Annotated in this window: 32 protein-coding genes and 2 pseudogenes; 9 read left to right on the top strand and 25 right to left on the bottom strand. The window is 54.0% G+C overall.

The window, feature by feature from the left end; genetic code table 11:
- On the bottom strand, positions 1-195 hold a 195-nt coding region (locus RRU01S_RS24110; RefSeq protein WP_045232776.1), incomplete at its 3' end, for a transposase.
- A 33-nt stretch (positions 196-228) separates the two neighbouring features.
- Here RRU01S_RS24110 and RRU01S_RS24105 point away from each other — a divergent pair.
- Positions 229-585, top strand: a complete 357-nt coding sequence (locus RRU01S_RS24105) for an adenylyl-sulfate kinase (protein ID WP_209806604.1) — start codon at positions 229-231, stop codon at positions 583-585.
- An 832-nt stretch (positions 586-1,417) separates the two neighbouring features.
- Here the strand turns inward: RRU01S_RS24105 and RRU01S_RS24100 are convergent.
- The 8 genes from RRU01S_RS24100 to RRU01S_RS24065 form a co-directional block, all read right to left on the bottom strand.
- Positions 1,418-2,485 carry a sn-glycerol-3-phosphate import ATP-binding protein UgpC gene (locus RRU01S_RS24100; protein ID WP_045232775.1) on the bottom strand — a complete coding sequence of 356 codons (1,068 nt, stop codon included), beginning with the start codon at positions 2,483-2,485 and terminating at the stop codon, positions 1,418-1,420.
- Positions 2,485-3,333 carry a sn-glycerol-3-phosphate ABC transporter permease UgpE gene (gene ugpE, locus RRU01S_RS24095; RefSeq protein ID WP_045232774.1) on the bottom strand — a complete coding sequence of 283 codons (849 nt, stop codon included), beginning with the start codon at positions 3,331-3,333 and terminating at the stop codon, positions 2,485-2,487. Before ugpE ends, RRU01S_RS24100 begins: the two co-directional genes overlap by 1 nt.
- Before the next feature lie 9 nt (positions 3,334-3,342).
- Positions 3,343-4,224, bottom strand: a complete 882-nt coding sequence (gene ugpA / locus RRU01S_RS24090; RefSeq protein ID WP_045232773.1) for a sn-glycerol-3-phosphate ABC transporter permease UgpA — start codon at positions 4,222-4,224, stop codon at positions 3,343-3,345.
- Between the two features lie 69 nt (positions 4,225-4,293).
- Positions 4,294-5,595, bottom strand: a complete 1,302-nt coding sequence (gene ugpB / locus RRU01S_RS24085) for a sn-glycerol-3-phosphate ABC transporter substrate-binding protein UgpB (protein ID WP_045232772.1) — start codon at positions 5,593-5,595, stop codon at positions 4,294-4,296.
- Between the two features lie 133 nt (positions 5,596-5,728).
- The gene (locus RRU01S_RS24080) at positions 5,729-6,544 is read right to left on the bottom strand and encodes an inositol monophosphatase family protein (protein WP_045232771.1); all 816 of its coding nucleotides are present in this window, start codon (positions 6,542-6,544) and stop codon (positions 5,729-5,731) included.
- A gap of 24 nt (positions 6,545-6,568) precedes the next feature.
- Positions 6,569-7,627, bottom strand: a complete 1,059-nt coding sequence (locus tag RRU01S_RS24075; RefSeq protein WP_045232770.1) for an ABC transporter ATP-binding protein — start codon at positions 7,625-7,627, stop codon at positions 6,569-6,571.
- Positions 7,624-9,873, bottom strand: a complete 2,250-nt coding sequence (locus tag RRU01S_RS24070) for an ABC transporter permease (RefSeq protein ID WP_045232769.1) — start codon at positions 9,871-9,873, stop codon at positions 7,624-7,626. Before RRU01S_RS24070 ends, RRU01S_RS24075 begins: the two co-directional genes overlap by 4 nt.
- Before the next feature lie 97 nt (positions 9,874-9,970).
- Positions 9,971-10,999 (bottom strand): ABC transporter substrate-binding protein, encoded by a 1,029-nt coding sequence (locus tag RRU01S_RS24065; protein ID WP_045232768.1) that lies wholly within the window; start codon positions 10,997-10,999, stop codon positions 9,971-9,973.
- Positions 11,000-11,190: 191 nt separating this feature from the next.
- Between RRU01S_RS24065 and RRU01S_RS24060 the strand changes: the two genes are divergently transcribed.
- Complete coding sequence (locus tag RRU01S_RS24060) at positions 11,191-12,198, top strand: LacI family DNA-binding transcriptional regulator (protein ID WP_045232767.1); 1,008 nt, start codon at positions 11,191-11,193, stop codon at positions 12,196-12,198.
- Positions 12,199-12,202: 4 nt separating this feature from the next.
- Here the strand turns inward: RRU01S_RS24060 and RRU01S_RS24055 are convergent, their stop codons facing one another.
- Positions 12,203-13,846, bottom strand: coding sequence for a Na/Pi cotransporter family protein (locus tag RRU01S_RS24055; RefSeq protein ID WP_045232781.1), 1,644 nt, complete (start codon positions 13,844-13,846; stop codon positions 12,203-12,205).
- A 592-nt stretch (positions 13,847-14,438) separates the two neighbouring features.
- Between RRU01S_RS24055 and RRU01S_RS24045 the strand changes: the two are divergent.
- A pseudogene (locus RRU01S_RS24045) lies at positions 14,439-14,627 on the top strand (PfkB family carbohydrate kinase); the annotation flags it as partial.
- A 221-nt stretch (positions 14,628-14,848) separates the two neighbouring features.
- Here the strand turns inward: RRU01S_RS24045 and RRU01S_RS24040 are convergent.
- From RRU01S_RS24040 to RRU01S_RS23970, 15 genes are all read right to left on the bottom strand, one after another.
- Positions 14,849-15,913: an ABC transporter ATP-binding protein gene (locus RRU01S_RS24040; protein ID WP_045232764.1), complete on the bottom strand. Its 1,065-nt coding sequence runs from the start codon at positions 15,911-15,913 to the stop codon at positions 14,849-14,851.
- 16 nt (positions 15,914-15,929) lie between these two features.
- Entirely contained in the window at positions 15,930-16,772 is an 843-nt protein-coding gene (locus RRU01S_RS24035; protein ID WP_045232763.1) for a carbohydrate ABC transporter permease, read from the bottom strand.
- Positions 16,762-17,697 (bottom strand): carbohydrate ABC transporter permease, encoded by a 936-nt coding sequence (locus RRU01S_RS24030; RefSeq protein WP_045232762.1) that lies wholly within the window; start codon positions 17,695-17,697, stop codon positions 16,762-16,764. Before RRU01S_RS24030 ends, RRU01S_RS24035 begins: the two co-directional genes overlap by 11 nt.
- A gap of 10 nt (positions 17,698-17,707) precedes the next feature.
- On the bottom strand, positions 17,708-18,970 hold the full coding sequence (locus tag RRU01S_RS24025) for an ABC transporter substrate-binding protein (protein WP_045232761.1): 1,263 nt from the start codon (positions 18,968-18,970) through the stop codon (positions 17,708-17,710).
- Positions 18,971-19,019: 49 nt separating this feature from the next.
- Positions 19,020-20,621, bottom strand: a complete 1,602-nt coding sequence (locus RRU01S_RS24020; RefSeq protein WP_045232760.1) for an FAD-dependent oxidoreductase — start codon at positions 20,619-20,621, stop codon at positions 19,020-19,022.
- Positions 20,622-20,634: 13 nt separating this feature from the next.
- Positions 20,635-21,681, bottom strand: coding sequence for a LacI family DNA-binding transcriptional regulator (locus RRU01S_RS24015; RefSeq protein WP_045232759.1), 1,047 nt, complete (start codon positions 21,679-21,681; stop codon positions 20,635-20,637).
- A gap of 350 nt (positions 21,682-22,031) precedes the next feature.
- Positions 22,032-22,973, bottom strand: a complete 942-nt coding sequence (locus RRU01S_RS24010) for a nucleotidyltransferase and HEPN domain-containing protein (protein ID WP_045232758.1) — start codon at positions 22,971-22,973, stop codon at positions 22,032-22,034.
- Between the two features lie 578 nt (positions 22,974-23,551).
- A complete protein-coding gene (locus RRU01S_RS24005) occupies positions 23,552-24,622 on the bottom strand; it encodes a lipocalin-like domain-containing protein (RefSeq protein ID WP_045232757.1) in 1,071 nt (356 codons plus the stop codon).
- Positions 24,612-27,020: an ABC transporter permease gene (locus tag RRU01S_RS24000; protein ID WP_045232756.1), complete on the bottom strand. Its 2,409-nt coding sequence runs from the start codon at positions 27,018-27,020 to the stop codon at positions 24,612-24,614. The genes RRU01S_RS24005 and RRU01S_RS24000 overlap by 11 nt, the downstream gene beginning before the upstream one ends.
- Positions 27,017-27,676, bottom strand: a complete 660-nt coding sequence (locus RRU01S_RS23995; protein ID WP_045232780.1) for an ABC transporter ATP-binding protein — start codon at positions 27,674-27,676, stop codon at positions 27,017-27,019. Before RRU01S_RS23995 ends, RRU01S_RS24000 begins: the two co-directional genes overlap by 4 nt.
- A gap of 430 nt (positions 27,677-28,106) precedes the next feature.
- Positions 28,107-28,955: an NAD-dependent epimerase/dehydratase family protein gene (locus RRU01S_RS25660; RefSeq protein ID WP_165572274.1), complete on the bottom strand. Its 849-nt coding sequence runs from the start codon at positions 28,953-28,955 to the stop codon at positions 28,107-28,109.
- A 140-nt stretch (positions 28,956-29,095) separates the two neighbouring features.
- Positions 29,096-30,151, bottom strand: a complete 1,056-nt coding sequence (gene rfbB, locus RRU01S_RS23985; protein WP_045232755.1) for a dTDP-glucose 4,6-dehydratase — start codon at positions 30,149-30,151, stop codon at positions 29,096-29,098.
- 18 nt (positions 30,152-30,169) lie between these two features.
- Complete coding sequence (gene rfbA, locus RRU01S_RS23980) at positions 30,170-31,057, bottom strand: glucose-1-phosphate thymidylyltransferase RfbA (RefSeq protein WP_045232754.1); 888 nt, start codon at positions 31,055-31,057, stop codon at positions 30,170-30,172.
- A gap of 155 nt (positions 31,058-31,212) precedes the next feature.
- Positions 31,213-31,794, bottom strand: coding sequence for a dTDP-4-dehydrorhamnose 3,5-epimerase (gene rfbC / locus RRU01S_RS23975; RefSeq protein WP_045232753.1), 582 nt, complete (start codon positions 31,792-31,794; stop codon positions 31,213-31,215).
- A 231-nt stretch (positions 31,795-32,025) separates the two neighbouring features.
- On the bottom strand, positions 32,026-33,123 hold the full coding sequence (locus RRU01S_RS23970) for an NAD-dependent epimerase/dehydratase family protein (protein ID WP_234936254.1): 1,098 nt from the start codon (positions 33,121-33,123) through the stop codon (positions 32,026-32,028).
- 432 nt (positions 33,124-33,555) lie between these two features.
- Between RRU01S_RS23970 and RRU01S_RS25120 the strand changes: the two genes are divergently transcribed.
- The 6 genes and pseudogenes from RRU01S_RS25120 to tnpB form a co-directional block, all read left to right on the top strand.
- A complete protein-coding gene (locus RRU01S_RS25120) occupies positions 33,556-36,282 on the top strand; it encodes a rhamnan synthesis F family protein (protein ID WP_165572273.1) in 2,727 nt (908 codons plus the stop codon).
- Positions 36,283-36,525: 243 nt separating this feature from the next.
- Positions 36,526-37,344, top strand: a complete 819-nt coding sequence (locus RRU01S_RS23960; RefSeq protein WP_045232752.1) for a hypothetical protein — start codon at positions 36,526-36,528, stop codon at positions 37,342-37,344.
- Positions 37,341-38,429, top strand: coding sequence for a GSCFA domain-containing protein (locus tag RRU01S_RS23955; protein WP_045232751.1), 1,089 nt, complete (start codon positions 37,341-37,343; stop codon positions 38,427-38,429). Before RRU01S_RS23960 ends, RRU01S_RS23955 begins: the two co-directional genes overlap by 4 nt.
- 256 nt (positions 38,430-38,685) lie before the next feature.
- A complete protein-coding gene (locus RRU01S_RS25655) occupies positions 38,686-39,963 on the top strand; it encodes an alginate O-acetyltransferase AlgX-related protein (protein WP_081880198.1) in 1,278 nt (425 codons plus the stop codon).
- Between the two features lie 234 nt (positions 39,964-40,197).
- On the top strand, positions 40,198-40,587 hold the full coding sequence (gene tnpA, locus RRU01S_RS23945) for an IS66-like element accessory protein TnpA (protein ID WP_045232749.1): 390 nt from the start codon (positions 40,198-40,200) through the stop codon (positions 40,585-40,587).
- Positions 40,584-40,733: pseudogene (tnpB, locus tag RRU01S_RS26015) on the top strand (IS66 family insertion sequence element accessory protein TnpB); the annotation flags it as partial. The gene tnpA and the pseudogene tnpB, both read left to right, overlap by 4 nt.
- Between the last annotated feature and the right edge of the window lie 25 nt (positions 40,734-40,758).

Here is a 40,758-nt window from a genome sequence, read left to right as displayed (position 1 = left end):
CCTCGCATTCTCGTCCTCGAGTGCCTTCAGCCGCTTCGCCTCGGAGACTTCCATGCCGCCATATTTGGCTTTCCAGTTATAAAACGTCGCTTCTGAAATCCCGTGCTTGCGGCAGAGGTCGGCCACCTTCGCGCCTGCCTCCTGCTCCTTCAGCACCGCAATAATCTGCTCTTCCGTAAATCTCTGCTTCTTCATTCGTCCGTCCTTTAATGGGCCGGACTCTAATCCATCCTGGAGGAAATTCGCAGTGGCAGGTCAGTGGCCAAGCTTATGGCAGATGCGGGCCTTATAACGCTCGTCTCGTTCATTTCGCCCTTTAGAGCAGAGCGGAGGATGGCACGCGAATTGGTGGGCGACAAAGAATTTGTCGAAATTTTCGTAGCCGCCTCTCTCTCTTTAGCCGAGCGGCGAGATGCAAAAGGTCTTTACGTAAAGGCACGTCGTGGCGAAATCAAAAATTTTACAGGTATTGATAGTCCCTACGAAGTGCCTGAGAACCCTGAACTAACGTTGGATAGTGCCGCATTCACCGCTGAAGAGTTGGCCGCGAAAGTGTTGCGGCACCTCGCATCGCTGAAGAACTGAGCAGTATGTGTCTGTATTCCCTTCGCACTGATCTTCGTATGGCGGTCGTCACTCGAAGAGCACAAATGCCGCCCAGAGCGACGTGTCCTCGGCCTTTTTTATATCTCGTTCTATAGCTGCAATCCGCGTTTTGCGGAGCGCAGCCGCGTAGTCGAGTTTGTCCTTGGATAGCGCACAATAATAGTGGGCCATGATACCCAAAAAAATATACAGCAATTACGGTCAAGATGGTCGGTAAAGACGCAATTACAGCAGGCAAATTTCGACCGACACGGAGCACTCATAGCCGACATTGGTGACGGTGATATGTTATCAACTGCCAGAGATTCCTGATCATCCACCTGCCCGGGTATTTCCCAAACAGGATATCTTCACACGATCTGTGCACCTGCCGGCTTGGTGGCCGCGCCACCGGTTCTTAAAGTTGTCGATTGAAGCAAATCAGTACTCTTCGTGCTCTCGTGTTAACTGAACGACGACACAACGGCAGCGATGTGCTAGCGGGTCTCCGAAAATCTTTCAGGCATAAGCGAAGCGCAAATTCTGCACCAGCATTTTCCCGCAAGCAAGACATGATGCGCTCCGCCCAGCTCGCCAACGACTGTCGTGTGGAGATAATCGTGGGTGACCCCGTCATCACAGTCATCCCAAGCTCAGAAAACGAAGGAGCAAGGGAATTGACTATCCGTCTGAACGTCCAGACCTGTGCCCTCAAGGCCCTAAGCCTCACTCAGGACCAAATGAACAGAGTACCGTCCGTGACGCCAGCAAGGCGCAAAGGGCTTCGAAAAACTGAAGCTGGGTCAACATCGGGGATGGCTGGATCTCTCTCTCAAGGGACATCGAGCCGCTGGCCACTCTCATTGAAATGATGAAAATCTTTCGCGTCGGCAGCAATTGTCAACATTTCGCCGATCTGAATACGGGAGCGTCCTGGAACGCGAAAAACGATCACCGAGCCATCGGAAAACGCGCCGTGGACATAGCTTTCTGCGCCGACAAGTTCAACCGCATCCACCCGCACCTCTCCGCGAAATCCGCTTGTTGTACCGATTGGATCCGCCACCGTGATATCTTCAGGGCGAATGCCGAGCGTGCGGACATTGCCGGGAAGCGATGTGCTATCGGCCAGTAGCCATCCGGCACCGGCCGCGTTGCCTGTAACATGCGGCAACAGGTTCATAGAAGGCGAGCCGATGAAGGTGGCGACGAAAGTTGTGGCCGGGCGTTCATACAGATCGATTGGACTGCCGATCTGCTCGATCCGTCCAGCGTTCAGCACCACCAGCCGGTCGGCCAGCGTCATGGCCTCCATCTGATCGTGGGTCACATAGACGCTGGTCGTGCCAAGCGCCCGCTGAAGTCGGCGGATTTCGACGCGCATTTGCACTCGTAGCTTGGCGTCTAGATTGGATAGTGGCTCATCGAATAGAAAGGCCGCGGGCTTACGGACAATGGCACGGCCCATGGCCACGCGCTGACGCTGGCCACCTGAGAGCTGGCGGGGTTTGCGGTCCAGAAACTGCTCGATCTCAAGCGCCTTGGCTGCCTCGTCGATGCGCCGGTCGATCTCCTCTTTCGGCGTGTTGCGGTTTTTCAGGCCGTAGGAAAGATTCTGGCGCACGCTCATATGCGGGTAGAGCGCATAATTCTGAAACACCATGGCAATGTCGCGTTCGGCCGGTTCCAGATCGTTGACGACCCGGTCTCCGATGGAAATCTCGCCGCCGGAAATGCTTTCAAGCCCGGCAATCATCCGCAACAATGTCGATTTTCCGCAGCCCGACGGGCCGACCAGAACGATCAACTCGCCGTCGGCAATATCCATCGATACTCCCTTGATGGCCTCGACAGAACCGCCATAGACCTTGCGGACATCCTTCAGGACAATTTTTGCCATTATTTTTCGGTCTCCACCAAGCCTTTGACGAACCAGCGCTGCATCAGCACGACGACGATAATAGGGGGAATGACAGCCAGGATCGCGGTGACCATCACATAGTTCCAGGGGGTCGAGGCGTCGGTAAAGTCCACCATGCGTCTCAGACCGATGATGATCGTGTTCATCTTGGCGTCATTGGTGACCAGCAGCGGCCACAGATATTGGGTCCAGCCATAGATGAACAGGATCACGAATAGCGCTGCGATATTGGTCTTCGACAGCGGCAGAAGAATATCGCGCATGAAGCGGAACGGCCCGGCATTGTCGATACGCGCCGCTTCAACCATTTCCCCGGGTATGGTCAGAAAGAACTGCCGGAACAGGAAGGTCGCGGTGGCAGATGCCATCAACGGCAGGGTTAGTCCGGCATAGGTATCGATCAGGCCGAGATCGACGATGACCTTGTATGTCGGCAGTATGCGCACCTCCACCGGTAGCATCAGCGTGATGAAGATCATCCAGAAGAAGCCCATGCGGAATGGAAAGCGGAAGAAGACAATCGCGAATGCCGAGAGAAACGAGATGACGATCTTGCCGATGGCGATGGCCAGCGCGACGACGAAGCTGTTGAACAGCAGCCGCTCAAGGCTGACGCCGACGACGCGCTCGACACCGGTGGACATGGCCTCACCGTAGTTCTCCGCCAGATGCCCGCCGGGCAGCAGCGACATGGGTGGACGGATGATGTCGTTGGAAGTCATCGAAGACGCGATGAAGGTGTAGTAGATCGGGAAGGCGACGACGATGATGCCGAGGATCAGCATCAGATGCGCGACCAGCTTGGCGACGGGGCGATTTTCGATCATGGTCTCACCTCAACCGTAATGCACACGCTTTTCCACGAACCGAAACTGGAACGCGGTGAGCGCAATGACGATGATCATCAAAATGACGGATTGCGCCGCCGACGAGCCGAGGTTCAGGTTGACGAAGCCGTCATTATAAACCTTGTAGACCAGCGTTTCGGTGGCCTTTGCAGGGCCACCGCCGGTGACGGAATGGATGATGCCGAAAGTGTCGAAGAAGGCGTAGACGGTGTTGACGACCAGCAGGAAGAACGTCGTCGGTGCCAGAAGCGGAAAGACGATGGTCCAGAAACGGCGGCTGCCACGCGCACCGTCGATGGAGGCCGCCTCAAGCAGCGATTTCGGGATGGCCTGCAGACCGGCGACGAAAAATAGGAAATTATAGCTGATCTGCTTCCAGGCGGCAGCGGCCACCACCAAAAGCATCGCCTGGTTTCCATCCAGCAGCGGATCCCAATCAATTCCGTTGCGGCGCAGCAGATAGGCGAATGTGCCCATAGCCGGATTGAACATGAACAGCCAGAGCATGCCGGCAACGGCCGGAGCCACGGCATAGGGCATGATCATGAGCGTGCGATAAAAACCTTTGCCGCGCACGACGCGGTCAGCGGCCGTGGCCAGCAACAGCGCCAGCCCCATGGAGACCAGTGCCGTGAACAGACTGAAAACGACTGTCACCCGCAGCGCATGCAGATAATTCGGATCTGACAGGACCGCCGAAAAGTTCGCCATTCCGACGAAATTGCTGGAAAGCCCGAACGGATCCTCGCGCATCGTTGACTGGTAGAGCGCCTGGCTGGCTGGCCAGAAAAAGAACACGACGGTGAGAACGATCTGCGGAGCGACCAGCAAATACGGTAGGACTTTGTTGGGAAAGATGACGCTTTGCACGGCGATCTCCTGAACGGACGGACGGTTTCGCCCGCATCGTCACAATGCGGGCGAATGAATTTCGGCTTGTTATTTGCCGATTGCCTGCTGGATGGCCGCGTTGCCGCGTTCGACTGCCTTGTCGAGGGCGGCTTTCGCGTCCTGCTTGCCAGCCAGCATGGACTCGAATTCCTCGTTCATAATGTCGCGGACCTGCGGCAGGTTGACGAGGCGGACACCCTTGGAATTTTCCGTCGGCGGCTTGCCCATCATCTGCAACAGCGGCGTTTCACGGCCCGGATTTTTGTCATAGAAGCCGGACGCCTTGGTTTCATCGTAAGCCGCTATCGTCACCGGCATATAGCCTGAAACCTGGTGTAGACGGGCCTGAATCTTGGTCTGCGAGAGGAAGTTGAAGAACTCTGCAACACCCTTGTATTCAGCATCGCTCTTGCCACCGAACACCCACAAGCTGGCACCGCCGGGAATCGTGTTCTGCGGTCCGTGACCTTCGTAATACGGCAGTTGGCCGATGCCGTAATTCATGCCGGTCTTGACGATGTCGCCAAGCCCACCGGAGGACTCTGTCAGGATTCCGCATTCACCAGACATGAACAGCTGCTTGGCTTCGGATGTGCGCCCGCCATAACGGAACACGCCTTCCTTTGCGAGATCGGCAATTGTCTGAAAATGCTCAACGAACAAAGGCGCATTGAAGGCAAGCTTCACATCCGTGCTGCCGAGGCCATTCTCATGGCTACCATAGGAGACGTTATTCCAGGCGGCAAAGTTCTCGGTCTGAATCCAGGTGAGCCATGTCGAGGTAAAACCGCATGCGGAAGCGCCGCTGCTCTTGATCTTGCGAGCGGCTGCAAACACGTCCGGCCAAGTCTTTGGCGGATTTGCCGGATCGAGGCCGGCTTTCTGGAACGTGTCCTTGTTGTAATAGAGGATCGGCGACGAAGAATTATAGGGGAAGGACAGCATGGTGCCGTCGGGCTTGGAATAATAGGCAACGATACCGGCAAGATATTTCGACTTGTCGAACTCGTATCCGCCCGCCTTCAGCACATCGGCTGCCGGTTTGATGGCACCTTCCGCTCCCATCATCACGCCACTACCGGCATCGAATACCTGAATGATGGCCGGAGGCTGTTTGGCGCGGAAAGCGGCAATGCCCGCATTCAGCGTTTCAGGATATGTCCCCTTGAAGACCGGGACGATCTTGTAGTCTTTTTGGCCCTCGTTGAATTCCTTGGCGAGATTATCAACCACCTCGTTGTTGGCACCGGTCATGGCGTGCCACCACTGGATTTCCGTGGCGGCGAAGGCTGTGGATGACATCAGCGCCGCGGCAGCAGTCGCGAAAATGGATGCGTAAAGGCGTTTCATACGTGTAGTTCCTCCCTTGATGCCGCCGGTGCTGTCTGCCCGGCTGGCTTGCCAACTTCAGGATCCTCCTCGATCCCGCATTTTCTCTTTCGTAGTCGATCATGGTCTCCATGAGCAATGACGAAAATAACTTTCACGCCTCGGCCTTGCCGGTCAACCCCGCGATACGACTAAGATCATCGATGGCACCCGGTGCTGCGGCAATGACCGGCGCACCCTTGGTCAGTTTCTCACCCTCGGTTGGGAATGGGTGAAACCAGCCGCCCGCCTCCCGAACAAGGCAGAAACCCGCCATGCAATCCCATGCGTGCATATAGGGCTCATAATACCCAACGAGCCGACCGGCGGCGACATAGGCCAGCATCAGCGCGCCGGAACCATTTCGGATGAAGTTCCCGCCTGAAGACAGCAGGTCTTCGATCATGCTCGCAACGAAAGCTGGCGTCACGTAATTATTGGCACCGATACCAGTGACCGAATTGCGGATGGTGCGTGTTTTGTCGAGCGTCAGCGCTTTACCATTCAACGTCGCGCCCATTCCCAGAGCACTGCTGTAGATTTCGCTGTGACACGGCGCATTGATGACACCGATAACGGGTTCGCCACCGCTGATCGCCGCAATCGAAACACACCAGTTTGGCATGCCATTGACGAAAGGGCTGGTGCCATCGATCGGATCGACGACCCACGTAAATGCAGATGTACCGGCGATTAGACCGTACTCCTCACCCAGAAATCCGTCTTCGGGAAACGCCTTCGCAACACGGTCGCGGATGAGGTTTTCGACTTCACGGTCGGCAATCGACACGACGTCCTGCGGATCACGCTTGGTCTCGATCACCAGTGCATCGCGGTTGTTGAAATAATCGAGCGCCTTGGCACCCGCTTCCAGCGCGATCTCCTGTGCCAACGTCAGTCGGCCCACGATATCCTGTTGTGTGAATTGCATGAATGAATCTCTCAAAAATAAGGCCTATTGTGAAATGATGGCGATGCCGCGCTCTTTGAAGCCAATCGCGACATCCGTAGCAGGATTGATCGGCCTCTCCACCGAAGGATCGACAACGAACAGCGCGCCTGCATCCGTCTCGACTTCATATTCGATGTGATCGCCGAGATAGGCGGCACTGGTAATTCGTCCACGAAACTCCGCTCTCGTCGCTGGCGAGAGAGTAACGGAATTTGGTCGCACCGCCAGTTGTCCGGGGCCGGGCGTTACGCCGCGGCTCGGCACACGGTGCACCAGACCCTGCACGCTAATGACGGCCTGATCCCCTTCGATGCCGAGGACCGTGCAAGGCACGACATTGGCCTCGCCCATGAAATCGGCGATGAAGGCAGAGGCGGGGCTTTCATAGAGATCGCGTGGTGATCCTTCCTGGGCGACGTACCCATCTTTCATGACGATGATGCGATCCGAGACGGCGAGAGCTTCGTCCTGATCGTGGGTGACATAAACGGCGGTGAACTGCAAACGCTGCTGCAATTCCCGAATTTCGGTGCGCACACGGCGACGAAGACGCGCATCGAGATTGGACAGCGGCTCATCCAGCAGCAGCACCTGCGGCTCCAGAACCAGTGCACGAGCAACAGCAACGCGCTGTTGCTGACCACCGGACAACTCGGCGGGAAGCCTCTGCCCCATACCCGCAAGCCCAACCAGTTCGAGGCCGTTTTCCGCCTTCTGTCGCGCTTCCTTGCGGTTGAGGCCTGATGATTCCAGACCGTAGGCCACATTGTCCAGCGAGCTCATATGTGGAAACAGCGCATAGGACTGGAACACCATCGAGACATCGCGCTCATTGGCTGGCAACATGGTCACATCCTTGCCGCCGATCAGGATGCGGCCGGAGGTCGGGTGTTCCAGGCCAGCCAGCATGCGCAGCGTCGTGGTCTTGCCGCAGCCGGATGGTCCCAGCAATGTCACGAGCGTGCCGGGCTCGATGGTCAAAGACAGGTCGTGGATGGCGGTAAAGGCACCGAACTGCTTGCGGATATTTTCAAGGAAGACCGAGCCTGGACGGTGGTTCATGTGGCTTTCTCCTGCGTGGCTGCGGTTGCAATCGGAGCTGGGATGGGGCTTGGCGTGGTGGCGGCGTGGACACGGTTTTCACGACGCAATCTGCGTTCACCGACCAGCAACTGGAAGCCGGTGATCACGGTAATCATCACCACGATCAGCATGGATGAATAGGCGATGGCGACGCCGTACTCACCGTTTTCGACCAGTCCGACGATATAGGATGTGGCCATGTTGTATTGCGCGCTGACGAGGAAGATGACGGCGCTGATCGAGGTGATGGCGCGCACGAAGGAATAGACCAGCGCGGCGGTGATGGCGGGGCGCAGCAGCGGTAAAATGACCTTGCGGATGGTGCGGAAACTGTTGGCGCGCAGCGTCATTGACGCTTCATCGAGGCTCTTATCGAGCTGGCTCATAGCCGCAATGCCGCCGCGCACGCCAACCGGCATGTTGCGGAACACGAAGCAGGCAACGAGGATCAGCGCCGTGCCGGTCATTTCCAGCGGTGGCAGATTGAAGGCCATGATGTAGCTGATGCCGATGACCGTGCCGGGAATGGCAAAGCTCATCATCAGCGCGAATTCGAACAGCCCTCGCCCGGCAAATTTCTGCCGCACGATGACATAGGCCGTGGCCAGACCGACGGCGGCCGTCAACGGCGCGGAAATCAGCGCGATCTCCATCGTGGTCCAGAACGAGTTCCAGGCAACGCCCGTCCAGGCAATGCCGCCATCGCGGATATTGAACGAAAAGGCGCGCGCGTAGTGGTCCAACGTCAGCGAATTGTCCAGACCCCAGGTTTTGACGAAGCCGCCGAAGGCAATCATGCCGTAAACCACTACGGTGAAGATCATCCATGGAATGACCAGTGCATGGACAAAGATGGACAGTGATTTCGGCAGCGCGATATGCGATCCGGAATCCCCTTTACCTGTGACGGTGGCGAAATTCTTTCCAGCCAGCCAGAAGCGTTGCGCCAGAAAGGCAGAGAGCGTGAAGCACAGAAGAATGAGGGCGAGCACAGCGGCACGCGATGGATCGTTCTGCGAGCCAACGACGGCAAAGAATATCTCCGTCGATAGCACGCCATGGCTGCCGCCCAGCACCAGCGGATTGCCGAAATCCGCCATGCTTTCGATGAAGCCGATCAGGAAGGCATTAGCCAATCCGGGCTTCATCAGCGGCAGCGAGACGCGCCAGAAGGTGCGCCAGCGATCCGCACGCAGCGTCTGCGATGCTTCCTCCATTGATGGGCTGACGCCTTCGACAACGCCAATCAGCACCAGAAACGAGATCGGCGTAAACGACAGTACCTGAGCAATCCAGATGCCGGTCAGGCCGTAGAGCCAGCGGCTGGGTTCAATTCCGAAGAGGTCTGAAAGCCCCATCGTCACCATTCCGGCGCGCCCGAACAGCAGCGTCAGCGCCAGACCGATCACAAAAGGCGGCGTGATGATCGGCAACACGGTCAGCAAACGCAAGCCCTTCTTGAACGGAAAGCGGGTGCGGGTGGCGACAAGCGCAAAAGCTAAACCAAGAAGCGTCGATCCGGTTGCAGTCATAATCGCCAGCCACAAGGTGCGCCAAGCCAATCCGCAGCGGTCCCCGCCGATGACGCAACTCAGGCTCCAGATGGATGGGTCTTGAATGTTGCGTGCAAAACCAGTCGCGTTAAACGAGCCGTCGAAATCCTGGAGACCACCGACGAACATACTGCCAATCGGATAAAACACGAAGATTGCCACCAGAAAGACAAGCAACGATATGGTGGCGACAACGAAAGCATCACCTTTCATAACGCCCCGTTCCGCAAGACCGAACGCGAAGATCAGTACGAAGACGAAGGCCGACAGCATCGCCCCTGCCCCCATTGCGGGTTGACCATTGTCAAGCGAGCCGAACAGAATTTCGCTGATCGTCCAGTTCCATCCGGAAAAGCCGATCGCCAGTCCTTGCAGCGCCAGAAAAACCACGCCTGCACCACCTGCCAAGGCGAGGATTTTTCCGCGCAGCATGGGATCGGCAATGAACCGCGCAGAGATTGCGGCCAGCAGCGCCAACAGCGCAAACGCCAGCCATAACCGTCCGTGGCTGAGAATCTGCAAGAGGCCGGGGCCATTGGCTGCGTCGCTGAAGAAACCGGCAATCCATTTGAATGACAGAAAGCCGCCTTCGATCCGGTACCAGGGCAGGATAAGGAAAGCTGCAATGCCAGCAGCCAGCGTCAGGTCCAGCCTTCGGTTGCGATTGTCCATAGCGGCCGCGCATCCTTCGATGTCAATTTGAGCAGGATGTTGGGAGATGCGCGGCCGCCAGTTCGTGGCCGCGCAGTGATGCTGCTGTCAGCAGCGATTAGTTGGCTTTGGCACCGATCTCGGTGTCCCAGCGGCCCAGCAGTTCTTTGCGCTTTTCAGGATCGCCGTAGGTCTTGAAATCGTAATCGATCAGCTTGATATCCTCGAACTTCGGTGCCTCTTTCGGAATCTCGGCATTCTTGTTCGAGGGCAGCTGGAAAGACTTGGCGTCCTTCATATGCGATTGAACCTCTGCCTTCAGCGCCCAGTCATACCAGATCTTGGCATTTTCCAGATTGCGTGCACCCTTGACAATCGACATAGAGCCGATCTCGTAGCCCGTGCCTTCGCAAGGCGCGATCGACTTGACCGGAAAACCTTCAGCTGTCTGCGCAACGGCGTCATGCATGAAGACGATGCCGATTGCCGTTTCACCGCGCGCAGCAGCCTTCACCGGGGCGGAGCCTGACTTGGTGTATTGGGAAATATTGGCGTTGAGCTTACCGAGATAGTCGAATGCCTTGTCCTCACCCATGATCTGGACGAGCGATGCAAGCGCTGTATAGGCAGTGCCCGACGAATTCGGATTGGCGATCTGGATCTCACCCTTGAAGGACGGATCGAGAAGATCGGCCCAGCACTTGGGCTCCTTGTATCCCTTGGTCTTGAAAATTTCGGTGTTGTAACCCCAGCCAAGCGCACCGGCGTAAACACCGACGGTCTTGTAGCCGGAGCTTTCTGCCTGCTTCCTTGCCCAGTCCTGCAACTGATCGAGCATGGGCGACTTGTATTCCAGCGTCAGGTTTTCGGATGCGGCCTGGAGATGCGGATCGCCCGTTCCGGCCCACCAGACGTCAGTCTTCGGATTGCGTGCCTCAGCGCGGATTTTGGCATAGGTCTCGCCGGAAGACAGCCGAACCATGTTGACCTTGATAGGGTTTTCTTTTTCGAACATGTCCTTCATCTGCTCGCAAATGACCACGTCAGCCGAGCAGATGAGATTAAGATCGCCAGCCGCCAAAGCCGTCGATGCACTGAAAGCCAAACCAGCCGCCAAGCTGACCGCCGCGATATGCGCTGCGCCCATAATTCTTCCTCCCATTTTGAATGACGCCTCCACGTCATGCGCTTTGCAAGCGTGTGCAAAGCCTTGATGATGTCGACGAGAATGTCAACCGATAATCTGCACAATTACTAATTCTAATGGGGGAAAGGGCTGTCATCACCCCGTTGCACAGTATTGCAATCATGTGCAATGAATGCGTAAACGAGGCTGTGATGAGCGACCGTAAAATCTTCGTAAGTGCCAAAGACGTCGCCGACCGCGCAGGTGTTTCGCGGTCGGCCGTATCCCGAACGTTTACAGCTGGTGCCAGCGTTTCCGAGGAGACGCGGCGCAAGGTTATGGAAGCGGCAGACGCGCTCGGTTATCACGTCAATCACCTGGCACGCGGGCTTATGCGCAACGAGAGCGGCATCGTTTGTCTGGTAGTGTCGGAGCTCGATACTCCTTATCGCGCCAGTTTGATCAAAGCGCTGACCCAGGAGTTGCAGGCCAACGCCAAGGTGGCGATGCTGATCAATACCGACCGCTCCGATCAAAGCGTCGAGCTGGCGCTGAGACAAGCAATTCGCTACCGCGCAGATGCATCCATCATTCTTTCAGGCATGCCGGACAAGTCGATTACGGATCTGTGTCTGCGCAACGGCCAGCGGCTGGTGCTGATCAATCGCGACGATGAACAGGACGGTCCGTTGCGCATCAACCTTGATGATCGCGAAGCGGCGAGCCGCGCTTTTACCGCTTTTCTGAGAGCCGGTTGCCGCGAGTTCGGATTTGCCAACTCGCAGGCAATGACTCCAAGCCTGATGGCGCGTGAAGAGGGCTTCCTGGCTGCCGGCCGCCAACATGGACTAACTGTCACCGTCGAACGGTTCGGCTCGACCTCCTATCAAAGCGGCACTGTTCTGGCGCAACGCTTCATGACACGCGCCAAACGCCCCGATGCCGTGTTTTGCGCCACTGATCTTCTTGCCTGCGGTCTGATGGATGCCGTTCGCCAGCAGTTTGCGTTGCATATACCGTCAGAACTATGCGTTATCGGCTTCGATAATATAGAGCAGGCGTCATGGTCCTCTTATGGCCTGACGACCTTCGCTCAGCCGGTGCAACTCATCGCCAACAGAGCCGTTGCGTGGCTCAGCCAACCCGTCGAAACGGTGAGTGGCGACCTGAGCAAAATCGTGCCGGAACTCATTTGGCGCGGCTCGGTACGCGGGAGGTAGAACCTTAAGGTGCAGCGCGCACCCGACTTTCCGTTAGCAATCCGCTTTCATCGAGAATAGGGTGAGCAACGGAGATTATATGGGCGTTGATGCGCTTGAGATCGCGCAAGAGGTCAAGATGCAGCGAACTGGTTTGCAGGCTCGCCGCCAAGCCTTCACTTAACCGCGCCAGATGGCGCTCAGAAGACTGTTTTTCCATGTGTCTGACTGTAACCTTCGCCTCCATGAGCTGCATCGCAAGATTGAAATCCCGAGTGACAAAAATTGTCTGAGCGATCCGCAAATTGTCGATTGTGAGGTCGAAAAAAGCCTTCAGCTCCGCAAATCCATCGTCGGAAAACTGCAATCCGAGCGATACTTTCTTGGCAATCAGCGGTACCAAGCCTTTCTCGATGATATCACCAATATGCTCGAGATTAATGGCATAGTCGATCACTACCACCGAACGGCGCCTTTGTTCTTCACTTAACCCAGTGCGTCCAAGCTTCGAGAGATAGACTTTGACGTGCTGTTGAAGCGAATCGACCTTGCCTTCCAGACTTGCGATCTCCCTCAATTTGACAGCATCGTTGCTCTGAAAGCTGTTCGATGCACGTATCACCATACGCTCGATCAGATCACCGACGCCAAGAACTTCTCGGGTGGCGCTGGCAAGCGCGACGACAGGCGTCGATAGCGCATCATTATCGAGAAATTTCGGTCCAGCATCGTTGGTTTCGGCCTCAGGTATCAAACGGTCCATCATGCCTGACAGGGACCGAGAAAATGGCCAGGCAAGAGCTGCCAAAAGCAGGTTGAAGCCAAGATGTGCATCGACGGGCAACTTCTCGAGACTAAAGCCCGCAACGTGCAAGAGTTCCGCAGCATAGCCTGCCAGCGGGAGAGCGATGAAGCAACCCACGGCTCGCACGATGAGGTTGCCGAGTGTAATACGCAATGCTGCCGTGGAGCCACGCAAAGACGCGACCACTGGCGGGATGGCGCCCCCGAGATTGGCACCAAGCACCAGGACGACGATAAGATCTGCGGAAAGAATACCTGTCGAGGCCAGTGACAAGATGAGAACGACGGCAGCAAGACTGGATGACGAGATAAAAGCGATGCCTGCCGCAAAAATCAGTGCTACCAGCCACGCATTGTCGAGCAAGCCGATGAATGCAGCCAGAGCCGGCGATTGTCGCATCGGTTCCGTAGCGGCACTTAGCAGATGCAGCGAGAGCAGCATCAATCCGATGCCGATCAGCGCTGAACCACCACCCTGCCTGGCGGTCGAACTGCTCCGATAGAGCACCAGACCGACGAGAATAATCATTGGAGAAAACCATTCAATGCCTGTCGCAACGATCCAGGCGGTCACTGCGGTGCCGACATTGGCGCCCAGCAGTACGATTTGAGCCATCCGTTGCCGGATCAGTTCTCGTTCAACGAACGATGCGACCATCAGTGCTGTGGCTGTCGAGCTCTGCAATGCTATTGTGGCAATGAAGCCGGAAAGAAAGGAACGAAAACCACCGCGCGTGCCGGAAGCGAGCCCGATGCGCAATCGACTGCCGAACGCACGCGACACGCCCTCCTTGACTAGGGCCAGACCGAACAGCAGCAATGCCACCGCGCCACACAGATTAATCATGACAATTGTCGATTCCATTCTCTGGCCTTGCTTGATTTTATTATGTGTTACATCAGAGATCGCCGCATCCGGCATGTAGACCTTAAAGTTAGTCGCTTTTGGCATATCAGTCGATGATGATCGCATAGGTTCCTGCTGCAATATAGAACGTTGCGTCAGCCAACACCTTATTCGTCGATAACGAACGCTCGACAGAGGCGAAGAATACGTCTCGGCAATAGATGCTCGAACGCTGCAGTCCGGACGAACCGGCAGATGAGCGGTACAGACAATATCGCACCGGGTTTATCTTCTAAGACCGCATTGAGGGCTTCGAACGTAGATTCTCGCGGCGCGCGGATCAAACCGATTTCCGAGTTTCGCCCCGGTCGCTTAATTTTCGCACAGTGAGATTTCGGTTTATAGCAAGTTGATTTGGGGCAAGGGTAGCAAATTGCTTTCCCCGCCTGCCTCCGATCCAACCAAGCTGCGCCTTGAAGGGAGAACAGGATTATCGCGACACCGACAAGAACCCGTAACTCCGGAATCTCGCCAAGATATATATATCCAGCGGCGATCGAAAACACGATGGATAAATAGCCGACAGGCGCCAGAATGCTGGCATCGGCCCGCACAGTTGGTGCATAAACCTGCGCAACCCGTCGTCGTCGTCGACACGACAGGCGCAGGTGACGCATTCAATGCGGGGTTCATCAACGCATGGCTGAATGGCGAAGCAAACACAGATTGTGTCGAAGCTGGAATTTACGCCGGAACTCTGTCGGTTCAGGTAGCCGGTGGCGCGGGCGTTCTTTTATAGTGCGCGGCAGGAATACCTGGCTTTTGGCAACCTTGCCGACATCTAATGGCTCTGTTGAGATCATAGAAATGGCGGGACAGCGGTTTATCGGCTGAATTGGCCATAAAGCGAATTCCGTTTCATGGCAGCAAAGTTGAGGTACTATGCCGATGGTGAATTCAGAGGACTTTTCGACGTTCAATGAGCAGTTATCACTTGCCCGATGTCCCAAATTGCGCGTGTCAGTTAAGGCGAGTAGCGCCCTCTTCCGAAAAAAGGTGGATGGCGTCGATATCCGGTGAGATGTTTATAATATCGCCGGTGGTAGCACGGATCCTCTCACGGAAGACGCCGATCAGTTGCGTGGTTCCTAAAGTCATCGTCACCTGGGTTTCTGGACCCATTGGCTCAATGAGAACGATCTTGGCAGGGTGGCTGGGTTGGTCAGGATGATCATTCAACAGAAAATGTTCTGGACGAATGCCGTAGACAGCAGTCTGGCCCACATTGGCGCTCAACGAAACCGGCAAGGGCAAAACAACCCCGGATGTCTGGAAGCCCTGCTCAGTTATTGTGCCGTTGAGGAAATTCATCGACGGAGAACCGATAAAGCTGGCAACGAAGCGGTTAGCGGGGCGATCATATAGGTCGAGGGGCACGCCGATTTGTTCAACTCGACCGCCGTTGAGGACAACGATCCTGTCGGCCATGGTCATGGCCTCGACCTGATCGTGGGTGACATAGACGGTAGTGGTCTTGAGTTTCTGGTGCAACGCTTTGATCTCGCCACGCATGACAACGCGCAGTTTCGCATCGAGGTTGGACAGTGGCTCGTCGAAGAGGAAAACCTGCGGATTACGAACGATGGCGCGACCCATTGCCACTCGCTGCCGCTGGCCGCCCGACAACTGGCGAGGGTATCGGTCGAGGAGGGCTTCAAGCCCCAGAATGCCGGCCGCCCAATTAACCCGGTCTTTTATCTCCGCTGTGCTCGCACCACGGTGTTCAAGCGAAAAGCCCATATTGCTCGCGACCGTCATATGCGGATAGAGCGCATAGCTCTGAAAAACCATGGCGATGTCGCGATCCTTGGGATCGAGGTCGTTGACGACGCGCCCACCGATGTCGAGCGTGCCCCCGCTAATGGTTTCGAGCCCGGCGATCATGCGCAGCAGCGTGGACTTGCCGCAGCCGGACGGACCGACAAGCACGACGAACTCGCCGTCGTCGATGTTAAGGTCGACGCCATGGATGACTTTGATGGCGCCATAACTTTTGCGAATGTCAGAAAGGCTTACCTGAGCCATGATGTGATCCCGTTGTTCAGCCCTTGAGGCCTGTATGCGCAAGCCCTTCAACGAAATGTTTTTGGGCTATGATGAAAACGATGAGGACGGGTAGTGCCGTCAGCGTGGCCGCAGCGAGCTGGATGTTCCACATCGGCCCGCCATAGGCATCGGTATATTGGGTGAGCGCCTGCGGCAGCGTGAACATCTCGGCACTCGACAGGAAGACGATTGGCTCGAGAAACAGATTCCACGAGTGTAAGAAGGTGAAGATCGCCACTGATGCCAGGGCGGGTTTCGCAAGCGGAAGAGCAATCTTGCGGAAGATCTTGAAGCGGCCGAGACCATCCACCCGTGCGGCTTCCTCGAGTTCGGCCGGTAGCGTCACGAAGAACTGACGCATGACGAATGTGGCGAACACGCTCGGGGCGCCAAAGATCGGAACCAGGATCAGCGGCCAATGGGTGTTGACCATGCCGGCCTTCAGGAACATCTGGAACAGAGGCACGATCGTCACCTCCGACGGGATCAAGAGGCCGAGCAGGACGACCATGAAGATCGCATCGGCGCCTGGAAACCTTATCCGGGCGAAGGCGTAGCCGGCCATCGACGACACGACCATCGTGCCAATGGTGACGACGGCGGCGATATAGGCCGAATTCCAGTACTGCCGAACGAAGGGCTGCAACTCGAAAACCTTCGAGTAGGTCGTCCAGTCATAGGTCTGCGGGATCAGTTGTGGCGGGAAGGCAAAGATATCGCTGATCGGCTTGATCGATGATGTGACCATCCACCAGGTCGGAAAGACGAAGGGTATGAGCAGCACACACATCAGGCCGTAGAGCACCACCTGCATGCGCGGGGAAAGGTCAGTTTTCATAGAAGACGATCCTCTTGCGCATCTGCCACTGGGCAAAGGTCAGGATAGCGACGATCACGAAGAGCAGGATGGAGAGCGTCGAGCCGTAACCGAAGTAGTGGAACTGAAAGGCCTGCTGGTAGAGGTAATAGACCAGCACAGTGGTTGAGAGGCCCGGCCCGCCCTGGGTGAGCACCGCGATCTGCGCAAACACCTGCAGCGAACCAACAATGGTGATGATCGAGGTCAGCAGGATCGTCGGGCTGATCAGCGGCAGGGTAATTCGGCGGAACTGCTTGAAAGCTGGTGCGCCGTCGATGCGGGCAGCTTCGTAGAGTTCTTTCGGTACGCCCTGCAGCGCCGCCAGAAACAGGATCATATTGAGGCCGACATTCTTGAACACCTGCACGACGATGACAGAGATCATCGCCGTCGTCTCCTCTCGCAGCCAGTTCGGACCTTCAACACCGAGCATCAAGAGCATGCCGTTGATGCCGCCATTCTTCTGCAAAAGGAACCCCCAGACGATCGTCCAGGCGACCAGCGACACAACGACGGGCGAGAAAAACAGCGTGCGAAAAATGGCAATGCCGGCAAGCTTCTGGTTGAGCAGGACGGCGAGCAACAGTGCCAGCGACATATTGAGCACGACGAGACCGGCAGAGAAGATCGCGGTGGCACCGAGCACTTCGAGAAGGTTGGTATCCTCGATCACCATCCGGTAATTCTGGCTGCCGGTGAAGGTGAAGGTATTGGCGAGCACGTTCCACTCATGCAGCGAATACCAGAACACGAGGCCGAGCGGCACCAGCACGAAGGTGATGATGCCGATCAGTTGCGGTGCAACGAACAGGAAACCGGCGAGGCTGTCTCGCCGCGCGATCGTCCAGAACGGCGGCGATGCGCCATTTTTCGACGTTTCATATTGATGACGCGCGACGTCCATCGAGATCTCCTCAGCGCTTCAGAAGTGGGCCGATTTGACCGCAGATCTTCTGCAATGTGCCGGGCACATCCGCTTCCGGGCGCCACACCGCATCAAGGTTCGAGCGAACCATCTGCTGAATTTGGGCAAAGCCGCTATGCCCCGGCATGACCTTGCCTGTAGCGATGCCAGCAATGACGACCTTTTCGATCTGCTCCTGGCTCAGCAGCGGATTGGTCTTCTTCAATACCTCTGCGTTCAGCAAAGACTTGCGCGCCGACGGGAAGAACTGGCTGAGTTTCGCCGAATTTTCGGGATTGGTCATGTAGGCGACGAACTCTGCCGCGATCTTGGCGTTCTTGCCCGACTGCATGACGCCGATACCGGCCTGCCCGATGAGAGAATAGTCACCAGCCGGACCCTTCGGCAGCGGTACGATATCCCACGAGAACGGCTTATCCTTGGGTAGAAGCGAGGCGCGGCTGATCTGGGTAATTGTCATTGCCGCATTGCCGGCAAAGAAGTCGACGGTTTCGCCGGGGCCGGGCATTGCCTTTTTGGTGAAGATGGCATCGTGGATAAACGACAGAGCATTTGCCATCGGCTCCTCGGCCATGCTGCAAGTCTTGCCGTCCTCGCTCCAGGGCGACGCGCCCCAGCCGTTCCAGACCGATGTAAGATACTGCCAATTTTGGTAGTTGAAATCGCGGACTACGAGGCCACCCTTCCCGGATTTTCCAACAGCGGAGGCAGTAGCAATGGCGTTGTCCCACGTCCATTCACCGCTGGCGATCAACTCGGCCGGCGTCTTGGCGCCGGCAGCCTTGATCACGTCGTTATTGACAAACATCGCAAATGGCGAGGTTGAGAAGGGATAGGCATAAAGCACGCCGTCCTGAGACCAGCGCTCGGTCGCACCGGCGCTGACTTCCTCGATGTTATAGCCCTTGGCCGTCTTCAGCGTTTCGGTCAGGGGATAAAGCGCACCGGATTTGACAAAGTCATAGGCAGTGGTCTCGAAGATCCATGCCATGTCGGGGGCATTGCCTCCGGCAATCTGCGTGGTCAACGCTGTAGTATAGGTGTCGAACGGGAGCGACTCGTAGGCCACACTGACGTTCGGGTGGTCCTTCTTGAACCCGACGGCTATCTCGTTGAAGAGTTTCAGATGCGCCTCGTTCGCGCTCCAGACGGTCATTCGCAGGTCCACGGTGTCCTGCGCCTGTGCGATGCCGCCCAGACCGAGTAAAGCCAGTACGAAAGCAGTCGATTTCAAAGTCAGGTTATAGGGCATTCCCGGTCCTCCTCCAAAGATGGGTTCGATCTACAGATGGTATTTCGTCTCAGTAGGCTGCGATTTCCGGCCAACGTATCTCGATGCCCTCGCGGGTCAGCGACGCCTGGAAGTCGTGAAGGTGTTTGTCATCGGCCTGAACCTGATGTGGCGTCAGACCCTTTTCGAGACTGAAGGCAGCCAGCATTCCGGCAACCTCGCCAATATTCCATTCGACCGGATGCAAGCGGTAGCAGCCGTTGGTGATGTGGGTGGTGCCGATGTTCTTGCCGGCCGGGATGAGGTTCTTCATTCTTTGTGGCAAGAGCGCGCCAAGCGGGATTTCGAACGGGCAAGACGGCACGTCTACATAATTGTCGCCGCCAGTCGATGGGTGCAGGTCAATGCGATACATTCCAATGCCGATGCTATCGCGGTATCGCAGGGCTCCTTTGTCACCACGAACGGTGTGGGAAAGGTCCTGCTCAACAATACGGGTGACAGGCTTGATGCGGCGACTTTCACGAATATAGGGCGCCATGGCGAGGCCGTGGTCTGTGCCGGTGATGTCTCCACGCAGGCGCAGGCCTTGATAGCCTTGGCCGCCATCGAGGCGCGGCGCTTCCGTCTGCAACCAGTAGAACACGGAATAGGAGAGGTCTGCGGCCGACTTCAGATGTCGTGCCTTCTCATCATCGGAAATGTCGATGATCGTGCCTTCCATGTAGTCGATCATCGGCCAGTTGACGAGGCAGATGTCAGACTTGTAGAAGCCGGGCGTAAAATTCTTGCGGGCCGCAATGCGGCGAAAGATCCAGAGGTTTTCGTCGCCACCACCCTTGCGTTGGTCGGCATCCACGAGAAGAGGATCATCGTCGGGATTGGGCGTGAAGGAACGGGTCGTATGTTCCAGAGTGCGCGGGTGTGGAGCCGTGAGGCCAAGCATTGGACCGCCCCAGAAATGCGGTTCATACTGTTTCCAGTAGTCATAGTTTTCCGGCTTGTCGATTGTCTGGTCGCCGTCGACATGGTCGATGGCAAAGCAGATTGACACTGCCTGGACATTATCAGGTTGCGCATGGGCAGGTGCACTTGGCTCATCGGTGTCGGACTGCGCCTCGAAGCCCTTGGCATATTCGGTGCCGGTCATCGGGAGAAGATCGCCAAGCTCGGTGGCATCGAGGATATAATCGGCGGAAATGACAATATCGGCGCCGCTGTCGCGGTGACGTACGGTTATGGAGCGGACCGTGTCGCGGTCGACATCGGCAGCAACTGGCCGATACGGTTTCAGTATCGTCAGGCGGTTGGCACCTTGATACGGGGCGAGCATGCTTTCCATGACGGCAAGGCTGACACGCGGTTCGGCGCAAATGCGGCTAACCCATCCGGCACCTGGATTGAGATCAGTCCAGGCGCGCGCGCCTTCGGTCAACGGATAATGGTCGCGGTAATACTGGCGCACGCCTTGCCGCAGTTTGCGATAGGACCGGGTAATGCCGAACTGTTCGACCCATGTATGTTCGTCGGACGGCACGGCTTGGCTGGTCAACTGGCCGCCAATCCAGTCGTATTCTTCGGTCATGATCACGGTGCGGCCGGCCCGTGCTGCACCTAGGGCCGCTGCCACGCCACCAAGGCCACCACCAATCACTAGAATATCTGCTCGCATCTCTTTCACGTATTTACATCCTTCCTGTTGTGGGAATTGAAGGGGCTAGCCCGAGGGTTTCGCCGTCGACCGGATCACATGGAAGAAGGATCTGCTCGCCGCTGCTGCCAGTCTCGATGCGGTTCACCAACATGGCGGTTGCCCGCCTGCCCATTTCCTCGCGCGGAATATCGTAGGAGGTGAAGCGTATTGGACTGCGACTGGCGCGAATATGGCTGCCCAACACGATCATCGATAGATCGCGTGGAACCATGATTCCACGCTCGCGTGCCAGACCTTCAACACGCACTGCGTCGGCCAGTTCAATGAAGAAGGCAGCCGTAGCTCCAGACGACAGTATGACATCCAGAATCTCGTCGGCAGGACGATTGACGGAGCCGATATGGGCCACCAGTTGCGCTTGGGAGGTCAGCGCCGCATTGAAACCGAGCCAGCGGTCGGCAATGGATTCAGCTGGTCCTTCCGGCCCGATATAGGCGAACTTCGAATGTCCGAGCGATCCAGCCTTGTCTACCAGCGCGCGGGTGCCAGCGGCATAATCGCCGCCGACGTATGGAACGGGTCCCCCAGCGTCCTCTCGTCGACCAATCGCCACGAACGGGTAATCTTCCGCAACCAGCCTGGCGAGTTCCTTGCGATCGAATTCGCGCCCGAGGACTAGGCAGCCGTCGGCAATGCGCAGCCGGTTGCCCTCGGAGAAAATCTTGCGATTGTTGCCGACACCGGCGCTGGTCAGGAGGAGCAAGTCGTAATTCTGCTGCTGCGCCTCTTCCTCTATGCCAAGCAGGAATGGCGTGAAGAAATCGGCCTGCGCGCTTGGAAAAGCAGGCTCGTACGTAAAGACGCCAAGGATGCGGTTGAGCCCCTTCGCCATGCGCCGGGCAATGGGATCAGCAACATAACCAGTGGAGCGAATGACTTCCTGTATCCGCTCACGCGTATCGGCCGGAATTCGGGCCAATGCCGTTGGAGTGCCATTTACAACAAGCGATACGGTGGCCTGACTAACGCCTGCCAGTTTCGCAATATCGTGTTGTGTCAGACGCTTAGTGATCGTCATGTTTCGAATTCCAAAGCCCATAATTCTGCTAATACGTATTAGCTGCTAATACGTATAAACAACCACGACACTTGAGTTGTCAAGAACGAAATTGCGCAAAGGTCTGATAAAAGCGGCCAGAGAATTCGGCGTGCGACAGGGTTTCGAATGTAGTGAACAGCGAATGAAACCAGGGGAGTGTCGCGGTTTGATCGGCGTCCAGGTTCATCAAATCTGGAGTCCCGTACTTCAGGGTTGCTCTAAACCAATCCTACCGGAAATTACAGTTGCCTACGAAATCCAGCCACACTACGCGCTGGGACAGGATTGATTTGGGCCTGTAAGGCTCGCCGACTGATCACTGCCTGCCGTTATCCTTGCCCAGTCGGCACGTCACGCTCCAGCTGTCCGATGTGCTCGTCACAAACAACCTTCACCAATTCAAGGAGATGCGCCGTCCGCTCTCCGAGCCAGACAAGCGCTTCCTCGCTGATCTCGAAATGCTTCGAATACCGAGCCTTCACGTAGGCTTCATTGACAGTGTTGAACCAAGCCCGCTCTCGGTGCTGATCGCGAGGAAAGGCTTCCACCAATCGGAAGTCCTGCTCTTCCGCAAGCGAGCGCAGAAACTTGATGTTATGTGACGCAGGCCCGTAGTTTGTCAGTGTCAACAGAACGCAAGAGTACAATTGCTCGATTGCTTGATGAAGACTGAAAGCTGACCAATTCGTCCAAGCGCCACCTTGTTTCCGCGATTCACCAAGCTGAAAGCGAGCGGTTTCAAGCACGACATTTGCCTCAGCGTACCGCTGATCAAAATGCTCCCGCGCCACTCTCAATCGCTCCTCTGCAGTCAGCGGCTTCGGCTCAGCCAATGGCTCATCGTCGAGCTCGTAGAGAACGATACCTTCCTTGCGAATATCCGAGAAGAAGTAATGCCCTTCCTTCAGCTGCGTGTTCACCTCACGGCGTGAGTGAACGATGAACTGTGCCGGCGTCTCTATAAAGCTATCGCGGATCAAACGATCGGCTGCCTTGTACCAGTATTCGGCAAAGTCGGTCAGCTTGCGATTGTTGACGATGACGAGCAAATCAAAATCAGAGCGATAGCCCTTCATCGTATGCGGCTCGTCGACAAAGGTGCCGCGGGCGTAAGAGCCGAACAGGATGATTTTCAGGATGCGTCCACGCTTCTTGAATTCGGCTGTTCCCTCGCCCATTGCATCCTCGAACTCCTCGTGCAGGATTTCCAGCGCACGGGCAAGCTCGCGTTGCTTTCGGGGCGGGATATGATCGAGGGAAGACTTCATCATGGCAACAGGTTCTGATTGGCTCGTCGTAACGGTATCGACTCTCTAGGGTGTCGCATTGAAGAATCTTACACAGTTCAAACAAAACAACAATCGCAAGAAATGCCAGTATGGCATTGGGACCAATCAGATAAAGGCTTACGTTGCGGTTCGTCAGCCCCCATCTGCGCGGCTGTTTCAATACCGGTCTGGGTGCCGCGAGCTAAAACGTGCCCTCATCAGTCGCCCGACTTCTGCGCAGTCTTCGCAACATGCAGCCAGGCGTTTCGTCTTTCCCACTGAGACGACGAACGGGTGGCACTATCGTCGTTCTCGCGTGTCGACGATGCACGATACTCCGAAATTTCCCCTCCATCACAAAGCCGATCCAAAAGGGGAATAGCAGCTCTAAGTCGAAAAGCCTCGTGACTTTTTCCCGGGGTCTTGAATGTTGAATTGGCGATCCGGCTTAATCCGTAGCAATTTGACGTCAACTCCTATCAAACAGCTCCTCCGGAATAAAGGAGAACGAAAGCGTAAAAAGACAGCCTACTTGAACGCAGAGAGAGAAATTCTACCCTTGGCAAAGAAGCGCCCGGCCGCTAATAGCCGGTCATTTCAAGATACCCAACACCCGTTGTGCTACCTCCGAAGCTAATCGGACCCTCCCAGTATGGCGGCGAGGTTGCCATCCACGATTGGTCGTTCAAAGGCTGGGTTGTGATGTCCAGAGACTTGTTCGGAATTTGGATACGCCAGCCAACCGGGATGTCACGCCCGTCTACCTTAGCTCGTCTTATGGGTTCTAGACGAACGTCGTCCTTCGACAGCGGGGTAGTCTGTCCGTCATTAGATACCCAGTTCGCCGAGATAAACCCATCCTTGTCATCGCGGAGCCGGAAAGCCATCAGCTTCTCACCCGTGTCCAGATGGAGAGAAAACCAATCCCACCCCGTTTGATTGTTCGCAAGTGGCTGGGAGGACCACTCCCGGTCCAGCCATGCCTTGCCTGTGACCTTCACATCAGAGCCGGCTAGCTTGATGGCCCCGGACACGTGATAGGAGGGTTGCGAGTAATAATAGCTGGCCTGGCCCGCCCCAGATTTTACGGAGAAGCCGCGATCTCCTTGCAGAACAAGAGGTCCGTTTGCGTCCAGGTTCAGGCTGTAGCTGAAATCGCTCCCGTTGGCTGTGAGGGTAAGGTCATCCAGTTGGTCCGATGTCGACGGTGTTGCGCCCTTCATCTGCCAATCATCGATCCAGGCTTCAAAGGGTGCAATGCTGACCCCTGCCTGCCCGACGCCTCCCCGGCCGAGACGTTCAGCGAAATAGTGGTGGTCATCCGTGGTGAGAGCTGCGTGGCCGATCCAAACCTGGGGATCTGAAAATCCCTCGCCGCTTCCGGGTGCCAGGGCTGACCGGAACAGCGTCCATTGGGCCCCATATCTTTTGCCGTCTTTGCCTTGGAGATTGGCTGTTACGTACCACCATTCGATCCGATAATCGGGGTGAGCGCCGTGGTCTGCCGGGAAGGACAATTCATGTCCTTGTTGAGGCACTGAGAAACCCTCTGCATCGGAACCGAGCCCGGCGAAGCCTTGGCCCTGGCTACTGCCAGCGGAGGCAGCCATGAAAATTGCGGCCAGAATCGCGACCCACTTTCTAGCGTTCATTGGCGAAAATCCTGAGCAAATCTGCGGGGTTGATCGTTGCCAAGCGACGAACAGGCACGGCGACCGATAAGAGAGCAGCAACAAACGCTATTGAGCCCAGCCAAACCCAATCCAGCGGGAAGACTGTCATCGGCAGACGCCAGCCGAAGGCTTGCACGTTGACGATTGCCAACAGTACCCACGCCAAACCAAGACCAACAGGGATGGCGGCAACAAATGTGGCGAGCCACAGGGCCAAAGTGCGGGCGACCTCATAAAATGCCAAATCTCGCCGCCGGATGCCTATGGCCCAGAGCGGTGCCAGCTGGGGTAGGCGGATGCCGGACAGTGTGAGCAGACTGGCGAACATTGCGAAACCGGCGACGCCAAGCGTCAACACATTCAAGGCGCCGGTGACGGTGAACGTCTGCTCGAAAATGGCCCTCGATTGCTGCTTGAGGGACGCATGATCGATGACTGCGGTTTGCGGGAGGCCGAACTCGCTGACGATCTGTGCCTTGAGATCTTGCGCGCGGTCTGGCGGTACCCGGACGCCGTAGCGGAGTTTGGGAACATCCGGATAATGTGTGACCAGGCTGTCTATTCCGACGATGACCTGCCCTTTGGGATTGCCGTAGTCCGAATAGGTTCCCACCACAGTGACGTTCCAGCCGCCGGGCATGGGGATGGCCTGGCCCAGCTTTGCATCGCCGCGGCGCCACATCTGCTCATTGATGAGGGCGCCGGTGCCCGCAGCGATCTTGTCCCACGCATCTGCGTCAGCCACGATCAAGGGCCAATGGTCGCGGTAGGTTGGATCATCAGCAACGCCGAAGATTTGCAGTTGCTCCCCCAGCACATCGCGCTCGACGCTCCAGATAGGGAGCACCGCTGTGGCGTGCTGTGGAAGCCATTGCCGGAGTCGTTTGGCTTGCTCCTCATCCTGGGCGGTGACGTAAAGTTCCGCTGCCAGCCGTTGATCCAGCCACCCCAGAAATGTCAGCCGGAAACTTGAGACCATGGTTCCGACGCCGATATTCGCCGACAATGCCAGCAAAAGCGCCATCAGCGCGAGCGAGAGGCCTGGCAATTGCAGGCGGGTGTCTGCCCAGAACCATTGTGTCAGAGCCCGTTTAGAAAGGCGTTCTGCGAGGGACAGGCCGATGGCGAGAAGACCCGGCAGCAGGAGGGCGGCGCCCAGCAGCAGGCAGCCCAGCACCGCGAATCCCACGACAAGCCCGGACCCGATGGCAGCCAATATGACCCCGAGAGCCAACAATGCTGCTGCCACTGCTACCTGATAGGTCAGTGTTCTTGCCGAAGCTCTTGCCCAGGCCCTGGGCTGGGCGGCCGTAAGGATGGGCAATGTCCAGACGCGCCACAGGCTTTGTGCCGACGAGATCGCCGTTCCGCCAAGCGCTATCGCCAGCCCTGTTGCCCACCACTCCGGTCGTATCGTTAAGGAGCCGGGCACGCTTGCGCCATAGAGACCGCGCAGGGTAGTCGCCACGCCGGGCATGAGAGCCGAGGCGATGAAATAGCCCATGACGACGCCGATGAGGCCGGAGATAAGCGCCAATCCTGCGAGTTCGATGAGCAGCATGGTTGTGAGCGAAGGTAACGAAACGCCGAGGGACCGCAATGTTCGAAATGTTCCCCGTCGCTGTTCGAACGTCAATCCGGTGGCCGAATAGACGATGAAGAGGCCGACGACAAAGGAGAGGAAACCGAACGCCGTGAGGTTGAGGTGGAAGCTATCTGTGAGACGGGCGACATCCGGCTGATCGTTGTTTTCGCGCAGCGTCAGTTCGGGTGCAATGTTTTCGATGGGTGCCAGTCCAGGCTTTTGTTCACGGGCGACGACGAGGCGGGTGATCTTGCCATGTGTCTCCAGCAGCCGGTCAGCCACCGAGATATCCACGAAGGCGGCATCATCCGGCACGCTATCTGATATCTTGAGACCCATATCCGTTTTGCCACGCAGCTGTTCTGCCGTTGCCTCCGAGACCACGAACTCGCCGGCGGGCGAGAGGAACGCCAGAAGATCAGCCCCATCAGAAACCGTCGCCACCTGCCCTTCCTTCGGCATGCTGAGCGGATCGATGCCGATCAGCGTGATGCGTGACGTGCCGAACCGATATATGCCCTCGATGACGGGAGAGACATTCCACCCTGCACGGCGCAGATTGCCGTAGGACAAGACCGAGATACCGGTGCCGTCTTGCGACACCACTTGAGACAAAGCACCCTGCTCCAGAACGGATGCAGCCCGATCATAGCTGGCGCGCGCCTCGGCATTGATGGCCTGCACGCCGCACCAGAGCGCCGTTGCCAGCGCGATACCCATTACCAGTGTCAGCAATTGCAGCGGCTTGCGACGCCAATGTGACAGCAAGGCCGTGAATGCGACAAGCCTCATCCGGCAATCCGCCCGCTGCGCAGGATGACTTTCCGATCCAGCCGTTCCGCTAATCGGGACGAGTGGGTGACGAGGAGAAGCCCAGACCCGGCGTTGCGTGCGAGCGACAACATCAGATCCAGCACCGTATCGCCGGTGGTCTCATCGAGATTTCCGGTGGCTTCGTCTGCCAGGATGAGAGGAGGCCTTGCCGCGAGCGTTCTTCCAATCGCGACGCGCTGTTGTTGGCCGCCAGAAAGCTGTTCCGGATATCTGGCGAGATAAGCGCTCAAGCCCAGTTCTCGCGTAAGAGCAGCTTCCCAGGCCGGGTCGTACCTGTCGGCGAGCTTGGCGTGAAATGAGATGTTCGCCGCAACATCCAAGGACGGGATCAGGTTAAATTGCTGAAATACGAGGCCAACCTGGGTTCGGCGATATTTGGCACGCGCGCCGTCATCAAACGACGCAAGATCCTGCCCTCCCATCACCACCGAGCCGCCATCCGCATGATCTAGTCCACCCGCCAGATGAAGAAGTGTGCTCTTGCCGCTGCCGGACTCACCCGTCAGAGCCACGCTCTCGCCGGCCGCAACATCAAGGTCGATACCTTTCAGTATCTCTAATGGCCCCTCCGTCGTCATGTAGGATTTACGAACGCCGGAAAGGGAGAGAATCACTGGGGCCTCATGGGGCGGGTGAAGAACCACGAGAGTATCATATTTCTAGCCCGTGTTTGAAGAAACCAGCTCAAGGCGGCGGGGCCGGGCGCCAATCGCCCACAGTCCACCATGGCACCGCTGTATCTCTATCAGCCGGAATCGAATATCCACGCAAACGTTTGACAACATCAAATATCACGTGAAATCGATGGGTGTTACCCGCCTGCAAGTCATCAATCAGATGACTTGCAGGCTTCAAGCGATTAAACTCGCACCGCAGCGCGTCAATTTTTTCTTCAGAAATAACGCTTCGTGCTCTGCTGATGGCTTACTACATTGCCGATTTGACGACTGGATCAAGGAGTTCAATCCTAAGCCGAAACCAGGCATCCAATTGTCCACACTATGAGGATTTCCAAAACGGTTCTCCGTTGCTCATCCTCGAATTCTAATGATCAACGGTAACATTTGCCGCAGTAAGCGCCTTGGTTAGCTTCTCACTATCACCCCAAACCGCTCTCGAGTCATATGGACGCAATGGGAATTTGCCCCAATCAAGTTTGATATTGAGAGAGTGCATTTTTACAAAGCGGTAGACCATTGTTTTCAAACTCGTCGGCTCCCCGGAGCAGCAATTTATAACTCCCACGACGTCTGTCTGTGTCGACACAGCGCCGATTTGTGCGCCGAGATCTTTCACATGTATGAAGTCATAAAGAAGCTCACCGCTATTCAGCGGGAATGCGTCTTTCCCGTCTTGCACGGCTTGCAGCAACTTCGCGAAAATTGAATTATTGAGTTCGTCATCACCATAAATATAGTAACATCTCAACCACTGGCTCACGGCAGAAAACTCTTTGCAGTAGAGTTCCTGTACAAGACGGAGATGATCTTTTGCAATTCCATAAGCATGTTGTGGGGATGTTGGCGTATTTTCAGAAATCGGACCAACGTGATATCCAACCTCATGCATCGTCCCTAGTCCAACGACATGCTTCAATCCGCCTTCAAGCATATTTCGGATGAAGCTAATGTGGCCGGGCAAGTTTTTCAGATGTTTATCGCTCGTGTGGCGGAAACCATCCTCCCAAGCAAGATGGATCAGTACGTCGGGACGGCCAACCTGCTCGAAAATATCGCTGGTGGAATTCAAAATATCTACGTGAACAACCTCTGCACCTGAAATTTGGGTTGTCCCCCGCCGCGAGGTAAGGACAACGGTATGCCCATTTTCAATAAGCCAACGTGCAACATAACGTCCCACGTAACCTTCGCCGCCGGTCACAAGATACTTCAAATTTCCTACCCTTATGTTTCGTAGTTCATGGCAGTCGCAACTCGAAAAGTGGTCATACTGCCGACAAAGGCACAATTTCCCTTGTGCCTCTTGAAGAGGCCACTTTCAACTCCGACCAGTCAAACGCTCAGCGCGAACAGCTATACAGCTTTGACAATGCCGAGGCGTTCCCCGGTATAAACTCCGTCTCGCAATGGCTTCCACCACCACTCGTTTTCCAGATACCATCGAACGGTTTTTTCTATGCCCGAATCAAAGTTTTCTTGTGCTTTCCAACCAAGCTCATTTTCCAACTTGGTCGCATCAATGGCGTAACGAGCATCATGGCCAGGCCGATCCGTTACATTTACGATCAGCTTCTCATAAGACTCATTCTTCGGGCGCAGTTGGTTCATCAAGCTGCATATGCGCTCGACAACATCCACATTGCGGCGCTCATTACGGCCGCCCACATTGTACTTTTCGCCTGTGCGTCCTCGCGTTGCGATCAGATACAAAGCGCGTGCGTGATCATCGACAAATAGCCAATCGCGAATATTCACGCCACTCCCGTATATCGGTATGTTTTTACCCTCGAGAGCGTTGAGAATTGTCAGAGGTATGAGTTTTTCTGGAAAATGATACGGCCCGTAGTTGTTCGAGCAATTTGAAACAACAACCGGAAGTCCATATGTTCTGTGCCAGGCTACAGCCAAGTGGTCGCTGGCCGCTTTTGAGGAGGAGTAAGGTGACGACGGGTCGTATGGCGTGGTCTCTTCAAACAGGCCATCTTCGCCGAGTGAACCGTAAACCTCGTCTGTCGAAACATGTAGAAACCGGAACGCCTGCTTGTCTGAGGGTAACAGGCTGTTCCAGTACCCACGGGCAGTTTCCAACAAAGTAAACGTGCCAACGACGTTGGTTTGAATGAAATCTGCTGCACCCGTTATGGATCTGTCAACGTGGCTTTCTGCCGCAAGATGCATGACGAGATTGGGTTGAAATTCTTCAAAGGCTTGCCGCATTGCAACGGCATCGCAGATGTCGGCTTTCAAAAAACGATGGTTCAAAGCGCCATCGACGCTGCTCAGCGACGCCAGGTTTCCAGCATATGTCAATTTATCGACGGTAAGTACCTCTGCACCCACCTCTTTTACGAGGTAGCGTACCAGCGCTGAACCGATAAATCCTGCTCCACCTGTAACAAGAACACGCATGCTTAATCCCTTATAGATTTATCCAACCACTGGGTTCGAACTGGCGATTTTCAGCAAATATCTGCCATACACAGTTTTTGAGAACTTATGCCCGTACTCAACGAGAGTATCCACCGAAATCCAGCCGTTGTTGAAAGCGATTTCTTCAATGCACGCAATGTGTGTGCCCTGTCGATGCTGGATTGTGCGTACAAATTCGGAGGCCTCCAGCAAGCTATCGTGCGTGCCTGTGTCAAGCCAGGCGTAACCGCGAGACATGCGTTCTATGTGCAGGCTGCCGTCTTCAAGATACAATTGATTGAGGTCTGTGATTTCGTATTCGCCTCGAGCCGAAGGCTTGATGCTTCTGGCACGTTCCACGACGGTCTCATCGTAGAAATAAAGTCCGGTCACAGCGAGGTTAGATTTGGGATGTGCAGGCTTTTCGACGATATGGATCGGTCGACCCGTTTCATCCAGTTCAACAATTCCATAGCGATGAGGATCATCGACCTCGTATGTAAAGACTGTCGCTCCATGCTGCCGTGCTTTCGCACTCAACAACAGCTTTTCAAGGCCGGCACCGAAAAAAATGTTGTCACCCAAGACCAGCGATACGGGCGAGCCATTGATAAAGTCCGCACCTATTGTGAACGCCTGAGCCAACCCATCAGGGCTTGGTTGCAATGCGTAGGAAATCAGCATTCCCCATTTTGATCCGTCACCGAACAAAGTGCGATAGCTGTCCAGAGATTCAGGCGACGAGATGATAAGCACCTCCCGGATGCCAGCCTGCATCAGCACCGACAAGGGATAGTAAATCATTGGCTTGTCATAGACCGGAATCAGCTGCTTGTTTACCGCCAGTGTGGCTGGGTGCAGTCTTGTTCCTGTGCCACCAGCCAGAATTATACCTTTTGTGCTCATCACGAAATCCCTTTAATCCTGCAGCGAACATTTCCACAAGCTGCATACGTAATAGCTCCAGCGCCGAACGATGCGTCATACATATTTAGTCATGCGTTACCTGTGCAAACGACCGCTGATAACCTCATCATTGCGAAATGCCTGCCGTTTTTGCCTCAAAGTTCCACAAGCTTTAGCGGCTCATTGCCGTGCGTTTCATATGAAAACGGGCTTTCAAATTCGGCTAAGGTCGGCAGCTTAAGATCTTTGTCACTCAGCGTTGCTGTTACATCGGGAGTGAATGGCCATTCGATGCCGATATCTCCATCATCCCAGCGAATGCCACCATCATTTTTCGGCGCATATCCTGCGGTGACTTTATAACAAACCTCTGTGTCGGGCTGCAGGGTCATGAACCCGTGCGCAAATCCAACCGGTATATATAGCTGGTGACCATTCTCTTGAGATAATTCGACGCCAACCCATTTCCCGTAGCTCGGAGAACCGTTTCTCACATCCACAGCGACGTCGAAAATGCTCCCACGAATGCAACGCACCAATTTGGCCTGGCCAAATGGCGGAGTTTGAAAATGGAGGCCGCGGATCGTGCCGGCAGGCACTGACAACGAATGATTGTCCTGAACGAACCTGTTGGTGATACCGAAATTTTCGAAAGTCTGTTCACTATAAACTTCTGTAAACCAACCACGTGCGTCACCAAATCTTTTCGGTTTAATTAGTGCAATTGTGTGATCCATGGAGCCCAATTATTGACGGTTCAAGTTGCGGGAGGTTGTACTTTGTCGATCAGATATTGCAAGCTATATGTCGCAGGTCTCGAACATCAGCTTTGACACGCGATCAGAAAAGGGTCGCTAGCTTATGAAATGATCCAAGCGCTTGCAGAACCGCATCGCCTTGCCCCCTCCAGCAACCGCTTAATGAATTTCAAAAATTCAGTTGATTATTGGCGTAAGGCGGACCGTCAATTATTCGCGCGCGCCGTCTCCCAGTTTTTCCTCAATCCACAGACGAAGTGCCTCGATACTCTTGTCAACACCCCAAATGGGAGACCAGCCTAGACGAGCAACCGTTCTCTCCATCGAGCAGCTCGCGTGCCTGACGTCACCATGTCGATATTGCCCGGTTATGTGAGGAGACGGCGCGCCATAACAGTCCGCGATTTTTTGGGCGAGGAAGTAGAGGGAGATCGGACGGCCTAAGCCGACGTCGTATATAGTTTCAAAGTTGCCCTCCGACCTAGCGAATAGCAAAATGGCTTCGGCCACATCATCGATATAGATAAAATCTCGGATAATTTCCCCGTCTTCATACACAGGAATGCTTTGCTTTTTGCGTGCCATTCTCATGAAAAATGGAACGATGCCCGTGTAGGAGTTGGTGAGCGATTGACCTGGGCCATAAACATTCTGAAGGCGCAAAATCGCCAGGTCAACGCCAAACGACTTTGCCCACGAACCGAAAATGTTTTCCTGTGCGAGCTTAGTTGCGCCATAGACACTAGTTGGCCGGGGGTGTGTTGTAAAAGAATCGAACGGAAGGCACTTAAGACCTGGGAAATCCCAAATTTTCTGATCTAGCATAGCCTTAGAACGCTGCCCAGGATAGCTTCGATTGCCTAGGCCATCGACCCATTCTCCCTCGCCGTACACTGCCCGGCTAGATGCAAGTAAAATGCGCCTTGGGACCACCGAATGGCGAAGAAATGCATCGAGCATCTGAGATGAGCCAACGACATTTACAAAGGCGTGACGTGTACTTTCACTCAGTGATTGTGCCGTACCCGTTTCCGCTGCTAGATGTATGACCAGATCAGGCGCAACGGTAGGCAGTAGATTGTCCCAAGTCGCCGAATCTGCGACGTTACCGACCACCACATCCACTCTCGGGTCAAGATTGGCGGGGCGTCTACTATCTTCGTGAACCTGAGGGTGAAAATTGTCGACAATCACCACTCGATCAAAAACTGAGGCTAGTTTGGATGAGATAGCGGTTCCGATGAACCCCGCGCCTCCAGTTATAATGCAACTTCTGCTCAACTTCTTCCCAATCGTAATTGTTGCCAAATTCGTCCTCAAGACCTAGCCAACTCAATATCCAACCCGTTGCCGAATACAACGCTATTCGATTACAGCACGATAAGATTCATGTTTATCCCCTGCTCGTTCAACACATGCTAGGTGGGCGAAGACAACATTTTTTAAGTCCCCACTGCTGATATCAACCTGAAACTGCTCGTCTGTTGGGACGCCAATCGCGATAAGGGGGCGGCTGCGCTCACTGACCGATACAAAGGTTATAGGATTTCTTCCGAATTGAAATAAGGGTATTGATAACCCGTGTGTGTTTATGGCACTTCAAAAACGGTTAGGGAAAACGGGTTCCCGCCAGTTGCGTAAACATCTCTAGAAATTCAGCTGTGTACGAGAGGTTTTTGCTCGCATACTCAGCATTTTACATCTCCAAGAGGGATGCTCAAACATGAAGCGGATAGTAAAGTGAAACGAGCTGCGATTACATTTTTCTTCGACGAACACGGCATTGTTGACGAATATATGTTTTACCTCGTGGAAAAGCTCCAAGAATATGTTAGTCGCAACGTTTTCGTGTCTAACACTCCTTTGTCGTCTGAGACGAAGTTTCGACTTAAGTCGCTTGGTTGTGAGATATTAGAGCGTGAGAACGTCGGCTTCGACGTCTGGGCCTACAAGGACGGTATCGAGTTTATCGGTTATGAAAATCTGGCCGACTACGACGAGCTTATACTTTTAAACCATACTTTCTACGGTCCAATTTTCCCGTTTAAAGAATTATTTGACAAAATGGACGCGCTTGAAGTCGACTTTTGGGGGATAAGCGCGCACAAGGAGGTTGTTCCCAATCCGTTTACCAACGAAGGCGTATTGCACAGGCATCTGAATTCTCACTTCATTACGGTACGCGGAGAACTGCTTCATTCAGAAGAATTTTCATCATATTGGAAAACAATTCCTAATATCGAAAGTTACGTAGATTCTGTACTTCTACATGAATCGAGGTTCACGCAACATTTTATCGATGCTGGTTACGCTTGCGGTGTATACGACAACGACGAGGATTACCCGTCACCTTATCCTTGCTTTATAAACGTAGACCAGAGTTTAGAGCGACGTTGCCCAATACTAAAACGAAGAGTGTTTTTTCACGATTCATCTTTTCTGGAGCAAAACGCGGTCGATCTCCCGAGAGCTCTACGCATTATGCGCGAAACCTCAGATTATGATGAGGGATTTATCTGGAAAAATATACTTCGTTCAGCAAATCTACGCACGCTCAATACAAACGCAGGGTTAACAAAGGTTTTTCCACAAGCGGGTCTCGAAAACTTTGATCCCTCTAATATATCTTTGAAGGTCGCGGTCTGTGCCCATATTTACTATACTGAACTTCTGCATGAAACCCTGGATTATGCGTCGCACATTACCATTCCATTCGATCTCATTATCACAACAAGCGATACTTCTAAGAAAAAGGAGATCGAAAAAGAGCTCGAAAAGCGTAGCGGTTACTTGAATGTCTATGTCTTAGTTGTGGAGGAAAATAGAGGGCGGGACATGTCTGCTCTGTTCATCTCGTGTAAAAAATTCTTCTTAGATGATCGCTATGATCTGGTTTTACGCCTACATACAAAAAAATCGCCTCAAATCGAAGGCGGTCGTGGCATGTTGTTTAAGCGCCATATGCTTGAAAACATCGCTGGCTCTAAAGCGCTGGTCGATAGTGTTCTTCACATGTTTGCATCTCAGCCATGGACGGGGGTGGCCGTGCCACCAGTGGTCCATATCTCCTTTCCCACAATGGGCAAGGCTTGGTTCACAAACAAACCAAGAGCAACTCAAATAGCAAAAATGCTGGATATGTCGGTTAAATTTGACGCGAACACCCCGATCGCAGCATACGGGACTATGTTTTGGTTTAGGCCGGCAGCACTGCGCAAGCTTTTTAAACATCCTTGGAAATGGGCAGACTTCAACCCTGAACCTAACCACACCGATGGGGGTCTCGCCCATGTTCTGGAACGGTTGATCACATATTGCTCGCAAGATGCGGGATATACAACTTCTCAGATTCTGAGCCACGAACAAGCCGAGTTTAACTACGGAATGTTAGAGTATAAGCTTGAGCATTTGTCGTCCTTTATTCCTGGCGAATTTTCTTGGCAAGCAGACATGCTAAAAAATTGGAAAGAAGGTGGCTACCCGACGACCTTGGAGGAGGGATTTAGCCAATCTGCTGGTTTCGCAGCAAAACTTTCAGAGATGAACCCAGATTACACAGACGTTGTCGTCAAACGTTTGAAAGTAGACAATTTCAACATTCTTCAGAAGATTTGTGGTAACACGTCACCACCAATGGACGTCGATGACCATAGCAGACCTGATCTACACTATCAGCGAGATGTTTGTATTGAGACACTAATGGACTTATGTGGCTTCAATCGATCCTTGGCATCAAGATTTTTACCCGGATCAAAAGGGGAGCTTGTCACGAATGTTCGACGTGACGCAGAACTTATAAAGCAATTTTTGATTGAAATTAGACAACTTCCTAAAAAATCTGGAAATCAGGCTGTCTTATCTCGCCACGTTTTAGAATATATGTTCTTTGAATGGGCTGAAGGCAGAGAGCTCACCATACTATTCGATTCTAGAACCTATGCGACTAACTACTTGGAAACCGAGACATCTTTTAATTCGCTCGTCCATTATCTGACCGTTGGAGCAAAGCGCCTGTTAAATCCGCATCCATTATTCGACGCAAGCTTTTACATGGCGCAGGTCGCTGGGCGAACTGTGGTTAATCCGCTTGTTGATTATGTCACTACCGGATGGCGATTGGGCCTCTCCCCGCATCCACTGTTTGACACCACGTACTATCTCAAGAACAACGAGGATGTGGTGAAGCACGGCGTTGAGCCGCTGTCCCATTTCCTTTCGTATGGCGGTAAAGAGGGACGAGATCCTCATTGGGCGTTTGACAGCAAATTTTACCTCGATAAAAATCCTCTGGTGAAATCCAGTGGTACCAACCCCCTAATGCACTTTATACTGCGTGGAGTGCACGATGACCGCTGGCCCAACAGAAGCTTTGATGTTGCAGACTATCGAACACATTTTACTGAACTCCAAACGTCCGGCGAAAACCCGCTTGTTCACTATGTAAGAGAGGCACAGAGAGGGCGTTGACCTAGCTCCCAGAAATGCAAGTTTTTTCCAAGCGACTAACTGACAGATTTACGAAAAAATCATCATATCGCCCGCGCTGCCGGTGGTAATTTGGAGCAGGACCAAAGTCGCGGTTTGAGGCGCTTACGACAGATTGAATATCACGTGTTAACTTTTAAATTGCTGAGTTCACACGCTGTCACAAACCTGTTAGTCGCTTTAAACAGTGTGAATTTTCAACTAATGTTCTAGCGAAGGTGCTGAATGACGACGATAGCAGCCATACATTTCGGTCACAGTCACCTAGCGGCCGGCATTCCCTTCCTCTACAACAGGGAGCTTGCGACGGATAAAACTGGGAAAGCGATCGAACACTATGTCTTCGACGTATACAACAATCGCAACATATTTCATCAAGATGAGACCAAGCTTCATTACGGCATTATCGAAGGTGGCAGGATATTGTTCAACCCAGAGCTTTTGGACAGAGTGAGGGCCAGGATCGCGCCAGACCGAGAAATCGTGTACATTTCTACGTTCGGAGGTAATGCCCACAACGCCCTGACGTTGCTTCACTCGGCTCGGGCTTATGACTTCATACTACCTAGCGAGCCTGATCTACTGGTTGACGACAACCTTGAGTTAATACCTCATGCAGCAGTCCACGATGCAATCGAGCATAACTGCAAAAATTTTCTCTTAGATCTGGAAGGCTTGAGAAACAGCGTTGATGCTGACGTTTATCATGTGATATCTCCACCCACGATCCAAAACGACGCTCTAGTAGGCGAGATAGTTGCAAACGACACTATTTTGGCCCAAACTGGAACACTTGTGACCGCGAGTTTGACTCGCTATAAGGCGTGGAGGGTTCACTCCGAAATATTCGCTGCCAAATGCGAACAAATAGGCGCCAAGGTGCTTTATCCTCCATCATCGGCGATGAAAGATGATATGTGGCTTGCAGAAGATTGCATAGGTGGAGACCCCACGCATGGTAATCTCAGCTACTATGGTCTGATGTTCCAAGAGATAGAGAAGACGCTTGGTGGACACTTTGCAGGATGGGACTTTATCCGATGAATAAGAACCGTACCCCAAATCCTTACAGCGAAATGCCGGACTATACTCGCTGGTCGCGTTCAATCGCAAAAGTCCACTACTCTAAAGTAGACCCAGTAGTAGGTTTTCCGTTTCAAATCGACCGCAATGACAAAGTCGCGACTGCTGGCAGCTGCTTTGCGCAGCATATTGCTCGGCATCTGCGAAACAGTGGTTACAACTATTTTGTTCCAGAGTCAGCTCACCCTATGCTCAATATATCTTCCGAGATACCAACGAGGTTCAACTACGGCACATTCTCTGCACGATTTGGCAATATATACACGACTCGGCAATTGCTTCAACTTATGAAGCGCGCATACGGTGAATTCCTACCTGTTGAACCGGCATGGAAGACGGCCGACGGAAAGTTGGTCGACCCCTTTAGGCCCGCAATACAGCCGCAAGGCTTTGCGAACGAAAATGAGATGGAGAAGGACAGAGCGCAGCATTTGTCTCATGTTCGAACAATGTTTGAAGACACGGATGTTTTCGTATTCACTCTCGGTCTTACTGAGTTTTGGTACTGCAAATCTGACGAGGCCGCGCTGCCAATTTGTCCCGGCGTTGCAGGTGGCGAGTTTGATGAAACAAAATACGGTTTTAAAAACCTGTCAGTTGATGAAGTTTCGAAGGATCTAAATGAGTTTATTGGTAGGCTAAAAGCGATTAATCCGAAAATTCGCGTTATTCTAACTGTTTCTCCGGTTCCACTGGCTGCGACTGCTGCTTCAAAACATGTTCTTGTGAGTACAACGTATAGCAAATCCGTTTTGCGGGTTGCAGCAGAGATGGCGACATCACAGCATGAAAATGTGGGATACTTTCCATCTTATGAGATAATCACCGGCAACTACAATCGCGGACGTTATTATGACGAGGGCTTGCGTGAAGTCACGGAAGAGGGTGTCGATCATGTTATGCGTCTCTTTATGCACCACGTAGCTCAAGAAAGCTTAGAATCAGGCGCAGCTCCACATGACGTAAACCATGATGATGAATTTTATGAAAGAATGGGAAAGGCGGTGCAGACGGTTTGCGAAGAGGCGTTGTTAAGCAAATTTTAACGGCACACTTTCTCAAATGCGAGGAGCTTTTTAAGTCATGAGAACTTTGTAGATGGTCATCATACTTGTTGTTACGATTGATGTCCTAGGCACCGAATAATCTTCTAAAAAAACATAGCTTATGATCCTGTGATGCAGAGATACCAATTTTGTTCGGTCCTCTGCATTATAGTAAAGCAGTTACCCGCGCCTCCAAATGTCGGACTTGTCGAACAAGGGATCTATCCTTCAATAAGGTGACGAGTTTGTATAATTGATGACAAGCAAAAGATTTCTTAGCACCGCAGATGGCATTTTCTTGGAGAATGGGTGGTTCTTTCTAGGAGACAAATATGCAGAGGACTTCAGTCAAGCGTGCGGCACATATGAACCAGACGAGGACCATGCCTCACGTTGGATTGAAAGTGCGTATCATTTAGATGGCCAGTGCAAAAGAAGAGGGATACCATGTATATTTATGGTAGGACCAGCAAAGTGGTCTATATATCCTGAATTGCTCAGAGAGATTGCGCCAGAGGGACGATCCCGGCCAAGTGTTCATGACAGCATCATGAATATAGCGAAAGATCTAGAGCTATTAGATCTTCGTCAGGTGTTGATGAATGGCAAAAAAACAGCCCACACTTACTCTCCAAGAGATTCACATTGGAACGGTTACGGTGCGTATCTAGCCTGGCAGCAAATGGTATTGCGATTGTCGTTACACTGTCCAGCGAACGCGTTGTTCGATCCGGGTAAAATTCTAGATATTCATGAATCTGATGATTGGAACGAAGCTACAAATTTAACAGGTATTCCTGGAGAAAATACTTTTTACTATCCAGAGTTCGAAAACTCTTTTCCTGATTTCGAAATTCGTTCACCCGGTGGTTACTGGAGAACTCAACCTGGTTCGGCATTGATTCATGTAAGCGAAATACCCGTGGATACGAGATGTCACGGGTCGACCTCTAGGCTGAGGGCGCTAATTCTGAGAGATTCTGTTGGCGACCTTCTTTCTCCCTACCTAGTTTCGTCTTTTAGCGAGACTTATCAACGTACACACCACGTCAATGTTGAGGGACGTCCGCCAAACATCTCTGCGCTACTCCGCGATTATGCGCCAGACGTGGTGTTGTTTATGATCACTGAGCGCTACCTAATTTATCCACTTCTTGACCTAGAGATGGCAAGAGCTTGTACCCTCTTCGATTTACGGCAGGATCGCGTTGCTCACTGGCCAGCAATATCAACAGCGCCTGCGCTCGTTATTGACGGATGGGACAATCCAAAACAGCCAGTACTCATTCGAATGCCTCCCGATCGCGCAACTAAAACCGTGCTAAAGATCTCAATGTGTACCAATGGTACTGGTGCACTCCTTGTTTCATATACAGCTGAAGGAAAAGTTCGGCAGAAGTATTTCATTTACAGAACGGGTCCGAATGATTTTTATCTAGAAGTCAATGGCAACGTGTCCGGCGACCATATTTGGATACTCGACGAATACAATGCATCCCCGACGTTTATCACAGCCATCGCTTTATCTTATTAGAGAGTTACTTTGAGAGTAACCCCCCGATTGCTACCGCGTAGGTTTCGCTTTGATGCGAGCGACGAGTTCTTCATCATCGACAAAGCTGTCGAGGAAGTCGTAAGCGCGGTCTCCGCCCCATTTGATTGGGTTTATTTTGAGGCTTGCTTCGTAACCGCTGTTCCACCCCCACGTTGCCCGCTGTCGCCTGATCTGTGATCGAAGTTCCATGGACGAGCGATAAGGAGTTTCTCCATGGGTGCTACGTTGGAGGTTCTCACAACGCGGCGGAGCGGACGTGAGGTGCATCGTCAATGGCCGGATGAGATCAAGGCGCGCATCGTGTCGGAGAGTTTGCGACCAGGTGTGACGGTGAATGAAGTTGCGGCCCGCCACGGGCTGAAGGCCAACCACCTATCGACCTGGCGAACACTGGCACGGCAGGGCAAGCTGGTTTTGCCTGAGCCGGAGGACTCAGTCGAATTCGCGGCCGTAGTCGTCGAGACGCCCGCGCCTGAGCCGCTGAGTGTCAACCCAGTTTGCCGCACCGAGATTGTTGTCGGCCCGGTCACGATCCGTCTTGAGGAAGGTGCGTCTGTTGCCCGGATTGCTGCCATCGCGCGTGCACTGGCGGCGGCGATATGATCTTCCCCTCGAACCGCGTCCGGATCATGGTGGCGACCAAACCCGTAGACTTCCGTAAGGGGCATGATGGATTGGCGGCGCTGGTTAAGAACGAGCTGCACAAGGACCCGTTTACGGGAACGGTCTTCGTGTTTCGATCTTCGCAGGGCAGATCGGCTTGAAGCTTGATTC

The organism is Agrobacterium rubi TR3 = NBRC 13261 (assembly GCF_000739935.1).
GTDB lineage: Bacteria > Pseudomonadota > Alphaproteobacteria > Rhizobiales > Rhizobiaceae > Agrobacterium > Agrobacterium rubi.
This window is presented reverse-complemented; position numbering and strand designations above follow the sequence as displayed.

Bases quoted from the DNA above. Each gene is read 5' to 3' on its own strand.
- RRU01S_RS24025 (WP_045232761.1), bottom strand. From the start codon at position 18,970: ATGCCCTATAACCTGACTTTGAAATCGACTGCTTTCGTACTGGCTTTA.
- RRU01S_RS24000 (WP_045232756.1), bottom strand. From the start codon at position 27,020: ATGAGGCTTGTCGCATTCACGGCCTTGCTGTCACATTGGCGTCGCAAG.
- RRU01S_RS24065 (WP_045232768.1), bottom strand. From the start codon at position 10,999: ATGGGCGCAGCGCATATCGCGGCGGTCAGCTTGGCGGCTGGTTTGGCT.
- RRU01S_RS24100 (WP_045232775.1), bottom strand. From the start codon at position 2,485: ATGGCAAAAATTGTCCTGAAGGATGTCCGCAAGGTCTATGGCGGTTCT.
- RRU01S_RS24015 (WP_045232759.1), bottom strand. From the start codon at position 21,681: ATGACGATCACTAAGCGTCTGACACAACACGATATTGCGAAACTGGCA.
- ugpE (WP_045232774.1), bottom strand. From the start codon at position 3,333: ATGATCGAAAATCGCCCCGTCGCCAAGCTGGTCGCGCATCTGATGCTG.
- RRU01S_RS24060 (WP_045232767.1), top strand. From the start codon at position 11,191: ATGAGCGACCGTAAAATCTTCGTAAGTGCCAAAGACGTCGCCGACCGC.
- RRU01S_RS24005 (WP_045232757.1), bottom strand. From the start codon at position 24,622: ATGAACGCTAGAAAGTGGGTCGCGATTCTGGCCGCAATTTTCATGGCT.
- tnpA (WP_045232749.1), top strand. From the start codon at position 40,198: ATGGGTGCTACGTTGGAGGTTCTCACAACGCGGCGGAGCGGACGTGAG.
- RRU01S_RS24020 (WP_045232760.1), bottom strand. From the start codon at position 20,621: ATGCGAGCAGATATTCTAGTGATTGGTGGTGGCCTTGGTGGCGTGGCA.
- rfbA (WP_045232754.1), bottom strand. From the start codon at position 31,057: ATGAGCACAAAAGGTATAATTCTGGCTGGTGGCACAGGAACAAGACTG.
- RRU01S_RS24055 (WP_045232781.1), bottom strand. From the start codon at position 13,846: ATGGAATCGACAATTGTCATGATTAATCTGTGTGGCGCGGTGGCATTG.
- RRU01S_RS23955 (WP_045232751.1), top strand. From the start codon at position 37,341: ATGAATAAGAACCGTACCCCAAATCCTTACAGCGAAATGCCGGACTAT.
- ugpB (WP_045232772.1), bottom strand. From the start codon at position 5,595: ATGAAACGCCTTTACGCATCCATTTTCGCGACTGCTGCCGCGGCGCTG.
- RRU01S_RS23960 (WP_045232752.1), top strand. From the start codon at position 36,526: ATGACGACGATAGCAGCCATACATTTCGGTCACAGTCACCTAGCGGCC.
- RRU01S_RS24040 (WP_045232764.1), bottom strand. From the start codon at position 15,913: ATGGCTCAGGTAAGCCTTTCTGACATTCGCAAAAGTTATGGCGCCATC.
- RRU01S_RS24030 (WP_045232762.1), bottom strand. From the start codon at position 17,697: ATGGACGTCGCGCGTCATCAATATGAAACGTCGAAAAATGGCGCATCG.
- rfbB (WP_045232755.1), bottom strand. From the start codon at position 30,151: ATGCGTGTTCTTGTTACAGGTGGAGCAGGATTTATCGGTTCAGCGCTG.
- RRU01S_RS24035 (WP_045232763.1), bottom strand. From the start codon at position 16,772: ATGAAAACTGACCTTTCCCCGCGCATGCAGGTGGTGCTCTACGGCCTG.
- rfbC (WP_045232753.1), bottom strand. From the start codon at position 31,794: ATGGATCACACAATTGCACTAATTAAACCGAAAAGATTTGGTGACGCA.
- RRU01S_RS25655 (WP_081880198.1), top strand. From the start codon at position 38,686: ATGACAAGCAAAAGATTTCTTAGCACCGCAGATGGCATTTTCTTGGAG.
- RRU01S_RS24070 (WP_045232769.1), bottom strand. From the start codon at position 9,873: ATGGACAATCGCAACCGAAGGCTGGACCTGACGCTGGCTGCTGGCATT.
- RRU01S_RS24010 (WP_045232758.1), bottom strand. From the start codon at position 22,973: ATGATGAAGTCTTCCCTCGATCATATCCCGCCCCGAAAGCAACGCGAG.
- RRU01S_RS24080 (WP_045232771.1), bottom strand. From the start codon at position 6,544: ATGCAATTCACACAACAGGATATCGTGGGCCGACTGACGTTGGCACAG.
- RRU01S_RS24075 (WP_045232770.1), bottom strand. From the start codon at position 7,627: ATGAACCACCGTCCAGGCTCGGTCTTCCTTGAAAATATCCGCAAGCAG.